We start from the raw sequence: 56,598 nt of genomic DNA on the forward strand, positions 1-56,598 counted from the left end.
GGCGTGTTCGGCCAGGAGTATCACATCCAGCGGGCACTGGACGGCACGGACACCACTCAGGACGAGGTTCCCGGACAGGTGCTCGACGTGCTGGGCAGTGGTGGCCGGCCGCTTGAGCGCTCGATCCAGCGGACGATGGAAGACCGAATGGGGGCCGACTTCTCGGACGTGCGCATTCACACGGGCGGGAAAGCTGCCGAGGCTGCCGAGGCTATCGACGCGCGGGCGTTCACCTGTGGCAACGATATCGTCTTTAACGCGGGCGAATACGATCCCGAGTCCGCAGAAGGTCAGTTCCTCCTGGCACACGAACTGGCGCACGTCACACAGCAAAACGGCGGGGCACCGATCTCGATGATGCCCAAGCCGGATGCGGATCTACAGATCGATCCGGATCCCCACCTCGAGCGGGAAGCAGATCAGGCTGCCGAGGAGGCGTTATCCGGTGAGGAGCCGCTGGTGGTCAACCGCATGGGCACCGACGTGCACATTCAGCGGATCCCGAAAGGGAAGGTCTTCGAAGCCCTGGCGATGTTTGAGGAAGAACGCGGGGAAGACCATTCGGACGTACGCGAGAAAACGAACGAGTTGCAACTGCAGAATCTTCATTCCACGGCCACGGACATCCTCGAGCAGGAGGACGTGGCAGAGAGCGCCAGCCTCAGCCGTCGAGAACTGATCGGGAAGGGCGAAGACGGCTTCAGCGCACTCCTCGAGGGAGCGACACAACAGGGGAAGATTCAACACCGGGTGGCGGAACTGGAAGCACAGATCGAGGACAAACTGGAAGACGTTGCCCTGACGGACGATCAGCGAAAGAAACTGTGGGGAGCGGCCGACACCTCCACCTGGGACAAGGTCCAGTGGCAACTCATCAGTACGCTTCTGTTGAACGTCACCGAAATCCCAGCACTGCTGGAAGCCACGAAAAACAGTGCAAGGAGTGAGTACGGTGTCGATGAACGTGGCGAGCAACTTCTCGCACACGCAAAACAGGGGAAGATCGAGTCCTGGGAAGACGTCAAAGAGATTTGGTATCAAACCAACGGCGACTTCGCAGAGCGGGCCAAGAAAATCAAGGAAGAAATCCGTAAGGGGACCTTCCTTGATGAGGACAACCGACCAGATCACGTGAATGAGCGGGAAGAATAATATGGACGCAAAAATCACTGGAGAAGGAAACGGAGAACTCGGACTCAGTGTGATTGATCATAATGGCTCGGAGCATTTAATGTCGATTTCACCAAATGGTGAAATATCATACCACGAGTGTGGAGTGATAGCAAACAACCCTGCAAAACGAACTCGAGAAGAATGCGAGCGTGTCGATCAGACACGCCGATTTGCTCGCTGGCACGTCTACCGCGAGCGAGGGTACGACACGGTGCCACCGAGAGAAAACCCAGACCGGTTGATGGCGGCCCTGCTCGCGATCAACCGGCTGGACGAGTCGATGTTCACCGACTACTTCGGCGAGTTAGAAGCGAGGCTGGCGAGCCACTACGACGGCTCGTCCGTTGAGTTGCCCTTCCCCGAGGCGGATCCGGACGATCCGATCGTCTACCAGCAGGACATCTACCTTGAGCCAGATCCGGTCGGGTTCGAGCCGCCAGTCCTAGAGCAGTTCCTCGCGCGTTTCGAGGGGGAACCGGATTCACCACTCGAGTCGGGAGCGGCCGAAATCGCCATCGAGGAACTGGACTCGCTCGCGTTCGACATCGAGGCCGTCTCCGATATCCACGTCCTGTACAACGACGGGCGCGGAACCGAGAAGGTCGAGTACGGTGCCGATCCGCTGGAGCGCGAACCAGACGCGCGACTCGAGATTATGGCGTTCGACGTGACTGCTCTCCACTCGTTCCAGCACTTCGTCGTCTCCCACCTGGCCTACCAGATCCGCGATCGCTTCCTGTTGATGGGCGTGAACCCGCCCGTGGCTTTCCGTGCCCAGGGCTGGGGTACGTACGAGGGATTCCAGTGTCAGAAGTTCTGTGANTTCCTGTTGATGGGCGTGAACCCGCCCGTGGCTTTCCGTGCCCAGGGCTGGGGTACGTACGAGGGATTCCAGTGTCAGAAGTTCTGTGATCTCTACGAGGACTACTGGTCTGACGATTCCGAGATCCGTTCCTGGGAACCATTTTAATCACCGCAAGAGACATGTCTTCGCTCACGGATCGAAGTAGCAACTCGCTGGATGGCGTTGTACATCCACGCTCGAAGGCGGCCAAAGCCGCGGAGATAATCGATGCGAAGGCGTTCACCTGCGGCAACGACATCGTCTTCAACACTGGTGAGTACGATCCACAGAGTCCGGAGGATCAGTTCCTGCTGGCGCACGAACTTGCACACGTCAAACAGCAGACAGGTACCGCGATTTCGATGATGCCCCAGGAGGGTGCTGATCTCGAGATCGATCCCGACCCACATCTACGGCGATACCGAACCGGCAGTCGACCTACCCGAGGGCGTCGGTCCCAAAGATCCAGTCTACCTGAAAGACATCTATCTCGGCATTGGCGACGGTGGTCTGGACACCGGGGCGGCTGCACTGCTGGGTGATCCAGACCTGCTGAATCTCGTCGGTGCGACCGTCAACGTTGGTGGTGAACGAAGGATCGAAGGTGAGTACCTCCCCAAATTCCATGAGATGCTAGCTGCGGCTGCAGACGTGGACCCAGACTCACTTCCCAGCCTACGCGAGGGGTTGCTCATCGACGACATCTCTGGCATTCACGTCCAGACCGGATCACTCGACAATCCGACTGTTGAGTACGGCGACCAGCCAGACATTGACCGTGAGCCGGATGCACGGATTGAACTGGATCGTCTGCAAGTCGATTCGATCCGCGAGCTCCAGACTCGATTGGCAAATCACCTGATTTGCCAGATTCGCGATTGTTACATCTTGATGGGGATTGCGCCACCAGAGCCGTTCAGGATTAAAGGGCCAGGACTCGCCGACGCCGTCGGCTGGTACAATACTGGANGATTGTTACATCTTGATGGGGATTGCGCCACCAGAGCCGTTCAGGATTAAAGGGCCAGGACTCGCCGACGCCGTCGGCTGGTACAATACTGGAGACTTCTACGAAATGTACTGGAACCCCGACGCCGAGATTACGACCTGGTTCGAAGAGCACACTCCCGACGACGCCTACGAACACGTTGGGGAGCCTGTCAAACCGGAAGCGTAATCGACTACCGTCTCACATTCTTGTCCAGTTAGTCGACGATGTCCAGTTGTTCGCTTCCCACTGACTGCTGCTGGCCACCTGGGAAGCGCACGCTGAGAGCCCGGATGGACGCCGACTTCTCGAACGTGCGCATTCACACGGGTGAGAAAGCTGCGGAGGCGGCTGAACAGGCATTCGCTGNCGCTGAGAGCCCGGATGGACGCCGACTTCTCGAACGTGCGCATTCACACGGGTGAGAAAGCTGCGGAGGCGGCTGAACAGGCATTCGCTGATGAAGACCCAGTCGTCGTCACGGATATCGTACTGGGCCAGCTTGCGGTCCTTTCGGATCGGTTTCTCGATGTGACTGCTCGAGGGTGACTGACGAGTCAATCTCGAGTACTCGAAGTTTCGAGCGAAAGTCGCGCCCATTCAACGGCGTAAGAAGTCACCAATCGGTCAATATCCTAACGTTCTTTACGATTGCTTGAGTATCTAATAGACGCGCACGAAAGTGCGCAGAGCCGGAGTCCGAACCGCCAAGCTTGGAACTCCGGCTCGTTCGCAGCCCCCGCGTAGCGGGAGCACTCCATCATTGACGGCGGCGAAATAAAGACCTGCCGACCTATCGCCAACAGAGTCTCACAGGCGGTTGGATCATCTAGGGGTGCTCTTCGCTGCGTGTCGGGCTACGCTANAATAAAGACCTGCCGACCTATCGCCAACAGAGTCTCACAGGCGGTTGGATCATCTAGGGGTGCTCTTCGCTGCGTGTCGGGCTACGCTATCAACTCGACACATGCACTGTGAACTGACGATCCACTGTAACTGCGGCACCGATATCCGCACGGACCCGGCTCAGGGCACGATCACGTGTCCCGACTGCGAGTCGACGTTCGCCGCGCGAATTATTGATCTTGAGACTACCAATGCATCCCGCTATTTCCACGGCACTCACTCGTATCGCGGCCCATAACGACCTCGACGTGGCCGATCTGCCACCGCTGTACGAGGTCGTTGATCCAGAGGCATTGGCTGCGGTGCTCGAGTCTGGCGGGAACGCCCTCGTTGGCTTCGAGTACGAAGGCTATCGCGTCGTGATCGGGCCCGGGTCCGACGACGTGGCGGTGGAGGTGATCGACGAGAAGCGGTAACGGATCGAAGACAGGGAGTGGCTGTTGATCACCGCGTTTTTTCTCAGTGTCATCAGTTCGGCCAGCGCCTCGAAGTTGCTCGCCGAGTACCGTTTACACGGCACGGATCTCAGATTCGACCCACACGACATACTTCCAGATCGAGCGGACGGCGGCGTGTTCGGCCGCGAACATCACATTCAGCGGGCGCTGGACGGCAGGGACACCACTCATACTGTCGGACAGAACGAGTCGAAGACCGGTCGCGCTACTGTGGCCGCCACCTTCGGGAACGGCTGCGACTTCGCGACCGACTTCTNTACTGTCGGACAGAACGAGTCGAAGACCGGTCGCGCTACTGTGGCCGCCACCTTCGGGAACGGCTGCGACTTCGCGACCGACTTCTGTCCGGCAGTATCAGTCTGCACTCTGGACCCGCTCGGCGCGGTGCGTCGTCGGCACATCCCACCCCATCGCCACCATCGCGAACAACACCAGCGGCGAGAGGAACCCAAACAGGTAGAACGGGGCGTACTCGAGTGTCGCCACGCCAGTCGCCGACGCCATGAAGACACCGCCGGCGTGCCACGGGATGAGCGCGCCGGTTGGCGTCCCGGCAGCCTCGACAGCTCGCGAGAGTTCGTCGCTATCCAGCGAGAAGTCCTCGTAGAGGTTCCGGAGCGTCATGCCCGGGAGGACGATACTCATGTACTGCTGGGCGGTGAGGACGTTGATCGCCATCGCCGAGATACCGGTGCCGGCGATGAGCGAGCCGGAACTGCGGACGCCCTGCGAGAGGCGATGAGCGAGGACGGCGAGCACGCCGGTCTTCTCGAGAAGGCCGCCCAGGACGAGAGCGGCGACGACAACAGTAATCGTCCAGGCCGATCCCGCGAGCCCGTCGGTTGCGAGCAACTCGTTCACAAGCGAGGAGGTGGTCTCTGGTTCGGTCCCTTCGATGAAAACCTCCCACGCTGGGACGAAGCCGGTTCCCTGGACGAGGATGGAGGTGATGACGCCGGCGAACGTGCCGACGACGAGCGTCGGAAGGGCGGGATACCCGCGCAGTGCGAGTCCGAAGGTGACGGCCAGCGGAGCGAAGACGAGTAGGGAGATGGAATACGTTCCTGCCACCGCGTTTTGGATCTCGTCGATCTGACCGGACGGGACAGTTCCGCTCGCCTGCAGACCAAGAACGGCGAACGCGATGACGGCGATACCGAACGCGATTGCGGTTCCGGTTCGCATGCGGTGGATGTGGTCGTACAGCGGCGTGTTCGTCACACCAGCAGCGAGGTTCGTGGTGTCCGAGAGTGGCGACTGCTTGTCGCCCGCGTAGGCACCGGAGATGACCGCTCCGACTGTCATCGGTGCGGGTACGCCTAACCCGGAGCCGATGCCGACGAAGGCGACGCCGAGCGTTCCCACCGTCGTCCACGAAGAACCGATAGCGAACGCGACGCCCGCCGCGAGGACTGCTGCGACGGGCAGGAATATCTGCGGTGAGAGGAGTTCGAGACCGTAGTACATCATCGCAGGAATCGTCCCGGCGTCGACCCAGGTGGCAATGAGTGCGTAGATGGTGAAGATGATCAGGATCGCCTGCATCCCCATGAGAAGCGCGTCTGCGGCACCCTCATAGAGCTCGTCCCAAGTGTAGCCGAGGTAGTGGCCGAATGCGCCAGTGACGACGATACTCCACAGCAGCGGCACGTGCGGATCCAACCCGAGAAGTGCCGAGCCGATGCCGAGGAAGATAACGACGGCAGCCACGGGGACGAGTGCGAGCCGGACCGAGGGCCGTCGATCCGGATCAAGTTCGTCGAAGGTAGTCGGTGTAAAGTCGAGTGCCATCGGCCAAGTTATGCGGGCAAGGAATAAAAATAGACCTTTTTATTATCGAAATGCATGTTGTGTGGTGCCGATAGCCATGAATGCGTTGGGCACGATCAGCGGACGTGAACGAATTACTCGAGCGAGGGACACCGGACACGAGTAACAGAGACAACTCGCTAGACGTTAAAACGAGCCGCAAGCGAGAGAACAGCGTCGGCTACCGATCACGTTGCTCAGTCTCGTCTGCAGGATCAGCCCGTGGTGACCGGTCGGATCGTTTCTGTTCAACCTCGTGGTCGGCGTCGGCGTTCTCCGCCTGCCCTCGATTCTCTGACTGCGTTGTTTGCTCGCCCTCGAGTTCGTCGAGATACTGCTCGGCGTCGTACCTGACGTACCCCGTATAGAGAAAGATGAGCCCAAAGAGGATCATCGGGACGCCAATGAGCATGAACAATACCGCCAGAATCGTCCCCAGATCAGACGGGAGCGAGGCAGGGACTGGCGTGAACGTAACTGTAGCCGTGATCAAACCCATACTGGAGTGGAGTCGCCGTCCAATCAAAGGCGTTCCCCTGTTACTGCGAAAACGCGTTCAGGTTCGTCTGCAACCCCGCCGCAAGCTCGGACTTGCGCTGTAAGCGCGCGTGAGACACCGGCAACTGCGTCGCAATCTCCGCAACCGCCTCGTGGAACGTCTCCGCCTCACCGTACTGGCCGTCGAAGGCGTTTCGCACACTCTCCCGAACCTGCCAGACGCCAACAGGTGCCCAGTAGTCATCTGAGACTTCCCGGAGAACCAGACACTTCGCCTGCCGGCCGATTGACTCGAGGTACTCGAGTACACCCAATCGTGCCGCGTAGTAGGCACCGGCGGTTTCCTCGACGTAGCTGGTGCGGCCCTCGTAGCCTTCGCTAGCGCTTTGAAGCCAGATGTCGCCGTCGCTGTTTGGATTCCAGATGCTGCCGGGAGCTTTCATCTCGACGAGTTCGAACTCCCAGGTGCCGGGTGCGAGGACGACCCAGTAGCGGTTGCCCATGTACTCGTTGGCCCAGACCTGGACCTCGTCGATGCTTTGTTCGGTGCGGATGCGGCCGCGGAGGAACTGGCCGACGGTGTCGTCGACTGCAGTGATCGACCAGCGGGTTGGAACGAGGCGGCGTTGCTCGGTTTCACCGAGCGCGCCGGCCGACAGAATCGAGTTGATCTCGTAGACGTCGAAGCCGCGCCGGTAGAGGTAGGTCATCGCGCCCTGTGCCTGCCAGTCGTCGTCTTCTAAGGTTTTTTTGACCGGTTTCGGGACGTACGGGTTTTCCCGAAGCTCTGCGTTCCGGGCGTTGGCACGCGGGCCGCGCGGCGTTGCGACGTCTGTTCCCACATCGAGTCCGAGATCGGGTGTATCGTCGAGGCCGATTTCGAGGTCGACCGGATTGCCGGCGATGGCGACCTCGCGCTGGACGCCGACGAAGCCGTCCCAGGTGTCGTGAACGGAGGGCGTGAGGCGGCTCGCAATGGCGGGGGAGTCGACGTTCGCGCGCTTGTTGGAGTTCAGCAAGCCGGTGCGACGCTGGAGTACGTCGTCAATAGCGTACCCCTGCTGGTACCAGTTGCCGTCGGTGACGTACTCCTCGGCGTCGTCCTCGTCACCGACCGGTGAGAGCACGCCGACCGGGATGTCGGGATAGTTTGATCGGCCGACGAAAATCGAGGGGGCGGTCGAGCCGACGAGGGTGTCACCGCTCAACGCGTCGTCGAAGCGGCGTTCGAACTCTTCGAGGTGGTCCGTGATCGCGTAGGACTTTTCCTTCGCGAGGCGGCGGCGCTCGGCTTCCTCGTCGGGTTCGAGTTCCTCGATATAGTCGTCGAGGCGCATTCACTCACTGTAGGGGTGGCTGGGGTTTGAATGTTGAGTTGCACGGCGCTCCGCGGGCTAGCGGTGCGCATCCCCAGCGAAATGTCAGAGGCACGGCCAGGCACTCCACCACCCATCGGGCAGCGCCGAGACCGATGTTATGTCGGTGCCGGCAGTGTGTGGGAACCAGGCCGCATCCATTCTTTCTTTCTGGGGTATAAAATAGACAGTCCAGCATTTTCTGGGTGAGAAACTACGTGTCACAGATGGGGACGTGGCAGGGGGAGAATAGATTCTGGAAGACACGGTTCGGAACAGCACGGGCAGTTATTGTGGTTGCACGCGAACAGGTCTCTATGGGTGCTGACGGCGAGGAACCGGTGTACTACGTCATCAGCGACCTCCACATCGGTGGCGACGAGCAGTTGGGCGACATCGATTTCCTCCCCGAACTGCTCGCGTTCCTTCGCCGACTCGAGACGACAGACGAATCGGCAGAACTCGTGATCAACGGGGACCTGTTTGGCCTCTGGGAGTTCACCGAGTCCCAGGGTCCCGAAAAGTTCGACATACTCGTCGAGCGATATCCGAACCTGTTCGAACAACTCCGCGCCACTGGTGCGGCGATTCCGATTACGTTGCTTCCAGGCAACCACGACAGCGAACTCGCCGCATACGAGGCGTACGAACAGCTGCTGGCAGAGTACAACGTCACGCTCGTTCGGGCCGAGTCGCTAACTCGACAGCTCGGCGACCGGACGATTCACTTCGAACACGGCCATAGACAAGACCCCAACAATCGGCTCGAAGACTTCGGGAATCCCTACGAGAAGCCACTCGGCTACTACTACAATATCCTGGTGACGAGTCGAGCGGGACGCCTCTCGGATCGCGGTCGGTACAACTGGCTCAAGGACGTTCAGGCGGTGACACCGACCGAACGCGTGCCCCGCTGGCTCCTCTCGAAGTACTTCTACCGGGAAATGAAACCAACGCTTCGGTACGCCTTGCTGCCGATTCTCCTGCTGTTCAACGTTAGCGTCGTCATCACCGTGTTGGCGGCCCTCGATGTCGCAGGCATCTGGACCATGCCAGTCGGTGTGACGGACGACGTACTCGCACAGCTGGGACTCGTCGGTGAAGCGGTCCACTTCCTGCTCGTCGCCAACGTTGTTGTCGTCGGTATCTTGCTCCTCGCGAGCATTCCAGTCTACCTCGTCCTGCGCGACCTCAGCGCGACTATCGACCGGTTCGGCATCCGTGACACCGACCTTACCGTTGACCCCGACAAGCCGTACAGCAAAGCCGCACGGGATGTCTTCGAGGAACGGCCGGACACCGCAGTCTTCTGTTATGGCCACACCCATCGGCCGACGATGGCCGTCGTCGACGACCGGTTGCTCGTCAACACCGGTACCTGGCTAAAGCGGCTCCACCGCCGGGACGTCATCACCGGAGTTCTCCCGCCCGTCTACTACCCCTCGTATCACCTGTGTATCGTACGCATGTCGGCCGAGGACGACGGCCTCGTCGTCACATACGAGCCCGCCGACAAGCCAAGCCCTGCCGCAGACGAGATGACTCTCGTTGAGCGACTGCTGACACTGGGCCGCCAACCGGTACTCGAGTACCCCAACCGGGCGCGCATTACGGAGTCGGGGACGACAATCGATTCGGACGAGTGACGCGGGTTTGAAACGCTCACACTGGGACTTGCGACGAGTGGCGATGAGTAGGGACGAGCAGGGACGAGCAGGGACGAACGACGACCTGACGTACATGCCGTGGATATCGTACGTGTCGTGGACACACACCGGGAACACACAAAAGACAACCGTTAAAAACGGCGGGCGGAAAGGAAGGGGTATGAGTACGACGGACGATCAGCAGGCACGATCCTGCGTCTCCTGTGGGATCAACATCGCCGGTACGAACGCCGCGGCGTTCAAGTGTCCGGAGTGTGGCAAGCAGATTTACCGCTGTGCCAAGTGCCGCAAGCAGAGCAACCTCTATGAGTGCAACGAGTGCGGATTCACCGGACCCTGATATCAATGGGAAAAGTCGCTGCCAAAATTAAGGTCATGCCGGACAGCCCTGAGATCGATCTGGACGCGCTGCAGGAACGCCTCGAGAGCGCGCTCCCCGAGGGTGCGAAGATCAACGGCGTCGAGCGCGAAGAAGTCGCGTTCGGCCTCGTCGCACTCTACCCGACCGTGATCGTCCCTGACGGCTCCGGCGGCACTGAAACCGTCGAAGAGAACTTCGATGACGTCGAAGGCGTCGAGAGCGTCGGCGTCGAGAACGTCGGTCGTATCTAACTCGGATCCGAATCGATTTTCGATCCGTGTTCGCTGTAACTGGTCGTGAGCGACTGCGTTGACAGCTTGGCTGCGTCGGGTAGCTGCCCGCGTTGGGTAGCACACTGACGTGGCTCCCAAATCTGATCATACTTCTGCCACACCCTCACCCACCGCTATAGTAGCCACTGCAAGTCACTGCGCACCTGATCGCACGACGGCAGCGCGGGTCGGAGCGAGTGAACTGAGCGAGAACCGCGAACGTGCGATCAGTGTNCACGACGGCAGCGCGGGTCGGAGCGAGTGAACTGAGCGAGAACCGCGAACGTGCGATCAGTGTGTAACTAGTTGCAGTTGGTACTATAGTGTAGACGGTAGACTCCGAAAGCACTCGAGTACCATCGATCCAGCGTAGGCCGATTCGAAGATACTGAAAAAGCGACGCATCAGGCCGATTCTCGGTACGCATCGAGTCGGCCCTTCAGGAACGGACCAAACAGGATCGCGACGATTGCGACCACGAGTAGCGGCGAGAGCCAGCCGTACTCGATCGGGTTGAGGAAGATCATATACGAGCCATCGGAGATCTGTAGCGAGGTGTAGAGGTTATTCTCGGCAATGCCACCGAGGACCACTCCGAGGACGAACGCGATCACGGAGTAATTGTACCGCACCATGTAGAAGCCGATCACGCCGAAGACGATGATCGTCACAACGTCGATGGGGTTCGAGTCGAGGGCGTACGTCCCGAGGAACGAGAGGACGACGACCATCGGAATGAGGTAGTTCGTGTCGATTCGGGTCAGGATGCCGAGTCGAGTGACCAGTGTGAGCCCGACGAGGAGGATGATGACGTTTCCAACCAGCAACGCGAGCAACATCGTGTAAGTCAACGCGAGTTCGCCGCTCGGATCGAACATACTCTGGCCGGGTCGCAGGTTGTGCATGAGCAGCCCCGCGATAAGGACGGCCGTCGAGGAACTGCCGGGAATACCGAAGGAGATCGCAGGAATGAGCGAACCCGCGACAGTGCCGTTGTTGGATGCCTCCGAGGCGACGACACCGGTCTCGTTACCGGAGCCGAAGGAATCAGGATCGTCCGAACTGCGGACGGCCTCGGAGTAGGCGACGAAGTTCGAAACCGTCGAGCCAGCGCCGGGAATGGAGCCGACGATCATCCCGATCATGCTCGATTTGAACACCGTGAACGGGCGCTTGATCGTCTCGACTGCGCCGTCGATAATGCCGCCGCCGATGTCGACCGCCTGATCAGCGATACCGCCCGTCTGTCCGGCGAGTTTCATCATCTCTGCGATCGCGAACAATCCGATGAGAACGGCGACGAAGTCGATCCCATCGTACAGCAGCATCGAGTCCGTGTACCGGTTGTCGAGACTCATCGGGGCCGACCCAACCGTCGTCACGAGTAAGCCAGCGACACCGGCAAGCAGTCCCTTCGCCACCGAACCCCGGGTGACGACGGTGATCATCGCCAGGCCGAGCACGGCAACGAGGAACCGCTCCGGTGAACCGACTGCAAGCACGACCTCGACGAGGAACGGCGAGAACAGGATCAGCGCCGTAATCGTGAATAAACCGGCGATCGTCGACGCTGTTGCCGAAATCGATAGCGCCGTGGCTGCTTTCCCCTGTTTCGACATGGGGTAACCGTCGAACATCGTCGCCGCCGAGGACGACACCCCGGGCGTATTGATGAGGATCGCCGCGATCGACCCGCCGTACATCGAGCCGCTGTAGATCCCGATCAAGAGGATAATCGCGTTTTCCGGTGACAGCGGTGCCGTCATCGGCAAGATAATCGCCATCCCAAGCGGCGGTCCGAGCCCCGGCAACGCACCGACGATAATCCCCAGTAGAATACCGAGGACCACCCAGATCATCGTCTCGAACGTGAGCAGTGTCTCGAATGCCCCGAACAGTGATTCGACTGTCATGGGTTCGGATTCACCCCGTGCTCGCAGGGAGTGGTCCCCTCTCGGTCAGCGGTAGTGCCGTGTGAACGGGCCGTTTCACACGTTGTCCGACCGCCACCGACGCCAGCGAGTACAGTGAGTGTGGCCCATGCACTGGTGTCTCCCCCGCCGATGAACAGCGGTACCGGCGGTTCCCAGCCGGTGTACCAGCCGACCGCGATTTCTGGCGCAATAACGAGGTAGAACACGAGCGCGGTGAGAAAGCCGACGCCGACGAGTGCGATGGACCGCTGTCGGCCGATACCCGCCCACCATGCAAAGAGTGCGACGAAAATCGGCGTTGCGTACAGCATCCCGATCGTGAACGTCAGGCCCAGATACAGCACACACAGTCCTGCGGTGACAGCGGGGCCCCGCGGATCGTCGATGTCGTACGTGTAGGCACCTGCGGTCGGCTGCTCGGTTGGCTGCTCGTCAGCTTCGACATCGTCCTCGTCACCGCCGAGTAACTGTGCCGGCTCGGCAACGAATCGCCGAAGTGGACCCGGCAGATAGTTTCGTCCGAGGAGCAAGAGCGAAAGCACGATCGTCGCTCCGGCTGTTAGCCGGGGAAACATCGCCGCGCTCGCGGCAAACTCGCTGGCCTCCCAGAACATGTAACTCGCAGCGACGAGGAAACAGAGCAACAACACGTGCTCCATCGTCCCTCGTTCGCGGAACACGACTTCACCCGCGTCACTGAGTCGGGTCGTGACCGTCTCGATCCCCTCTCTGGAAGTGCGTGAAACGGTCTCGCCAACGGTGTCTGTGTCGTCCATCAATTGTGATTTCCTGGATTATCGGTTGGTGTTGGTACTGGTGTTATCCCGTGGCACGCACACTATTCACACTGCGTACATTGCACACGCCACTTCCACGACTCACATCACCCACACTACGCACACTACACACGCGACTCACACCAGACCAGCGAGTGTGAGCGACCACGTCAGGTTATGCGTCTTCTTCGATCCGCTCCTGGAACGCCTCGAAGTCGACGTTCTCCTCGAGGTCGTCGAGCGCACCGCCGAGGTCGTCGGCCGCCGCATCTATATCACCGTACTCGAGTACGTTGCCGGTTTCTTCGGCCCACTCCTGGGCCTCGTCGTGGGTTGCAGCGTACTCGATTGCGTCGGCGAGGTCCTGGCGGACGTCTTCCGGGGTGCCTGGCGGCGCGATCTGAGTCTGTCTGAATTCGGTGATGTACGCAAGGCTGTCGCCGTAGTTGGTGATCTGGTCAATCTCTGGGAAGGCGTCAATATCGGTGTCCATCAGGTTGACGATGGCGCTGACGTCGCCAGAGTCGGCGGCGTCGGCGGCGGAGGTGTTCGTTGCGATGCCGACCGGCGTTTCGCCGGAGATGACGGCTTCGTTGACTTCGCCACCGCCGTCGTAGGCGACGGCGTTCTCCCATTCGAGATCGTACTCGTCGCGAAGCAGGTAGGAGATAACGTGGCTGTCGTGGCCGACGCCCTGATACGCGAAGTTGTCGACCTCGCCGTCGGCGTAGGCGTCCTGTAGTTCGCTGAAGTCGCTGACACCGAGTTCGTCGTTGACGATGATCGTGTAGCCGAAGACGCCGGAGTACGCGATCGGTTCGAAGTCAGACGGGTGCCAGTCGTCGATGCCCTCGAGCCGCCAGCCGAACTGCCAGCTTGGCGTGTTCGCGGTGCCGAAGACGGTGCCGTCGTCGGCCTGGCTGTGGAGCCACTCGATGCCGCGAAGGCTCCCCGCACCAGGCTGGTTATCGATGACAACGGAGCCGTCGAGTTCTTCTTCCATGAGTGGGCCGAGCTGACGGGCGTAGGTGTCCGTGCCACCGCCCTCGGACCACGGAATCATCCAGGTCAGTTCCTCGTTGTCGAGACAGCCGGCAAGGCCAGCAAGCGAGACAGTAGATGCTGCACCAATCCCTTTCAGCAGACGTCGTCGATTCACAATCCACCGTACCAACTGAGACAATGATAAGGGTAGCCACCTATGCAAGAGTTACAGGTATCTTGAACACAAATGAAAAATAATTTCGTATAGATGCGCACACATCTGCTCTTTTTTGGCAAATAAGCACATGGTTGTCCTATGATGGCACACCGCTTACGAGCCACGATACCAAGAGACAGATAGCGACATGCGACTTGGAATTGGAGTCACCAAGACGACCAGCACTGCCGCCAGCGCAACGTTTACTGGACGGTGTCTGTGAGAGACTGTAGACGTGAATTTGCTCTCGGATCCGACGAATCGTCGCTGGCTCGCGTGGGGTGCGCTCGCCACAGTGTTCCTCCTCGTCAACCTCCATCGACTCTCGACTGGCGTCCTCTCTGAACAGTTGACTGTCGATTTCGGGACGACGGCCGCACAACTGGGTACCCTTCACGCCTCGTTCTTCCTTATTTATGCACTAATCCAGATTCCGACCGGTGTCCTCGCCGACCGCGTCGGTCCGCGGTACGTCGGAACGGCAGGCGGTGTCGTTCTCAGCGTCGGTGCGATCGGATTCGCGCTCAGTAACAGTTACTTCGCGGCATTTCTCTCTCGCGCTCTGATCGGCCTCGGCAGCGGCGTCATCTTCGTCTCGATTCTTCGATTCTGTGCAAACTGGTATCGCGCGGACGAGTTCGCCACGATGACTGGTTTGACGGCAAGCGTTGCCGGCCTGGGCGCGATCCTCGCGACGACACCGCTCGCTGTCGCTGTCGGCACGGTCGGTTGGCGATCGACCATCTTCGGCCTCGCCACTGTCGGGCTGGTCGCCGCCACAGCAGTGTACGTCTTGGCGCGGAGTTCTCCCGCCGACGCCGGACTCGAACCAATCGACGGGGTCCCCGAGCAACCATCTATCTCGCTCGCAGAGACCTGGCAGAACCTCCGACTGCTCGCGAAAGACCGAGTCCAGTGGCTGCTCTCGATCGTCTTCTTTGCGGGCAACGGTGCGCTCCTCACCCTGCTCGGACTCTGGGGGATCCCGTATCTGGTCGTCGTCTACGGCGTCGATACGACGACGGCCTCGTACTACACGCTCCTTGGCTCCGTTGGGATGCTGGTCGGCCCACCAGTCATCGGCTGGGTTTCGGACCGCATCGCGCGACGACGACTCCCGATGGCGGTCGGGCTCGGTTGCTTCGCGATCGCACTGAGCGTGATTCCAGTGTTCGGCCAGCCACCCCGGTATCTCGTCGCCGTCTCGTACTTTTGCTGTGGACTGTTGGCTGGGGCAGCTATGCTCTCGCTTTCGATCGTCAAAGAGCGCTACCCTGCCAGCGCGAGCGGCGTCGCGACGGCAACCGTCAACACCGCCGGCTTCGTCGGCGCAACCGTGCTTCCCGCCGTGATGGGGCTCGCGCTCGATCGGTACCAGACCGGCGAAACCATCGGCGGCACCGTCGCCTACACAGAGTTCGGCTACCGCATCGCGTTCGGAATCCTCGCCGGTGCCGTCGCTATCGCGTTCCTGTGTTCGCTGTGGCTCCTGTTCGCCGAGCAACGCATGGATGCGCCCGCGGCCACGCCAGCTGAGACGAACTAGCGCTGTGGTGATGCCGGCTGCTGGACATCGGATGCCGATACCAGAGACGGGATACGAGTGCCAGATTCCGGATACGGATACGGATACGGATATGGATACGAGTGCCAGGTACCAGATATTGAATCGCAAAGAGCGGACAACAGACAGCGAACGGAATCAATCAATCGTCCGCCGTGTCTCCGGATCCACTGCCGTCAGATACTGCTCCAGGAGCGTCGGGAACTCCCGACCTCGAATGAACCGAAGGCCGAAGTCCTCCGTCCAGTCGATGATCCCCCTATCCTCGGTGACCACACCAGCATCAAGTTCGCGCGCGAGAATCAACAGGTCGAAATCCTCACGAGAGTCGAGCACTCCCGTCCGCATCGCAGTGCGGTACTTCTCGCGCAGATCCGAGACGATGGCGTCGATCTCTGTCTTGTACTCGTGGTCCTCGAGTGGCTCGTCGACTGCGTCCTCAGCGCGTCGGACCGCCTTTTCAGACACCCGGAGCCCACGGTCGACGCGGCCGCTCATCTCGTCGACGAAGCTGTAGACGACGTTCGCAGGGATCGTCACGGCGTAGCGGTCGGGATGCTTTCGGATCACCCAGGTGTTCAGTCGGGAGTACACCTCGTCGTTCACGTCGCGGGCCGCGAGCATCGTCGTGAACTCGTCGTGGATCGTCGGCGGCATGTAACACGAGATGCCCAGATTGAGCCGCGCGTTGGCGATCAACTCGAGGAGGCGCAGGATGGCGTCCTCGAGTGACTCTTCGTTGTGACGAATCTCTTCGGTGAGAAAGAGGGAGGTGTCGAGGACGAACCGTTGCTTGAAGGCCTCGCTAGAGGTGGCCATGTGGTGTGTAGGAGACGAAGGTGGAAATAACTACGCTGGGACGGTGGGGTCGCTGGTGGCCTGAGAGATTTCCCAAGGTGGTAAAACGGCGAGACAGCAGTGTGTGACGACGAGGGCAACGACCGCTGCGACCGCGGCGCGTCCAGTTACGGACCCGGTGATGGCCCTGGACCCTGTTCCCCTCCCTGCGGACCCTTAGCACCCAGATCCGCCTGCGAGACGATCTGTGCGCCGCGCTCGGAGAGATCGACGGTCACGTCCTCGTGGACGGCCTTGCTGATCTCGTCGATATTCCCCGCAAGCACCGTCAGGATGTCGCTCGGGTTCGCGTACAGCAGCATGTTTCCGTCCTGGCCCTCCGCGACGAGCTGGGTGTCGTTGAGGACGATCTGGTTGTTCTGGATGGTCGCCGCGACGACCGGCAACGCCTCGGGTTTGCCTGGTTCGTCGTCCCGAACGCGGCGAATGTGGACTGCATCGAGGTCGAGGACGTGTTTGTGCTCTTTAATCTTCTCGGCGCAGGCCACCATGTCCTGCAACAGCTTCGACTTCTCCTCGGTCGCGTGATCGCCGTCGAGACAGTGCTGGCAGACGCGGAGTTCGATTCGCATTACCACCCGTTTGGAACGCCAGCCCGATGAGAATTCCGTTTCGGTGACCACGATGGTGGTCAGGATTCTTTCCGCTGCCCCTCGTACAAGTATCGATGGAGCATCCAGACGACACTGAGACAAACAACGAGACAGAAACGAAACCGGACGCTGACACCGATGAGACGACCTACCACAGTCAACTCGGCATCGGCAAATCCGCCTTCGAGGGACTCGAACCTCACTTCGAGCACCGAAACTACGAGGGACTCGAGTACCGTCACGTCCCGGACTACCGTCGCGGGGTCGAGCGCGGGACCGTCCTGATCGACGGCAAGGTTGTCCGGGGTTTCCCGAAGGTACCCCGAACACTGGTACTCAAGACAGGCATTCCGACACAGTTCGACAGGAACGAACGAATCGCCGTCGAGGAGAAGCTAAACGGCTACAACGTTCGCATTGCCCAGCTCGGCGGCGAACAGCTCGCGTTCACCAGGAGCGGGATGGTCTGCCCATTCACGACGCGTCTGCTCCGGCGGCTGGTCGATCTTGCCGACCTGTTCGAGGCCCATCCCCAGGCGATGGTCTGTGGAGAGATGATCGGCCCGGAGAATCCATACACGGCTCACGAGTATCCAGGCGTCGACTCGATCGCGTTCCGGGCGTTCGACTGGCGCGACCGGGAGTCGGGTGACCCACTGCCGGTCCAGGAGCGGCGCGAGCGCTACGAGGCGTTCGGTGTCCCGCAAACGCCGCTGTTCGAGATCGTCGATGTCGACAACGCGGCCGCGAGCGTGCAGGAGATCATCCGCGAACTCGACGCCGAAAACCGCGAGGGCGTCATACTGAAATCGCTCGATGGGAACACGTTGCTCAAGTACACGACCTCGGCGTCGACGAACTCGGATCTCGCGTACGCGTTCTCGCTCCCGTTCGACTACGGCCAGGCGTTCATGTTCCGCCGACTGCTCAGAGAGGGGTTCCAGACCGTCGAGTGGGACGAAGACGACGAGGACGCTCGCGAGCGCGCACACGAAGTCGGTGAATCGATCCTCTGCTCGATGCGCGAGGCGATCCAGACAGTCGAGGACGGTGACACTCTCGGCGAGCGCCACACCGTCCGCGCGAGCGATGAGACGATCGACGTGCTCTTCGAACACCTCCGTGGCCAGGGGCTCAACATCGACATTGAGGACGACTATCACGAAGACGGTGACCGCGTCGTGACGTTCTGCAAGCGGACGCCCTCCTCCAACGACACGATTCGGAACTACCTCGATGGCCACATCGTCAGCGAGTAGCGGCGGCCGCCGTCAGTGCCTGTCCGATTCTGCGATTTCGCGAATCCGATCCGCTCCTGCTGGGACGTAGCCGCCATGATAGCAGAGCGTGTGCGTGACATCGAGGTCGGCGAGCGTCGCAACGGACTCGAGTGCCCGCTCCATCTTGGGTGTGAACTCCGGTTTCGGACCAGCGAGTCGGTCGGCACCGTCACCCGGACCGTCCGCAACCAGCGCGTCACCGGCAACCAGCAACTCGCCGTCAGGGAAGTGAATCGAGATGTGGCCCGTGGAATGACCTGGCGTCTCGACAACCTCGAACGGGCCCGCGAGCGTCGGGACGCAAACGCCACCGACGAGTTCGATATCCACCGACACCGGCGGATACCTGTCGTCGCCACTGCCCTTGATCGGGTCACGCTCGCCCGTCACGTACGGCGTTTCCTCACGGTGGGCCGCGACCATCGCGTCGGTGCGATCAAGCAACGTCTCGAGCGCGCCCGCGTGGTCACCGTCGTGGTGCGTGAGGATGACCAGCCAGATGTCTGTGAGTTCGTACTCGAGTGCGCGCAGGTGCGTCTCGATGGCGTCGACCGCACCGGACTCGGCGGGGCCGACATCGAACAGTACGAGGCCGCGTTCGGTTTCGACGACTGCGGGCGTGATCGCGAGATCCTGCCCGCCGTAGTCGACCGTGATCGGCAGTGCGTGTACGACAGCATCAGCGTCCATACGTGGCGGCTATGGGTCGCCGTCCCGATAGCTTCTGCGGGTTCGCCCGACACGACAGCAATACAACTAATACGGTTAGGTTTCCATTGGTTATATAATGGAGAACGAGCCCACCATCGGGCACCAATCCCCGCTCGTCCCACCAACTCCCGCGCTTGACAGTGAGACGGATCCGATTACGGACCGAGAACAGGACCCGCTTCCCGAATCTGTGACAGATCTCCTCGCGCGCTACGAGGATATCATTGGGGATCGAGGGGACTCACTCTGGCGCTGGCTCTACGGCGCGTTCCCCGAATTTCGACTCTCGTGTGTCGCCGACAAGTATGGCTCGCGAGTTCGGACGGCAAAACTTCTCTCGTCGCTGTTCATTACGATCGCAGACGATGTTGCGGAGCTGCATGGCGACCGGGAAACGTTCGCACAGCTAGCGAACGTCCCGTTCGACAGCCAGTGTGCCGATCCCAATTGTGCGGGCGTCGACAGCCCCGTAGTCGACCTCGCGATCGACGTCTGGAGCCGCTTTCGGGAGCTGTACGACGCGGGCCCCCGTGCAACCGAGTTCGGCGATCTCCTCGCGTTCGACCTGCGGCAGGTGCTCGACGCCATCGAGTACTCGCTGCTCGCGAATCGCGACCCCAATCTCGTCTCGGAGCAGGAGCTGTGGACCTACGACTCTGCCAACATGATGGTGTTCGTCCACGCCCTCACCGATCTGGCGAACGCACCAACGTTCGACCGAGCAGAACTCGCTTCGCTCCGACAGGTGCTCGACAGAACTCAGCGTATGGCCCGGATCGGCAACTGGCTCGCGACTTGGCAGCGCGAACTCGCCGAGGGCGACTACAGTTCAGGCGTGGTCGTCCGCGCGATTGAAACGGGCGTGATCGATCCCACAGAGTTGCAGCACCTGCGCTCGGCTGCAAGGTTAGAATCAATGGCGGACTCGGAATCAGTAACAACAACGGAACGGTTCGACACGCTCGTTCGAGCCGTCAAACGCTCGTCCGTCGAAGCCTACTTCCTCGATCGCTGGCGTATCGAATGTGCCGACGCGGCGCGGTTCGACAACGCGCTCGCAAGCATCGACCTCGGAGCGTACCTCGGCGGGTTCGAGACGATTCTGTGCTCACACGTTGCGAAACGGAATATGACGCGCTAAGGATGTCGGTTACCGCTATCAACGAGGCGGACACGAGCCTACGGACAGTCGTCTGCAACTCTGACGAGGAGAATCACGGGAGTGGCGTGTTGCATCAGGTTCGGTGTCTCATCTGATGGGACATGACCACCATAGCAATGCGTTCTAGCTACCGTAATCGATCGTACCGGAAGTGCGATAAGCTGGCGTCAGAGTCCACGTGTGGCGACTATGGGTGGTCATCCCGATAATTCTCGGAACCGTTGTATCAACAACTCAATGATACAACTAATGGATTGTAATGTCTATTGGTAATATGGTGCATAAACAGTCCGACGAAAATCAGCCCTCGATCGTCCCCTCCATCACCGATATCGACAGCGAATCAGATCCTATTTTGGACCGTGAACAGGACCCTTTCCCCAAACCGGTTGCTGACTACATTGCACGGTACGACAAGGTCATCGGCGACAGGCCACACTCGACGTGGCGCTGGGGCTACAACGGGACTCCTGAGGTTCGACTCTCGTGTGTTGACGATGAATTGGAAAACCGCGTCCGAACGGCAAAGTTACTCGCAACGATGTACATCACAATTGCGGACGATATTGCAGAGCGTCATAACGATCAGGCGACGCTCGCGGAGTTGATACCCATCCCATTCGACAATCAGTCCACCGATCCCGAGAAAGACAGTGTTGACAGTGAGATAATTGACCTCAGTACCGATATCTGGAACCAATTCCGGGAACGATACGATGCGAGCCCGCGGGCGGCCGAGTTCGTCGACCTTTTCGAGTTCGATCTGCGACAGGTTCTCGATGCGGTCGAATACTCACTGCTCACCAATCGTTCCCCCGATCTCGTCTCGGAGCAGGAGCTGTGGACTTACGACTCCTACAACATGATGGTGTACGTCTACGCCGTCATTGACCTGGCGAACGCACCGGAATTTGACCGAGCAGACCTTTCCACGCTTCGGCAGGTAACTCACAGAACCCAGCGCATGGCCCGGATCGGCAACTGGCTCGCGACCTGGCAGCGGGAACTCGCCGAAGGTGATTTCAGTTCGGGAGTGGTCATCCGCGCGGTCGAAACGGACGTAATCAACCGCGAAGACTTGCACACACTGCGCGCTACTGCGGAGCACGGGCAGGCGTCAGAAACAGTGGACGAGATCGTTCGGAGTATCGAGCGCTCGTCTATCGAAGATGACTTCCTCGACCGCTGGCGCGTCGAGTATGCCGAGGCGGCGCGCTTCAACGATGCACTCGAGAGCGTCGACCTTGAGGAATATCTTGAGGGGTTTGAGACGATCCTGGACTCGTACGTTGCGTGGTGAAATACAGTGTGCGTGAGGTGTTGGTCGTTGGTCGCCGATACACTCACTCGAGTGCGCCGTCGATCGCCTGCTCAAGGTCGTTGATCAGGTCGTCGACGTGCTCGATGCCGACCGAGACGCGGACGAGGCCGTCCGTGAGCCCCGCATCGATGCGCTCCTCGCGCGGAATCGTGGCGTGGGTCATCGGCGCGGGCTGTTCGATCAGGCTCTCGACGCCGCCGAGACTCTCCGCGAGTGTGAACACCTCGGTGTTCGAGACGACCTCGCTCGCCTCCTCCAGGCTGGCATCGAGTTCGAAGCTTAGCATACCACCGAAGTCGGCCATCTGTTCGCTGGCGATCTCGTGGCCAGGATGGGACTCGAGTCCGGGGAAGTAGACGCGGTCGACGGCCGGGTGGTCGTCGAGCCACTCCGCGATGGCGCGGGCGTTCTCGCAGTGGCGATCCATCCGGACGGGCAGGGTCTTGGTACCGCGGAGGACGAGGAAGCTCTCGAAGGGGCCGGGCGTCGCGCCGACGGCGTTCTGATAGAAGCCAAAGCGCTCGTCCAGTTCCTCGTCGTTCGTGAGGAGTGCGCCGCCGACCACGTCGGAGTGGCCGCCGAGGTACTTGGTCAGCGAGTGCGAGACGATGTCAGCACCGAGGTCGAGGGGCTGCTGGAGGTACGGCGTCGCGAAGGTGTTGTCGATCGCACAGAGTGCGTCGTGGTCGTGGGCGATGTCCGCTGCGCCCGCGATGTCGACGATCGACATGAGTGGGTTCGTCGGCGTCTCGAGCCAGAGCAGTTCGGTGTTCTCCTGGAAGGCCGCGTCGATGGCGTCGAGGTCGGTCATGTCGACGAACGTGAACTCGATATCGTAGTTCTCGTACACCTGCGTGAAGATGCGGTGGGTGCCGCCGTAGACGTCGTTGCCCGTGACGACGTGGTCGCCAGAGTCAAGCAGGTTGAGCACGGTGTTGATCGAAGCCATCCCGCTCGCGAACGCACGGCCGTACTCGGCGTTCTCGAGGCTGGCGAGATTCGCTTCGAGATCGGATCTGGTCGGGTTACCGGTTCGCGAGTACTCGTAGCCGCGGTGCTCTCCCGGAGCGTCCTGCTCGTACGTTGAGTTCGCGTGGATCGGCGTCATCAGCGCGCCCGTCTCCTCGTCGGGCTCCTGGCCGGCGTGAATCGATCGCGTTTCGATCCGGAACTGATCTGCGTCGGCGTCGGTGGGGAAATCAGCGTCGTCGTCCATACAGAGCAACGCGTCGTGCCGTCGGATTATTGTTACTGTTACGATCAAGGAGACTGTTTCGAGGGGACCGTTGCACGATAGTGTGTGGGAACCATCGCCATGGACAGCGGCCGAGCGGGAGCGAAAGACGTGCGTTTTATAACCATCACCGGTCAAGACGGGCGTACGACTATGCCGAAATCTAATGGCCCTCGTCAGGGAACCCGGAACAAGCTATCCAACAGTCCACGAGACCGCGGGTCCTCGCCGCCACAGCGTGCGATTCAGCAGTACGAGGTCGGTGAAAAGGTCCACCTGAAGATCGACCCAAGTGTTCACAAGGGACGCTTCCACCCACGCTTCGACGGTCACACCGGCGAAGTCATCGGCACGCAGGGCGACGCCTTCAAGGTCGAGATCAACGACGGTGGCAAGGACAAGACGCTCATCGTCACCGCAGCACACCTGCGCGCCCAGGATCGCTCGGAAGAGCGTGTCTGAGACCGCACAGCGCTCTCGAACACAGATACCACTATGACGATCTTCAAAGAGATCGTCGACGAGGAGTTCCTGACGGTCTCGGAGACGAAGGGGCTGCTCGCCGACATCGAAGCCGACCGCGCACTGGACGAAGAGCGGGAACTGCCGTACGAACTCGCGCGAGCGATCGACCACGTCAACCAGTTCACCGTCCTCGAACCCGACGACGCACAGGACCTCGTCACCGATCTGCAGGAGATCGAGAAAGTCGACGAACCGACAGCGTACAAGATCGCCAACCTCCTGCCACGTAACCGAAGCGAACTGCGCTCGGTCTACGCACAGCAGCGCTACTCGCTCTCCGGCGACGAGCTCGACGACATTCTCAACGTCGTCGCGAAGTACGCCTGAGCGATCACCACCCGATCGAACGACGGGGGACCGACCCACGACTGCAGCGCTCGCTGCAAGCGGGCCGACTCTTTAAGTACGCCGTGCCCGTATCGCTTGACAATGAGCGAAGTCGATAGCGATGGGACGGACGTTCGGCGCGCGGTCGTGTTGGACTACCTCGCACATGGCCTCTCCGACGACGGCCGACCGCAGTACGCGAAGTCGCCCGCAGGCTACGCCCTCGGGACGACGGACTTCCAGCTCTACGAAGTCGCGTTCGACGAGGACGAACGCCTCACCATCGGCAGCGAGGTCGTCGTCGAACCCGCGTCCGAACGCGACATCGTCACCGAGAGCAACCGCGTCGAGTACGAGGACCTCTCCTCGGGCGCACAGTCTGAACTCGAGTACGTGGTCGCTGATCTCGTCGAGGAAGACGAACAGCGCTTTGTCGACTTCTACAACGACGCCCAGCCGATCACGTTACGACTCCACCAGCTTAATCTCCTCCCCGGGATTGGGAAGAAACTCCGCAACGGGATCCTCGACGAGCGAAAGCGAAAGCCGTTCGAGAGCTTCGAGGAGCTCTCGGAACGCGTTTCCGGCCTCCACGACCCAGACGAGATCGTCGCCGAGCGGATCATCCAGGAGCTGCGCGACGAGGACCTGAAGTACCAGACGTTCGTCGGCCGGCACGAGCAAGAGCAGAATCAGTAGATAGCAGTGGCCGGCAGTAGAACGCAGTAATACGTAGTGGAAATCCGTAGGTAGCGAACAAAATCGGTAGGCGTAGTCACAGTCCGCTCACACTGCAAAGCACGTCCAAAGTACAAAGTAACCCTCTCAGTCAGACGTCCCGGACGGCGACAGCGCGTCGCGTCACCGGCCCAATCACTGTTCCTGCGTTGCAGACTGCTCTTCTGGTGTTCCAGACTGGTTGTCTTGTTCAGCGGACTGTTCTTCCGGTGACTGCTGGACGATCGTCAACCAGAACTCCTCGACTGACTGGACGAACTCGAGAAACTCGTCCGCGGAGACCGGCTTCTGGAGGTAGTAATCCGCCTCGATATCGTGTGATTTGACGATTTTCTCGCCCGTGGTTGAACTAGTCAGGACGACGACTGGAATCTCACACAGCGCCGGTTCGTCCTTTAGCTCAGCGAGGACTTCGAAGCCAGTCGTTCTGGGGAGTTGTGGCTCGAGTAAAATCAGGTCGGGTGTCGACTCGTCCGCGTAGGGCTCGCGCTGGTGGACGAAGTCGAGCGCAGATTCGCCGTCAGTGACCGAGTGAATTGTGTTGGTCAAACTAGCGTCCTGGAACGACTCGGTAAAGAGGCGGGAGTCGCCAGGATTTGGCTCGATAAGTAAGATGTCGATCGGACTGTCTGCGGCCGTCATTACAGTCCGTTCCCACCGAGAGGGTAAAACAACGTGGGTCACCCGGAGGCAAAGCGCCACCGTGACCAAACCGGACACCGCGAGACGGTGCGTTTACACCATTGCCACCCATACCGCCGGCAATGAGAGACCCAGATGGACTGATCGCCCGCGCGGGCGTCCGCGGCGATCCGAACCGCGATCAACACTTTCTCGTCGACGATCGCGTCCTCGACCGCCTGCCGACCTATCTAACTGACATCGACGCCGACACGAGCCACGTCCTCGAGATCGGTGGAGGCACCGGTGTACTGACCGACCGACTACTCGAGACGATCGGTGCCGACGACCACCTTTCCGTCGTCGAACGAGATCCACCGCTTGCCGAGTTCCTGCAAGAGGAGTTCAGCGACGCCATCGACGCGGGTCGCCTGACCGTGATCGAGGGCGATGCACTCGAGGTCGACCTGCCCGAGTTCACGTCGTCGGTGTCGAATCTGCCCTACGGCGTCTCGAGTCAAATCACGTTCCGGCTACTGCCCGAGCAGCGTCCGCTCGTACTGATGTTCCAGCAGGAGTTTGCAGAGCGGATGGTCGCCGATCCGGGCACTTCAGAGTACGGCCGGCTCTCGGTGTCGACCCAGCACTACGCCGACGCCGAACTCGTCGAGTCGATCCCGAAGGAGGCGTTCTCGCCGCCGCCGGCGGTCCAGAGCGCGGTTGTTCGATTGGTTCCACGGGAGCCGGAGTATGACGTGGAGAACGAGGCGTTCTTCCTTCGATTCGTCAAGGCATTGTTCACGCAGCGGCGCAAGACAATCCGCAACGGGATTCGGAATACGGCCCACATTTCGGGGCTCCAGGACCCCGACGCGGTGGTCGACGCAGCAGATGAGGACGTGCTCCAGAAGCGTGCCGGCGCGATGGCACCGGCCGAGTTCGCCGCGCTCGCGGAACTCGCGAGCGAGGTCGGTGAGCTAGAGGCGGAATCAGAATGAGAGTCGGCGTCAGAATCCTGATGGAGTAATGTGGGTTCTACCGCACCAAACACCCCAAGCTGTCTGTCCGACGACGCGACCCGCGTCTGACCGACGGATACTCAAAGCTGTACGATTGAGAGAGTCGAGAGACCGACGATAGCTATGGATGTTGGACTATCAGGCTTCGACTGGCTCGCAGAGACGTTTCAGGCGACCGAACTCAGAGTCGCCATCACCGTCGTAGCCGCTTGTCTCCTGATTGCGGTGTTGCTTTTTTACCGACGGTTGCAAGCCTGGATTAGCAATCGGAGCCGACCGCTGTACGGCGATATCGCCTCGACAGTCGTGCTGATCGGAACCTGTGTCTTCTCGCTCGCGATCGTCCTCGGCGTCTGGGGACAGACCGACGAGATCTACGAGCTCTCGACGGAGTCCGATCTGAGCGCGACAGTCGTCGCACAGGCGATCGCCTCGTTCATCCTGATCGTCGGTTCGTTCATCGTCATGCGGTTCGTCAAGCGCGTGCTGGACGAGGTGCTCGGCTCCGCGTCGGCCGTGACGGACCACCAGCGCGAGGTTACCCATCGCGTCTCGCAGGTCATCATCTGGTCGGTCGCGCTCGTGATGATTCTTGGCATCTGGGTCGACGACCTCGGTGGCCTCCTCGTCGGTGCCGGCTTCCTCGGCATCGTCGTCGGGATGGCCGCCCAGCAGGTCCTCGGGACGGTCCTTTCCGGCTTCGTCCTGATGTTCGCCCGCCCGTTCGAGATCGGCGACTGGATTGAAGTCGAGGATAACCAGGGGATCGTCACCGACATCTCGATCGTCAACACGCGCATCCGATCGTTCGACGGCGAATATATCATGATCCCCAACGACGTCATCTCCTCAAGTATGGTGACGAACCGATCGAAGCGCGGTCGCCTCCGCGTCGAAATCGACGTCGGGGTGGACTACGACGCCGACATCGAACGCGCCGCCGAACTCGCCGAGGAAACCGTCGCCGACCTCGAGCGGCCACTCTCCGCACCTGGGCCGCAAGTAATCACCAAACAGCTCGGTGACTCCTCGGTCGTGCTTGGTGTCCGCTTCTGGATCGACAAGCCAAGCGCCAGGCGGTACATGCAGGCCCAGACAGCCGCAATCAACGCGATCAAGGAGGCCTTCGACGAGGAAGGGATCGGCATCCCGTACCCACAGCGCGAACTCTCGAGTCGTCCTGACACCGATGTGCCGCTCGCAGGCGTTGGCGCGACACCGGATGGCACCTCGTCGGCGGACGAGGAGAACAGCGGCACGGAGTACCAGATGACCGAACCGGAGGACCACTGAGATGGACCTACGAGACCAACGCGGCATCGAAACGGAGGTGTATCAACCCGCGGAGGATTCGGAACTCCTCGCCGAGGCGGCGTGTGGCTACCTCGACAAACACGGCCGTGACGGCCCCGAGGCGACAATTCTCGAAGTCGGAACTGGTTCGGGCTACGTCGCCAACCGCGTCGCCGACGAGACGGCTGCCCGTGTGATCGCATCGGATCTGAACCCACACGCAGTCCGACAGGCGCGGAGCGACGGTAGCGAGGAGGGGTCGGGCAGGGGCGGGGCCGTCGAGACCGTGCGCGCCGACCTCGTCTCGCCGTTCGCCGACGACACCTTCGACGCCGTGCTGTTCAACCCGCCGTACCTGCCGACCGAACCCGAAAACGAGTGGGACGACTGGATGGAACACGCCCTGTCTGGCGGCGAAGACGGCCGCGCCGTCATCGACCCGTTCCTCGCCGCCGTCGGGCGCGTGCTCGCCCCCGACGGCGTCGTCTACCTGCTCGTCAGTAGCCTCACCGGCGTCGACGAAGTGGTCGAACGCGCCGGCGAGGAAGGCTTCAGCGCCGTCGCTATCGCCGACGAGTCGTTCCCGTTCGAGACGCTGACGGTACTCGAGTTACACTACTGAGTCCCGTGCCCTGAATCCGAAACTACTTTTCAGGTGGCTGAACATTCTCGACTGATGCCCTCCACACGTCGCTCCCTGCTGGCGAGTGCACTCGTTGGTAGTGCCGCCCTCGCTGGCTGTCTATCGCGTGTCCGGTCACCGTCACCCAGTGAGCCGCGGCCGCTGGTGTCGACGAACTCCCTGATCCCGAAAGTCACATTCTCGGTGCGAACGGTTCGTGGTCGAGCGTCGGCTGCAATGCGGCTAACACTCGCGAAGTGGCTGACGGCGAGGCACCGGTCGAGGGCGTGACCGAACGCTGGCGTGTCGAAACCACACAGCTGACCTACCACGAACCAATCGTCGCCGACGGGACCCTCTATCTGTTCGAGTCTCAACAGCGGCTTCGCGCGCTGGACACAGCCGATGGCGACGAACGCTGGACGTTTGACGACGCCAGAGCGCCACCGCTGGTCCGCGACGGTGTCGCGTACGTCCCGACATCGGGTGCGATGTACGCGCTCGACGCGACCACCGGCGAACAGGTGTGGGATCAGTCGTTCGACGAGCCAGGACACGTGACGGCACCGGCGACCGACGCTAGGGGCGAACTGTGCTTCGGTGCAGGCGAAACGCTCGTTGCACTCGAGTCCGACACCGGCGAGGAACTGTGGCGACGCGAATTGTTCGGGCAGATTCACGACCACGCCGCGATCGTTAGTATCTACGGGATCGTCGTCGCGACGGAAGCGGGGATGCTCTACGTCCTCGGCACCGACGGCACTGGCTTTCGGCGCTGGCAACTCCCCGCGGCACCGATGGGTCCACCGAGCGTCGACTCGAACACGATCTACGCCAGTTGCCGGGATGGGATGACCTACGCACTGACCGACGACGCCGGTCACGCAGACGACATCTACTGGTCGGCGGACACCGGCTGGACGGAACGCGGCATCGCCGTCGCAGACGGCTCCGTCTTCCTCACAGGGTGGGGAAGACTCCACGCACTCGAGACCGACACCGGCTCAGTCCACTGGGAGTACGACATCGGCGACTGGCGACACACCGCGCCCGCGTACGGCCGCGAGACGCTGTTCGTCGGTGGTGACGCACTGTACGCGCTCGATCCGACACCTGGCGAAATTCTTTCGGACGGTCCCGCGGTCCGGTTCCGGCGAGAGTTCGGCGGTCACGTCGGCCCCGGCCCCGTCCTCGACGACGGCGTGCTCTACGTCGTCGCCGAAGTCGACGAACAGGAGTTTGCACTGGTTGCACTCGAGTAGCACCAGCCACGACTGCGAGTCATGCAGTCGGGAGAGCGTCTCCCTCCGAAATCTCTGCATTGCTGTTTTCCGCCGTCAGGCCTACTCCTGCCACTCAATGCCTGTACGTAAGAAGAGCCCGCCTCGTAGATCCCCCAATAGAATTACTGCAATGCATTACAAAGGATGGAAAATATTAAGCACCGGTATAACCTAGCCGGCATACGATGACTGAGTACGTTTCGACCACACCGGGACTCTTTCCGCTCCCGGACTGGGCGAAAGACGACCTCTCTGACCTGAAGGGCCACCAGAAACACGACCTCATCAGCGGCGACGAGAGCGGCGAGATCACCGCCGCGTACGAGGACGCCCGCGAAGACGTGATCGCGGCCCAACAGGACGCCGGCCTCGACCGCATCGCTGAGGGCCAACTGCGCTGGGACGACATGCTTGCCCATCCACTGGCCGTCAACGACGCCGTCGAAACGCACGGGATCGTCCGCTACTACGACAACAACAACTTCTATCGAGAGCCCGTCGTCACCGGCGACCTCGACGCCACCGGCGACGTGGCGGCCGAACTCGAGACGGCGGCCGAACTCGCAGGCGACGATGCCCTGCAGGCCGTCCTCCCCGGACCGTACTCGCTCGCCGACCTGGCGACCGACGAACACTACGGCGACGAGGCCGAGTTCCTCGGCGCAATCGCCGACTTCTTGGAGGGCGAAGCAACAGCCTTCCCCGAGGTCGAGACGCTGTTCTTGCTCGAGCCATCCCTCGTCGAGAACGCGCCCGAAGACGGCGTCGACGAACGCGCAAGCGAAGCGATCGACCAGGTCGCCAGCGCGGTCGACGCCGACGTGGTCGTCCAGCCATACTGGGGTGCACTCGAGGAGAAGGTGTACGCGCACCTGCTCGATGCCGACATCGACGCGGTTGGCTTCGACTTTGTCGCGAATCAGGAGGACAACCTCTACAACATCCAGGAGTATGGCGCGACGGATGACGTCTCGTTCGGGCTCGCCGATGGACAGAACACGCTCGTCGAGGACCCCGAAGCGATCCGCGACCGCGTGGACTGGGTGTACGACCAGATCCCCGTTTCCGAGTTCGAGACGGTGTACCTGACGACGAACACCGAGACGTTCTACCTGCCGTACGCGAAGTTCGAGGAGAAACTCGCCGCCCTTGCTGCGGCCGCAGAACTCGCCGAGGTGAAAGCCACATGAGCGCAAACGAGGACACACCAGTGACCGTCAACGAGAACAAAGACCAGTTCCGACCCGAGGACCATGAGCACGACCACTTCCTGCTGACGACCGTCGTCGGCAGCTATCCAAAGCCGAAGTGGCTAAACCGATCGAAGGAGCTCTATCAGGACCCGGACCACGAGTTCGACGAAGACGATTGGCAGGAAGCAAAAGACGACGCCTCCCGGCTCATCACGGCCGAGCACGAACGCGCCGGCCTCGACGCCGTCGTCGACGGTGAGATGCGCCGGAACGAGATGGTCGAGTTCTTCGCTCACCGGATCGAGGGCTACGAGTTCAACGGCCCGGTCAAGGTCTGGGGCCACAACTACTTCGACAAGCCTTCCGTCGTCTCCGAAGTTGAGTACGACGAGAGCTGGCTGGTCGACGAATACGAGTTCACCGCGGCAGCCAGCGACCGCCCGGTGAAGGTCCCGATCACGGGTCCCTACACGCTCGCGAACTGGTCGTTCAACGAGGCCTACGACGACGACGAGGAACTCGCCTACGACCTCGCGGACCTCGTCAACGAGGAGATCGAAAAGCTCGTCGAGGCCGGCGCGCGCTACATCCAGATCGACGAGCCTGCGCTCGCGACGACGCCCGACGACCACGCGATCGTCGGCGAGGCCCTGGAACGCATCGTCGCTGACATCCCCGAGGAAGTCCGCATCGGCCTCCACGTCTGTTACGGCGACTACTCGCGCATTTACCCCGAAATTCTGGAGTTCCCTGTTGACGAGTTCGACCTCGAGCTCGCAAACGGCGACTACGAGCAGCTCGATGTCTTCAAAGACCCCGAGTTCTCGAAGGACCTCGCACTCGGGGTCACGGACGCCCACGTCGCCGAAGTCGAATCTGTCGAGCAGATCGAGGAAAACATCAAGAAAGGACTGGAGGTCGTCCCGCCGGAGCAACTCGTTGTCTCGCCCGACTGTGGCGTGAAGCTGCTCCCCCGTGAGGTCGCTTACGGCAAGATGGCGAACATGGTCGAAGCCGCCCGGAACGTCGAGGCCGACCTCGATGCAGGAAACATCGACATCGAACGCGGCGCGCCCGCACCGGCCGACGACTAACGACCGAGATCTGGCAACTGAGGACTGACGGCTGCGGATCGGTGCTAGAGGACTGATAAAAGCAGTTCGCCGAGACCAACTAACACTCGGTCACTGCGGTCCGATCGAACCTACGACTCTACGCGTGTTCGGTCGTGTTTGCCTTCCACTGAATCCACTCGCCGTACGACTCGAACTGCGCGAGCTGCGTCTCCGTCGCCTCACCGTCTGAGAAGGTGACCAGCCGGTAGGTCGGTGTTCCGAGTCCTTCGTTGGGATCGATCGAGAGCCACCGTACTCGCCGTTCTGAACTGTGGTCTGAGAGCAGTTCGCGGAGCGCTGCAATCGTCTCATCGTCGAGTTGATACAGTACGTGCGTACTGAAAACGACGAGTTCGGCGTTGGCCGGTGCCTCCGAAAGCTGATGTGGGAGTTCGTCGAGAACATCGCCTTCTCTGAGGGGCGGCTGATTCTCCCGTGCGATGTCGAGGGCCGTCTCGAGTCGTTCGTGGCGACGATGCTGAGCCGGCGGAATCAGCGCGTGGAGCCATCGCGCATCCGCTTCGTCAGCCACGTCAAGCGTATTCAGGTCGATGCCACACCGATGTGCAACGTTCGGAAGCTCCTGTGCAAGCGGTGGCCGGCTGTCTCCGCGGACCGTCGTCGAAATCGTGACGGGTGAGTCTGGGTTACCGAATCGCCCCGCATCACTCATGTCGTACTGATACCGGTCCCAGTTGAGATTCAATCCGGCACTCGCCCCGATTTCGATCTGGGCCAGCGACCGCTGCTCGGTGGTTCTGGCGACGTGTTCGAACGCCAACGCAAGCATCGCAGATCTGCCGATAGCGTTTGTTTGACAGCGACGGGTCGCAATCAGTGACCGTAATTGGTCTTCGTTTTCCAGACAGAAGTCGCGAAAGGCGGGAACCGGGTCCACATCGGAACCTGAATAATCGCCTCCACACGACCGATACAGGCCGGCGAGCGGATGGTCTGCACCGTCGAGCAAGAGCGAATGCACCGCTGCGAGCAGCAGTTCCGGTTCGGGTTGATCTTCTCGGGCTTTTGCAGCGATCTCAAGAAGTCGGCTGTCGTCCGCGACTGCGGCTGTGATAGTCGCATACAACGGTGATGTCTCGCTAACCCACGCTGCATAGCGCTCGAACGCCGTGGCAGTATCCATACCACGGATTGCTGTGAGTGTTACAAGAGACTAATGGACGTGAGACAGAGCACGCTGTCAGTTGTTGGTCGTGAAACGACTCGAACTAGTCCGTACTGATAGTCATTACATTACCATTAAAACACATTGGGAACTGTGAACACGAGCCGAGGACTCGACTGTTATCAGGTGATACCTGTGTCAGGGAACGTATACATGTGATCGGTACCAACGACCCCATGATGCAAGAATCCGTTTCGACGTCCCGTGAACTCGACGAGGAAGTCGCCGACCACCGCGACCCCGATTACGAAATCGATCCGCTGTTCGTCAACCGCTGGTCGCCGCGCGCGATGACCGGCGAACCGCTCGACGAAGAGGAATACCTGCCGCTGTTCGAAGCCGCCCGCTGGGCACCATCCGCGTTCAACAACCAGCACTGGCGGTTCATCTACGCCAGCCGTGAGGACGAAGAATGGGACACGTTCGCCGACCTCCTGCTCGGCGGAAACGAGGAGTGGGCGACCGACGCCGCCGTCCTCGCCGTTATCGTCTCGAAAACAACGTTCGATCACAACGGCGAACCCGCACCAGTCCACTCCTTCGACACTGGTGCTGCCTGGCAGAACCTCGCACTCGAGGGTGCGCGCCGCGGGCTGGCCGTCCACGGAATGGCCGGCTTCGACTACGAGCGCGCCGCCGAGGAACTCGATGTGCCCGAGGAGTTCGAGGTCGAGGCGATGTTCGCCGTCGGCGAGCGTGCACCCGCTGAGTCGCTTCCCGAAGAACTGCAGGAGCGTGAACAACCGAGCGACCGCAAGCCGGTCGATGAGATTGCGTTCCAGGGCGGTTTCGAGTAACTATCACTCGACCACACCACCCGCTCACCTAAAGGCAACCCTGGGCATCTCTTTGTGTTTCTGGCAGTGGCGTAGCCCTGTACTCGCGACGGAAACGGCTAACTTCGCGACGACTGAAGGCACAGTCATGACCCTCGAAGTCGGCGTTCTCGGCTATCGGTTCATGGGGAAAGCACACGCAAACGCCATGGCACGCCTGCCGATGTTCTTCCCGGACGCCCCCGAGATCGAACGCTCCGTTCTGGTTGGCCGCGATGAGGAAAGTCTGCGCGAGGCCGCCGACCAGCTCGGCTTCGATTCTATCTCGACGGACTGGGAAGCCGTCGTTGACGATGTCGACGCCTTCTACAACCTCGGCCCGAATCACGTCCACCCCGAGCCATCGATCGCCGCACTCGAGTCCGGCACGCCAGTGTTCTGCGAGAAGCCACTCGCACCGACACTCGCAGATGCCGAACGGATGGCCGAGGCGGCGGCCGATGCCGGCGAAAGCGTCCCCGCTGGCACTGCGTTCAACTACCGATTCATCCCGGCGATCCAGTACGCGAAGGGGGTACTCGAGTCGGGCAAACTCGGTGAGATCCGACACGTCCGGGGGCGCTACTTGCAAGACTGGCTCGTTGATCCCGAGGCGGCCTGGTCGTGGCGCAACGACGCGGAGATGGCAGGTGCGGGCGCGCTCGGCGACCTCGGCTCGCACACAGTCGATCTAGTGCGATTCCTCGTGGGTGACGACGCTCTTGCGGGCGATATCGAGCGGGTTAGCGGGTTTCTCGAGACGTTCGTCGACGAGCGGCCGGTAGAGGGTGACGGCGACAGTAACGAAACCCGGCCCGTCACCGTCGACGACGCCTACGCCGCCCATCTCGAGTTCGAAAACGGCGCAATGGGAACACTCGAGGCGAGCCGCTACGCGACGGGGCACAAGAACGATCACACGATCGAGATCCATGGTTCGAAGGGGAGTTTGCGTTTCTCACTCGAACGACTGAACGAACTCGAGGTATTAGGCGAGGGTGACCGTGGATACGAGACGATTCTCGTCACGGACGAGGACGATCCGTACGTCGACCACTGGTGGCCGCCGGGGCACGTCCTCGGCTGGGAGCACACGTTTGTCCACGAGAATTACGAGTTCCTGAGCGCTGTGTCAGAGGGACGTGCGTTCAGTCCGAGTTTCGCTGACGGGCTGGCCGCCCAGCGCGTACTTACGGCGGTTCAGGAGAGCGACGAGCGCGGCGAGTGGGTCTCGGTTGCCTAACGATAATAGTCCAGATCGGGAACTGCTGTCCGCCTACTCCAGAACGATACACGTCCGCGTGTGGCCGACGTTTTCGACGGATTGGATTTCTTCCGTGATTACCGACAACAGTTCCTGGTTCGACGCTGCCTCGACCTCGGCGATGACATCGAACTCACCGGCAATAATGTGTGCACGGCTGACCTCATCCTGTTCGTTGATCGTCTCGGCGACTGTGCGGGCGGTTCCGGCCGCAGCCGTAATCATCACGTATGCCTCAACCATGAGTGCTCTCCCCTGCTGGAAGGATAGATGGACGACGGCACATCTCAGTGCCCGCCGGTCTCGGCGTCGACTCTTGTCACGGTACGAATCTCGTCGTATCGGGGACTACCATTCTTCGGCGATTGACCGTCGAGTTCGAGGTATCCCGGTTCGATCCCCGTCACCTCACCTGTCATCGCCACATCGTCGCCACCCGTACGGTCTGCTTCCCGGATTTCGACTTTGTCTCCAACCGCAACGTGTTCCTTGACGAGTGCGGAGGCCTCCTCGGTGCCGGCGTCTCGCGGAATGGTGAGTTCTGTCATCGAGCCTAGTACAACGACGGCGAGGCGGGTAAAAGCGCAGGCGTCAGGTGACGGGAGCTTTTGTGCCGGTGTCGGTATCGGTATCGGTATCGGTATCGGTTCTGGTTTCGGTTCCAGCAACTGACTCGTGACTGTTGTGTATCACAGCAGCACCAACGCCGGCGAGAACGGTTATGTGCCCTCGCACGAGTCGCTAGCCTACGAAATGGCGGATCGACGAGCTACGCAGGAAACGGCCCGAATCGACCTCGAGAACGGCTTTACGATGCACGACTACCGAACGAAGCTCAAACTTCTGAAAGATTCGGGAACGACCCGAACGCTCGAGAACCGCGAGGGACTGTTGTGTCCGGCCTGTGGCCGCGAGTTCGACCGGCTATTCGTCACTGAGGAGGAAACAACGACGTTCGAGACGCCAGCGGAACGACCGTTCTGTCTCGCGAGAACCGCCGAGAAGTTGCTGTTGTGTACGCACTGACTGAACGACTGCCGGACCGATCACGCCACTAATCAACAGATTCGTCCACCGCGTTCTCGGACGCTCACGACAGTTTTTCTACGATAGCGACGCAACGGCGGGTATGAAGATCATCAAGGACAGCGTCCACGACCACATCTCCGTCGACGGCGTCGCCCGAGATCTCGTCGACACTCCCGCTGTCCAGCGACTCCGGCGGATCGCCCAACTGGGCACCGTCTCACTCGTCTACCCCTCTGCGAATCACACCCGCTTCGAACACAGTCTCGGCGTCTACCATATCGCCTGCGAGGCCCTCGACCACCTCGGCGTCGAAGGAAAACAAGCCGATCGCGTCCAGGCCGCAGCCATGCTGCATGACGTCGGTCACGGCCCGTTCAGCCACAACCTCGAGTCGCTTACCTATCGTCGGACCGGCCGCTACCACGACGACGTTCACACCCTCCTCGCGGACGGCGAAGTCGGCGACGTCCTGCGCGAGCACGACATCGATCCGAACGCCGTCGCCGATCTCGTCGCCGGCGACGGCCGCTTCGGCCAGCTCGTCTCCGGCGAACTCGACGTCGACCGGATGGACTACCTCGTCCGCGACGCCCACCACACGGGCGTCCCCTACGGCACCATCGACCACGGTCGACTGATCCGCGAACTCGTCTTCGTCGACGACGAACTCGTCCTCGATGAAGGCAACGTCCAGTCCGCCGAGAGCCTTCTGGTCGCCCGCGCGCTGATGAACCCGACCGTCTACAGCCACAGCGTCGCCCGTATCAGCAAGGCGATGCTCCGGCGCGCCAGCGAGCGGCTACTCGAGTCTCCCGAGACTAACGTCGACGCAGCAACGTTGCAGCGAATGGACGACTACGACCTGATCGTCGCGCTGCGTTCGTGTGAGTCGACCCAGGAGTTTACCCGGCGCTACGATCAGCGGGACCTGTTCAAGCGGGCCGTCTGGGCCGAAATCGACGACGTGCCAGGTGGCGTCATCGAGGCCGAGCACAGGGAGATCCGCGAGTTCGAGCAGGATATCGCCGCACGGGCCGACATCGATCCGTCGAACGTCATCCTCGACGTTCCGAGTCGGCCGTCGATGACCGAGTCGTCCTCGCGCGTGATGGTGAACGGGGACATTCGTCGACTCGAGCAGCAGTCTCCGCTGGTCGAGGCGCTGCGGGCGGCGCAGTACTCCCAGTGGCGGCTTGGCGTCTACTCGCCGCCGGAGTTACAAGAGCAAGTCGGCCACGCCGCAGTCGACGTGCTGGGACTCGATATCGACGGTGCGCTGGTCAGCGAGGTTCGGGACGGGGTGGATACAACGTTGGATCAGTTCGCGGAGTGAACCCAAACCGATCCAACACTACTCCCTGCCAGTCCGGAGTCGAACGAACCGTTGATGGAACTGCCCACGAACACACGCGTATGGAACGAACGGGCACGATTCTTTGCGGCCGCGAGTTCACTCCCGTCGAGGGGCGGATTATTATCGACGACGACGGCCGAATCGAGGCCATCGAGGAGGCATCCGTCGACTCCACCGACATCATTCTCCCGGCGTTCGTCAACGGCCACACCCACATCGGCGACTCTATCGCCAAAGAGGCCGGCGGCGGCCTCTCGCTCGAGGAACTCGTCGCTCCACCCGACGGCCTGAAACACCGTCTGCTCCGGGCCGCTTCCCGCGAGGAACTCGTCGCCGCGATGACCACCTCACTCGAGTTCATGCACCGGAGCGGGACGGCGGCCTGTCTCGAGTTTCGCGAGGGAGACGTGGCAGGTGTGGCGATGCTTCGAGAGGCAGTCACCGCTGCAGATGGTGCCGTCGACGCGCTCGCGTTTGCTCGCGGCTCCATCGACGCAATGCACGCTGGTGACGGGTTCGGCGCGAGCGGTGCCAACGACGCCGAGTTCGGCGATGAGCGACAGGCGACTCGAGAGGCGGACAAGCTGTTCGGCATCCACGCCGGCGAGGTCGACGCGAGCGACATCGATCCGGCGCTCGATCTGGAGCCCGATTTCCTGGTTCACATGGTTCACCCCGAACCAGATCATCTCGACCGGATCGACGAGCAGGACGTACCGATCGCCGTCTGTCCGCGGTCGAATCTGGTTACCGGCGTTGGGCTCTCCCCGTACACCGAACTCGCCGAGCGAACGACGCTCGCACTCGGTACCGACAACGTAATGTTGAACTCGCCATCGATGTTCCGCGAAATGGAGTTCCTCGCCAAACTCTCCGACCTCTCCGCAACCGAAATTCTGCGGATGGCGACGATCAACGGAGCCGATATCGCCGGTCTTGACTACGGCGTGATTGAACCCGGACGAGAGGCACGCCTGCAGGTTCTTGACGGAGAATCGTCGAATCTCAAGGGAGCACAGGACCTCGTTCGCGCCGTCGTGCGACGGGCCGGCGTCGACGATATATGTGAAGTCCACACGGAACCGACGGCGGAGTGATCAATCGCGACTTCAGACGGATTGAGGGTCACGATTTTCACGAAAACGTTCTTATAGCCGTCATGCCATATACTATCATAGCACATGTACGACTGTATCCTCGTTCCGACGGACGGCTCCGCCGAGGGCGAGCGCGCACTCGAGTACGCGTTTGACCTGGCGCGCGCCCACGATGCGACGATCAGGGCGCTGTACGTCGTGAACGTCAGCGGGTACGGGGGGCTGCCGATGGAGACTGCCTGGGATGGGATTAGCACCGCGTTACGCGACGAGGGTGAGACGGCAGTCGAGCGCGTCAGGGAGCTCGCACCGGATGATATCGAGGTCGACACGGCGGTACTCGAGGGGTCGCCGAGTCGGGTGATCGTCGACGAAGCGAGACCATCGACGTGTGATCTGGTTGTGATGGGGACCCACGGGCGAGGTGGGATCGACCGGCTGCTTCTCGGGAGTGTAACCGAACGTGTGGTCCGGCAGGCACCGGTGCCGGTGCTGACGGTGCAGGTCGATCCGCCGGAGGTACCAGAGCAGCCTGGTGAGTCGCAGGTTGCGGTAGAGTGAGTCACAGCGCGAGGGACAGTCGCGAGAGACGAACGGAGTCGTTCTCAAACCGGTCGCAGATGCTCGCAATCGGGCTCAAACCGGACGTAAATGCTCGCAGTCGCCAGCAGCGACCGTTTCTCGTTCTCCAGACTCGTCGGATTGGACGACGAGCGCGCCGGAATCCGTAATATCGACCGCCTCACCGACGAGTTCGCTCGAGGATCGATCAACACGCACGCGCTGGCCGAGCGTAAGCGCAAGCTCGCGCCAGGCTGGGACAACTCCGTCGAGGTCGGACCGAGCATCGTCAAACTCCTCGAGGAGCCGCTGGACGAACACGCGCCGGTCGACGTCCTCGCCGGCTTCGTCACGGATCGTCGTGGCACCCTCGGGTAATCCGTCTGCATCGAGGTTCGCGTTAACGCCGATACCGACAGTGAGCCACTCGACGCGGTCGGTCTCGCCCTCCATCTCGGTGAGGATACCCGCGAGCTTTCGGTACGCACCGTCCTCGCCGACGGGAATGACCACGTCGTTGGGCCACTTGATGCGGGCGTCGACACCTCCCTCGCGCACTGCGCGGGTCGTTGCAACTGCGGCGGCGAGCGTGTAAAGCGGCGCGCGTGCCGGTGTGATCGCCGGGCGCGTCACGATACTCAACCAGACACCGCCCGCGGGCGAGGACCACTCGCGCTCAAGCCGGCCGCGGCCGCCGGTCTGCTCGTCTGCGAGGACGACCACGTCCGTCGCGCCGTCGGTTGCGCGCTCACGCGCTACTTCGTTCGTACTGCCGACTGCGTCATGGTACTCGACAGTGAACGGTGCCTCAAGGTCGAACTCGACTGCGGGGCCACTGTAGGCGTCCGCCGAGACGAGTTCGTACCCCGACGGACCGCTCTCGATTTCGAAGCCGGCCTCACGGAGCGCGTCGACGTGTTTCCAGACGGCAGCCCGCGAGACGGACAGCGAGTCCGCAAGCTCGGGACCGGAGACGGGATCGTCAGCAATCGCGTCGAGAATCGCGCGTCGAGTCTCGTTCATGCGCGAACGCGGGTGCCGCTCGTACTTCAATCGGCAGGATTGGCGCGAACCGCGTCGCTTCGTTCGCCGCTGCTTAGGACCGAATCTCGCGCAGCTTCTCACGACCCGGCGCGATGAGTTCGTCGAGGTACGTCGCGAGCGTCCCCTTCGCGTCGGCTGGGTGGAGGTCCCCGGACTCGAGATCGGCTGCCAGCGTCTCGTAGTCGTCGTAGGTCAGGTTGCCGCCGTACTCCTCTGGGCGCTCGACGACGATTTCGTCGAAGCGGGGGAAGACATGGTACTCGAACAGTTCGAGCACGGGATTCTCGAGGTCGCCCTCGGGATCACGCGTCGGCGGGCAAAACGCCGAGTTGACCTTCTCCTCGAGTTCTTCGGTGGAATCCTCCATCGAAATGGTGACGCCCTCGCTCGAGGACATCTTCCCCTCGCCGCTGGTGAGGTCAGCGACGATGGGCGTGTGGAGCGCCGGTCGCACGTCGTAGCCCAGCTCTGGGAGTTCCTCGCGGGCGAGCATGTGCACCTTGCGCTGGTCCAGACCGCCGACGGCTAGATCGAGGTCGAGGTACTCGATGTCGAGCGTCTGCATTAGCGGGTAGACGACGTGGCTCACCTTCGCGGTCTCGCCGCCCTGAATCTCGGCCATCGCGCGCTGGGCGCGGTTGAGCGTCGTCGCCAACTCGAGTTCGTGCAGGTCGAGGGTGTAGTCCTCGTCGAGCTGGAACTCGGAGCCGTAGACGAACTCGGTGTTGTCCTCGTCGAGCCCGTAGGCGATGAACTGGGCTTTCATCTGTTCTGCGGTCTCGCGGATCTCCTCGAAGGTGCCCTTCCCGTTCAGGTAGGCGTGGACGTCCGCGAGGAGGACGACGACCTCCATGCCGGCGTCCTGGAGGTCGATGAGTTTGTTCGCGGTCAGCAGGTGCCCGAGGTGGAGCACGCCTGAGGGCTCGTAGCCGACGTAGGCGCGCGTTCCGTCCGGCTCGTCGGCGAGCTCGCGCACCTCCTCGTCGGTCACGACTTCCTCGGCGTTTCGCGTGATCAGATCGTACGTCTCCATGGCTTGTCTCACCTGAATCAACGGACGGGCTTATGCGTTCTTGAACGATGTTCGCATAGCGGACGGGTCGCGAGCCGTAAGGATCGAGAATCAACGGCGACCGATTCGATTACGACGCGGACTCGAGTTCCTGTACTTTCTGATCGATTTGGTCGAGGTGCGGTCCCAGAAGCTGCTCGGTGGCCGTCCCGTCGCCGATCACCGCCGTTTCCACGTCGCGGTGGTCGTCTCGCTGCTCGCCAAGCGTTCCGAACAGGAGTGAGTCGCGGTCGGCGAGCAAGAGGCAGTCGATAGGCTCCCCCTGTACGGAGAGTGACTGCCACTCGTCGGTCGGTTCCCAGAGGGCAATCTTCGGCGCGTTCTCTCGGACGAGTTCTCGGACAACCGGATCAGTCGTGCCGAGATAGACATCGACCCCGCGACAGGAGGCGTCCATAACACGTGCGAAGCAGCCGGACTTGAGGAGCCGTGGCGACGTGAACACCGAGAACAGTTCCTCGTCGGCTCGTTCGAGGAGCGACTGGCTGTAGGCGACGATCCCCTCCCGTCCGGTGATCGAGCGGAAGCTGTCGTCCGGTGACGGTTCCGCTAGATACGTACCGAGGTCGGGATTAAGGACTGAGTGCAGCCAGGAAACACATAGATTCGGATGGCCACGGTAGGCAACTGTCCTTTCGTTGGGATCGAAGTCGACCAGTCCTGCCGCCGCCAGCGTTGGGAGTGTCGTGTGTTCGAGGCTTGCGAGAACCTGATCAGTATCCGGCCCGGATTCGGACATTGTCGTCTCGCCCGTGGGTTGCTCCCTCGTCGCGACGTCTCGTGCAAGCGTTTCGATGTGAATCGCCTGAAACGAGTGGTTGAGACAGGCGAGAACATTGCGGCGACGGGTGTCCGCGAGCGCATCGAACACCACATCGAGTGAGTCGGTGCGTGCCTCGTCTGGCGACTGAATTGTGTCGACGATCGCCGAATCACGATACGCAGAGTGATCAGCTCGCGCCACAGTCTGGTTCTCAGTGTCGTGATCGACCAATCCGGCGTCGGCGAGTTTCGGTAGGTGAACGTGATGGAGCGAGAGGCGCAGTTGCTCGACGGCTGCGTCCGAAACGGCTGCACGTGGTGTGTCAGCCTTTCTGGAGACGACCCGCGTTGCGCACGCAGACAGTGAGAGTGGATCTGGTGCATGCTCGTACAGCACCCCGAGCAGGTGGCGACGAGACTCGCAAGCGAGACAGGCAAAGAGCGCAGTCAGTGAGTTACCCTCGTCCCTGTTCGGTCCATATCCGTAATCCATCGACCGATGGTCTGTCGGCAACAGGCAAAAATCCTTGACCGCGTCCCAGCGACATAGTAACACCACCTCACGACAGCCTCGGTCACACTCACACAGGTGACCGTTGCCTGCCGAACACTCATCCCCGTCGAGTACGTGGCGTACCACCCATATGGGTTACAGCGAGGACTTCGTCAACGCCGTTCGTCGCAGCTTCATCCCACAGGTCCATTACCTGCTCCAGGGCAGTTTCGACGGCTACGCGGTCAGCCACACCTCCGCCGACGAGTACGCGCTCACCGCCCACTGCTCCGAAGAGACCATCGAGGAGATCCTCGACTCGCTCGGCTTCTCGCGCAATCCAATCGCGGCACTGAAGGTGCGCGCCGATGGCAACACCTCTGAGGGGTCGTGGGTTTGGCGACCCTCGCTGCTCTCGTCGTACCAGGTCCACGTCGTCCTCCACGAACTCGAGAACGAGGCCGGCGTCGACGTCTACGCCCACTGGGAGTGTTCGTGGATCCGGCATCCCTACAAACACTACGTCACGCGCGGCTACGACGCCGAAAAAGGCGTTACTCTCACCCGGCGCTGGCTCACGAACTACGAAGGCGAGGAACTCGAGGGGCACGGCATCGAGTTCGAAATCGACGACTCGCCGGCCCGCCAGGCGAGCGAGTATTTCTCGCTGTCGTACTACCAACTCGAGGAGGCGGTGGCTGGCGTCAGGTCGTGGTTGTCGCTCCTCGGTGCCGGTAGTGATGATAGCGACGACAGTGATAATGGTGATGGTGGTAGTGGTAGTGATGATGACGGCAATGACCACGAGTCCCTGACAATCGACCGTGACGGCGAACGCGACGGCGTCTCGCCGCGGATTGTCGATAGGTAACGTATCCCGCAGCCCAATCAACACAATTGTAATAGTGAGAGAGCTAACAGTAGAGCCGATGCTCGAGTGGATCGGCGGTCCAACAGGGCTCGTGGATCTCGCGCTACCACTTGTCGGAGTGCTTCTTGTGGTCGCGGGCAAGGTGTACGCGACGCCACACAGGAGCTGGCGGTACTTCGCGTGGGGCTTTGGCTTCTGGTTCACGTTCACGCTCGTTCTCAGGCTCGAAGAGGGAACGCTCGTCTCGATTCCGTCCGCCGTCGGGCTGACGGTGAGTGGCCTGCTCTGGCTCTGTCTGCTATAGTAGCCACTGCAAGTCAATGCACACCTGATTGCACGGCAGCTGTGCGATCAGTGTGTAAATAGTTGCAGTTGTTACTATAGGAAGTTTCGGGATGGCACTGGTAACGATCTGGCGGGATCGGCCGTCTCGGTGGCGACATCTCCGCTGAGAGAGAAGTAAGCGGCGTCTCCACGAGTGATTCGATTACCTACGGAGAGGGTTTTTCCGCGCTGACCGGACAAACCGTCAATTGTTGGCTCTGAGGATGGATAGCCGTATGCTGACGTAGAAATCGACAGTGAAGAGTATATAAGATATGTATTTGTGACTGTGGCAGAGAAATAAAGCATGGAAAAATACGCACAATCGGTCTGTTTAGGCATAGGTGCGCTGACAGCCGCTATCTTGGCGTTGCAGTCTCTGCCCGAAAACAGTGGTCCGTTCTTTGGGTTTGTATATGTGTCACTAGCTCTATGGGGACTTTCACTTATACACCCAGTAAAGACGCTGGTGATGGATACGTTCGACACCAATCCACGTTTGTAGCGAAGACGCAGACCCGGTTGTGTAGCGACAGCGACGCAGGAGATGGAAACGACTCGACTGCCCGTCTAGACACCGTTTCGGATCCGTTCCTCGGCTGCCTCTAGCGCGCGCTCGCGGTCGAATTCCTCAATAATTGCCCGCAGTTCGTCCTCGCTCGCCGTCGCAAGCTCCTCGGCGTGTACCGTCATATTCGGCACCGCTCGAATGATGTTGTCGACGATCGGAACCTCGGCGACCTGCGGCGAGCGCGAGAGCGGGTTCAGGTCGATCACGATCTCTGTCTTTTCCATCTCCTGCAGGGCCTCGGCACGGTCGCCGTCTTCGAGCGGGACGACCACTACGTCCGCCGCGTAGATGCCGTCGGCGTCGACTTTCGCCCGCTGATGGTCGAGGTTCGGGATACGAGCGTCCGCAGTCAGCCCCTTCACGTCCTCGGCACCGTGTTCGCGCAGGTGCTCGGCGATCGCCTCGATTCGTTCCGGCGTCCGGTTGAAGAGGTTTACCTCGAGATCAGCATCTACGGCGTCGGCCAGCGCGACCATCTCGCCAGGCACGAGCGCGGCGACGTTCCCGTTGATCGACAACACCGGCTGCTCGGCCAGCAAGAGGTGCGCTGCCGCCACCCGCTCTGCCGCGTCGGCGCTCGGAATCGTCTCCTCGCCCAGTAAGTAGTCGAACGCGCTGCCACGCCCCTCCGCGTGCATTCCCTGCAAGTGCGTAATCCCCTTCTCGACACCGTTCTCGATCCGGTGGCGGGTAATCAGATCCTGATATCTGGGATGATCCTCCGGTATCTCCTCCTCGTGTTGGACATCTGCCGAGACGGTGTCGTACTCGCTCACGATCGAGTACTCGAGTGCGTCGATAAAAAGGAGACCGATCTGCAAAAAACAGTGGCCGTACTCAGTTGTTCGGCACCGTGCTACAGTGCGATTACTCCGTGAACGTGATCCAGCCCTCTGGTGCTTCGGCTTTCACGTTGTTCATCGCTTCGCGGGCGTCCGTCCGAGACTCGTAGACCTGCGTGCTCTGGGCCATCGTCGAGCCGTACTCGTCGACGAGCCGCCAGACCCAGCCATCCTCGTTCTCGTCCTCTGCGGTGTGGAGTTCGAAGGAGACGCTGTCGATCTCGAGGATGCTCGCTGCGTCGATCAGTTCGCGGACGTTCTCGAGTGCCTCGCGAGCGGCCTCGCTCGATTCGTGTGATTCGGAGCCGGTGGCGACCGTGCGGCCGTCCTCGTCGATGAGCCGCCACTGCCAGCGGTCGTCCTCGTCGGCGACGAGTTCGAACGAGGCGACGTCGAAGTCGACGCGGCCAGCCATCGGTGCGAGCTGGCGAACGGTTTCGATCTCCTCGTGGAGTTCCTCGCGGCTCGCCGCCGTGTCGACGGCGCTTGCGAGAACGGTGCGCTCGCGGTCGACGAGATCCCAGGTCCAACCGTCGTCATTAGCGTCGGTGACGCGGATCGCGGCGTCTTCGATCGTGAAGATCGGTGCGTCGTCGGCGTGTGCCTTGAGGGTCTCGACGACCTCGAGTGCGGCGTCGCGTTCCACGCAGGTGTCAGTCGCGTCGGCAATCTCCTTGCGATCGCGGTCGAGGAGTCGGAAGCTCCAATCGCCGCTGCGGTAGAGCTGAATCGTGACGGTACCGATCGTGTAGTCCTGTGCGGATTCAGCTGCGTTGCGAACGGCGGGGATGGCATCGACGAGTTCGTCGCGTGTCGTGTAGGTGTCGCCAGCGACGGCGACTGTCTCACCGGTTGGCAGGACGAACCGCCAGTGCCAGTCTTCTGCTGCGTACGGCTGGAAGATCGCATCGTCCATCGTGCGCACGTCGGAGTCGAGGTGCTCGAGGAGCCGGTTCATCGCCTTGCGTGCGGCACCGCGGGTTGGGTGCGTCGACGGGTCTTCGGCAACGAGCTGACCGGCTTCGTCGATGAGCCGCCAGCCCCACTCGTCGTCCTCGTTGACGAAGAGTTCGAAGGCAGCAGTCTCGATTTCGAGCAGTTCGGCGTCCGGTGCCTGCTCCTTGAGCGTCATCATCGCTTCGGCTGCCTCGCCGCGGGAAGTGTGTTCTGCACCGCTGTCTGCGAGTACGTTGCCGTCCTCGTCGATGAGTCGCCAGCGCCACTCGCCGTCGTCGGCCTCGTAGACCTGGAAGGCAGCCTCCTCGAACTCGATGAGTTCGGCTTCACTTGCCTGCTCACGAACGCGCTCGATCGCCTCGGCCGCCGTCTCGGCATCGTAGTGAGGTTCGGTGCTTCCGGCGATCACGTCGCGGTCTTCGGTAACGAGCCGCCAGTGCCAGGAACGGCCGTCGTCTGCGCCGCCCTCGCCGCCGCTGTCTGCAGTCGCCGTCCCGCCGTCAGTCGAAACCATCTGCTGCTCGTCGGACGTTGCAGGTAGCGCGTCACCCTCGTCGTACGTCAGTTCCTCGCTGTCGGTCGGGTAGACCTCGTACTCTGCGTCCTCGATCTCGACGACATCGGCGTCGCGAGCGTGCTCCCCGAACGTGTCGGTTTCGTGGGTCGCGTCGGCCTCCGTTTCGACATCGCTCGGACTCTGAGCGACGACGTGTTCTGCCTCGTCGACCAGTCGCCAGCGCCACTGTTCGCCGGTCTGATAGCGTTCGTAGGTTGGTTCGCCGGCAACCGTCACCGACGCAGTCCCGAGTTCCGAAAGCAGTGCGTCCGCAGCTTCCTCTGCGTCCCGCCGAGCGTCGTACGCGTCGGTCGCAGCAGCGAGCGGCGAATCCTGGTTGTCGACGAAACGCCACGACCAGCCGTTTGCGCCGTTGTCGCCTGTCCGTTCGTAGAGTTCGGCACCAACGTGTTCGAGGTCGAGTACGCGTGCCTGATCGAACCGCTCGGCGAACGTTCGTGCGGCAGTCTCAGCGTTCCCCTGCGTGCCGTGACCGTTCGCACCCGAGGCCAGCGGCAGCCGCTCGTCGTCGACCAGTTGCCAGTGCCACTGGTCACGTTCTTCGGCGTACGTGAACGCTGCACCGTCGATTTCGATCACGTCGGCCTTCGGTCCGCGGTCCTTGAGGAAGCTCACGGACTCTTCGGCCCCATCGCGCTCGCTAAACTCGCCAGCACAGGTGCCGACGACGCTGCCGTCGTCCCGTGCGAGCGTCCACTGCCAGCTTCCGTCTCTGTCCTCGTAGAGCCGGAACGCGGAGGTAGTGAGTTCCATCAGCCCGGCCGAACTGATCTGGGACTGCACGCGTTCAATTCCCTCGGTTGCTTTCGGCCGGGTCACGGCACTCTCGTTGCTCGTCGCTAGCGCTTCGAGGTGGAGTACGTTCCACTTCCAGTCGCCGTTGTCGTCACGGAAAACGGCGAACTGGGCACCCTCCAGCGCGTCGCCGGTAAGAATCGGTGGATCCTCCGTGTCTCCTTCCTCCTCGACGAACATTCCCTTCCGGCCGGTCAGGACGGGAACGAGCGCGGTGACACCTGCGATGATACCGACACCAATCGTGTAGACGAGGATGACATGAACGCTGTAGTCCGTGCCGAGCTCTCGCCAGTTGTACGGATACGCCCACGCGAAGAACGCAACGCCGCCAAACGAAATCAGCAGTCCCAGCGCACTCACCTGAATTCCCCGTTTCCGAACTGGAAGCATGAGCACGATCCCGAACAGACAGAGTGCGAGTCCTGTCCCGGCGATGACGCCGGTCATTCTGATCAGTCCGTACGTATCCGCGTCACCTGCATATCCGACGACGAAGGTAAACACGGCCGCCGCAGCGATGACGTAGCCGACAATAAACAGCCAGTAGCCGTAGACGTCTTTCGTCGAGTCAGGTTCGCCGACGTAGCGTTCGTACAGCCGGTACAGTTTGTGGTGAACGTCACTTGGTGAAGACATTCGAAATGTGAACGGAGAACTGCAACCCACCATAATAAACCTCCGGCCATCTGGCAATGTGGGAATATGTAAGAATTATTTTGGGAGGCCGATAACGGTTTCAACTTTGATTTTTAGACGTGGGGCAGTGTTCGGACGGGAGTGGCGGCTAAACAGGCGTCTGTGAAACGAATGGGCTGCTTGAAGCGATACCAGCCTGCCTTGCCGTCGAACCTATCTGTGTTGTGACTATCGTAGTACCTAAAAATAAGACAGCAAACCAGTCCGCTACCCGAGAAATAGACCGGAATAAATGAGACAGAGAACAGAGAAAGGTCGACAAGACTGTGGACGAGTAACCTAACCCACGCCGACTAACTACCGCAACAGCGCACCCGCGGGATGCGTTGCACAGACAGATGGCTCGTAGCCTGCATCCGAGAGCCCGGTTCCGAGGGCGAACACCGTCTCGCCGAGCATCGCCATCGACGCCTGTCCGTTGACGTCCGTCACGTCACCGATCGTGTGTGCGACCTGCTCCGTTACCAGTTCAGCCTCACGCGCGAACAGGCGAGAAGCGTACATGAACGACAACAGCGTCGGCTCCTCAACGACGCGCGAGAGCGCCTCCGTCCCTGCAGCCGTCAACTGCTCCGTATCACCCGCGAGCACGTCGGCTGTCGACAGTTCACCGAACGAAACGTACTCGACACGGGCTCGCGCCGGAATCGCATCGAGTTTGTTCTCCTGTGGCCCGCCTGGCTCGAGTCGAATTGGAATCCCGCCACAGTCCTGCGCAACGACATCGCCGAGTCCCGTCTCGGCTTGCACTTCTGCACCGTGGGCGATCGTGACGAGTTCGTTCCGAGACAGTTTACAGCCAAACACACGATTCGCAGCGAGCGCCGTTCCGAGCGCCATCGCACCCGAAATGCCGAACCCTGCCCCGAGTGGCAGATCCGACTCCGCCTCGACGCGGGCGACCACGTCGAGCGTCTCGAGGACGATGTTGACCGGTTCGATTTCGATCATTTCCCCGTCGAGAATGACGATCGACTCCGAGGCTTCCTCGGCTACCGGTTCGACTGTTACCGTTACGCCGTCGGTCAGCGTTAGCCCTGCCCCCCGCGATCCTGCCATCGTCGGATCGTCGGCCGGATGAGCGCTGAAAAAGCCCGTGATGTGCCCTGGTACGAACGCCGTCGCCTCCTCGCGCATTGGCGACCCTTGCGACTCGGACAGTATAACGTTGCGGATTCCAGCCACTACAACCGCCGCTGCCGGCGTTTTGTCGTTCGTATCACACTTCCCGCTCTCGACTGGGCGGGGTACTCGAGATGGTCGCGCTGACGAGTACGGACTCGATGCGCCGAAGCGTCTGTCCGACGGCGCTCGCCGAACAGCCAAGTTCCGATGCGATATCGCTGTAGGTCGCCTCCCGAGGGACCTCGTAGTACCCACACTCGTACGCCGTGTGCAACACCTCCTGCTGGTGGGCGGTGAGGTCGTGACACTGTAGAGTCGACAGTGGGTCGTAACTCGTTACGTTCTCGACCGTCAACGCCGCGAGGTCGTGGGTCTCGTAGACGAGTTGCTGAACATCCGCCATCGGTCCAGCGACCGTCACTCGTAGCGACGAACGGTCGGGGTCGACAAATCGCATTGGATACTCGACGATCACGCCGTAGCTTCGATGTGGTTCGAGAATTTCCCGATTGAACGCCGTCGGCTGGTACCGAAGCTGCACCATCGTCACGTCAGACGTAACGATCAACTCCCTGTCGTGTAACCGCGGCAATGCCGGATCGAAGCTCTCACGAACCTGCGAGGGCGCACCCGCCACCTCGAGAAACACTGTGAACGTCCCATCCGCGAGCACGTCGATGTCATGGATTGCCTCCAGCGTCACCCCACGGTCCCGGCACCGCGTTTCCGTCGGATCGAAGTACCCATCTTGGGGAGTGACAACATATGTCACTCGTTTCATACAACCTTCGAACATAACCATTGGCAAAAGAATTTCGATGATCAATATTTCACGACGACTATCGAAACCAGATGGTTGTTCTCCCAATTATTCCAACCCGAATATAAATAAATTCGTTTATGAAGAATTGGTGTTTTGTGGGTGTTGCACAATGTCATGGTTGGGCTATGTCACCACCCAACAGCCACAATGCGAACGAGAGTGGACCGACCGAGTGGGAACCCGGACAGGAACCGATCGACGCCACAACGGCCACATCGGAACGACCGGCCTCTGATGTCAACTTGAGTTCGAACTCGAACTCGAACTCAAACCCAAACCCGGACCCACACTCGAACTCCCACTCAACGACGACACCATCATCCTCGACAACCCGGCGATCCATCCTCGCCGTAACCGGCGCAACCGTCGCCGGGCTGGCAGGCACGGCTGCCGCCTCAACCTCCGCTGCTGCGCTCTGCAGCGACATCGACACCATCGAAATCGACGACCGCTTCTTCGGTTGGTGTGCTGACGGTACCCTCCCCGTCGCCGACGAAGTCTACGTCTTCATCCACGGCTGGTTCGGTGACTCCACCGCACAGATCCAGGCCGAAAGCGTCCTCAACACCATCGAAGACAGTGGCTACGAACCTGACGACGCCGTCGTACTCGAGTGGCCCGCGAGCACGCTCAACTACTTCGGTGCCGAGTCGGATACCGAAGACGTAGGCGAGGTCGCCGCGGAGCTCGCCGAGGAGTTTTACGACGACGGCGGCGGCAACCTGCGATTCGTCGGACACTCGCTCGGCGGGCGGTGTGTCCTCTGGACGGCAGCGAAACTGAGTTCTGGCTACGAACTCGAGACGGTCGCGCCGCTCGGTGCTGCGGCCGACGGCTCGGAGGTGTGTGGTGAGCCGTGGAACGACGGACTCGAGAACGCCTGCGAGGTTCGCAACTACCATTCGGAGAACGATTCGACGGTCGGCGCTGCGTACGGCGGCTTCTTCGATACCGCGCTCGGGAACGAAGGAGCGGACTGTGATCCAGCGTCGAACTACACGGATGTCGACGTGACGGACGACGTGAGCAGCCATATGGACTTCCTCGGAAATGAGGCGGTCGGTGTGGATATCGCGGATGCGATTCTGGACGGCAACTGTGGCGCTGACAATGGCGATGACGACGATGATGACGGCGGCTGGTGGTGACTACGTCGTCAAACACACTCATCGCTAGCGAGTCGGAACTGCATCGAGAAATGGAGCCACGCCCCTCACTACAGGAGGGTCGTTGTACCGGTTACGGGCTCAGTCGCTGACGATCTCGCAAGACGTTGCTCGCTGACGCTCGCAACGACTTGCTAGCTCTCAACGTCTTCGTCTACGGACTCAGACGTTGACGATCCCGCGGGAACACGGTCGGAGCAAAGCTCCTCCCTGCTCCCGATCGGCGGTCAGCGGCAATCCCTACGGGTTCAGCCGCTGACGGTCTCTCGGGAATAGCGCGGGACCACAGGTCCCGCGAACACCCACGCGACCGTTACGGCGAAAGCCGTTGCCGGTCGCGTGGGAACAACACAGCCTCTCGGATGTTATCCAGTCCGAGAATCGTCATGATCAGGCGCTCGCCACCCAGGCCGAAGCCGGCGTGGGGAGGCATGCCGTACTTGAACATCTTCGTGTAGTACTCGAACTGGTCGGGGTCGAGACCCTGCTGTTCGAAGCCGTCGATCAGGTGCTCGTGGCGGTGCTCACGCTGGCCACCTGAAACGAGCTCCATCCGCGGGTGCATCAGGTCGAAGCCGGTCGAGAGCTGTTCGTCGTCGTCGTGGTCCTTGATGTAGAACGGCTTGATCTCGCTCGGCCAATCCGTAATGAAGTAGTGGCCGCCGACATCGTCACCGAGTGCCTTCTCGCCCTCGGTCGGCAGGTCGTCGCCCCAGACGAGCTGCTCGTCGAGTTCGCCCGTCGCGTTGATGCGCTCGATGGCTTCCTCGTAGCTGAGCCGCGGGAAGTCGCCCTCGGGAACCTCGAACTCGTCTTCGAGACCGAGCGCCTCGAGTTCCTCGCTGCAGTTCTCGGTGACTGCTTCATAGGCTGCCTTGACGATACCCTCGGCGACATCCATGGCGTCGTTCTGGTCGCAGAACGCGCCCTCGAAGTCGATCGAGGTTGCCTCGTTCAGGTGGCGTGGCGTGTTGTGCTCCTCGGCGCGGAAGATCGGGCCGATCTCGAAGACGCGCTCGACGTTGGAGCCCGCAATGAGCTGCTTGAACAGCTGTGGGGACTGGTTCATGAACGCCTCCTCGCCGAAGTAGGTGATCGGGAAGAGCTCCGTGCCGCCCTCGGTACCCGTCGCGACGATTTTCGGCGTGTTGATCTCGGTACAGTAGAACTCGCGGAACTGCTCGCGGACCGCGCGCAGGATTTCGGCGCGGATCTCGAAGACCGCCTGGACCTCGTCTTTGCGCAGGTCGAGGGTGCGGTTGTCGAGACGGGTCGACAGGTCGGCGTCGACCTTGCCCGATGGGTCGAGTGGCAGTTCAGGGTCGGCAGCGGAGATGACGTCGACCGATTCGGGGGTGACCTCGACGCCCGTCGGGGCGCGGGGCTCCTCCTCGACGGTTCCGGTGACGCTCACGACGCTCTCGCGGGAGACACCGAGACCGGTCTCGACGAGTTCGTCGTCCATCTCGTCCTTCTCGAACTTGACCTGAATCTTTCCAGTTGCGTCTCGGAGAATCAGGAAGGCGATCCCGCCGAGGTCACGGATCTCGTGCACCCAGCCGGCGACGGTCGCGTCGTCGCCCGGCTCGGCGTCGGCAGTGTAGGTTCTGTCCTGCATACCACCCGATTCCCGTCGCCGCAACTTAAGCGCAATCGTTCTGGATCGGCGGTCGTAATCTCAGGTAGGCGGAACGGAAGAGCAGAGTAGTACGGCGTGACCGACGCCTGTGTCCGCTTGAATTTCGAAACGTTGCGTGTAAGGACCGATTTGGTAGCTTCGGTTGCCGTGGCAGCGAGCATTGTGTCGGCTGCGCCGATCGACTGGTGGCTGTTGCAGTCGCCGGTGCTCAGTGACCGCTTGGCAAGAGCCCTCGAACCCATACGCGGCACATCGTCGCGTCCGGTTTCTCTGTCGTGAAACGCTCCAGGCACCGCCTACCGCTCGTGGACGGTCATCGGCACCTCGTGCTTCGGTCGGGAAGTGATCGTCGCCCGCAGATCAAGTTCGGTCCCTGGAACGAGCTCGAGGTGATAGTTCTGGTAGATGGTCGCGAGGGTAAGCCGCGCCTCGAGCATCGCAAAGCGGTCGCCGATGCATCGTCGCGGCCCTGCGGCGAACGGGAAGTACGCTAGTCTTGGGAGGTCGTTCTCTAGGTCGTCGGTCCAGCGCTCGGGCCGAAAGGAGAGCGGGTCGTCGTACCACCGCGGATCGCGGTGGACGACCCACTGGTGCATCCAGACCGTCGCACCAGGTTGAATCTCGTAGCCGCCGATGATGTCTGGCTTGACTGGTTCGCGGACGATGCCCGGCACCGGCGGGTACAGCCGCATCGATTCTTTGACCACCTGCTCGGTGTACGTGAGGTCGTCGAGATCTGCTATCGTCGGCGTCTCGCCACCGAGCACGTCGTCAAGTTCCTCGACTAGCGCCCGCTCGACGGCTGGGTTCGTCGAGAGAAGGTACGCCGCAAACGTCAGCGCGAGCGCCGTCGTCTCGTGGCCCGCGAACAGCAGCGTCACGACCTCGTCTCGGATTTGCTCATCTGAGAGCGTATTCCCCTCCTCGTCGGTCACCTCGAGTAGCTTCGAAATGACGTCCTGATCAGTTGGGTTCGCCCGCCGCTCCTCGATCAGTTGATAGACGAGAGAGTCAAGCGACTCCCGGGCCCACTGAATTCGGCGTCGCGAGGGCGTAGGAATCTGCTGTGGAAGCACGAGGTGCGAGAGGGTTTCAGTTGCCAACATGAACTCGTCGAACGCCGCACCGACGGTGTCGACGGAGTCGTCGATGTCGACGCCAAAGAGTGCACGGGCGACGATTTTCAGCGTCACCTCCATCATATCTTCGTGGATCAGCCGCGTCTGTCCGTCCGCCCACGTCTCGAGTAGGTCTTCGGTGAAGCCAATCATCATCGGCGCGTGCCCCTCGATGCGGTTGGAACTGAACGCGGGCTGGATGAGGTGGCGGTTGCGCCGCCAGACCGCGCCTTCGCTGTTCAGGATGCCGTTCCCCATCACTGGTCCCAGCATAGTCTGGAAGTGATCGCCTTTGATGTAGTGCTGGTTGTTCTGGACGAGAACCTGCTCGATGTACTCCGGGTGGTTGAGCTGGTAGACCGGGCCGGTCGGCTCCTCCCAGTACGCGATATCTCCGTACTCGCGGGCCGTCCGTGTCATGAACGCGTACGGCTCACGAAGAAGCGCAAGCTGGTTCCCGACAAGCGGTAGCCCATCCGGGCCGGACGGTTTCTCGTCGGTCACTGGTGGTGTGTCGCTGCTCATCCGTGTGGTGACCGACGTGGCCGACACGCTCCGTCTGACCCCGTGCATCCCCATGGTGTTTAAGTCAGGACAGATACAGTAACAACTGAAACTGGTTGGGCACCGATTGCACTGTCCGCGATTCTCGTTCGCCCGTCCGCACCGAACCGCGCTGTCTTCGTGCGGTCGGGTACGCACTGACTGTTAGTTGCCCTTATAACACTCGACAGTTCGACGATCCGTTCAAGCGGACGCGAGCGGTCAGCGAATTGCAGCGCACAACGAAGCCCAACCAGTTTTTGCCACCGATCGATTGTGGTCTGGTATGTCCTCTCTCGAGCACCTGGCATCCAGCGTCGACGACGCGGAGACAGCGGTCGCGTTCACTGGTGCCGGCATCTCCGCGCCCTCTGGCGTCCCCACCTTCCGCGGCGACGACGGCGTCTGGGACGCGTTCGACGAAGGGCAGTTCACCTACGGCCGATTCCAGCGCGATCCCGCGGGCTTCTGGGTGGACCGCGTCGACCTCTACCGAACGATGTTCGACGGGGAGTACGAGCCCAACGCGGCACACGACGTGCTTGCCGAGTTTGCTCGCGACGATGTGCTGGAGTCCGTCCTCACACAGAACACGGATGGGTTACACGCGAAGGCAGCGACTCGAACGAACAGCGTCGGCGAGACCGGTGAAACCGAAACCGATGCTAACGAGTTCACAACCCACGAGTCGATCCTCGAACTGCACGGCAACGCGAGGCGGGTTCGCTGTACCGACTGCGGGACTCGCGCGGCTAGTGATCCGATCGTCGAACGAGCCGAGGACGGTGAACTCCCGCCCCGCTGCGAGTGTGGTGGCATCTACAAACCGGACGTAGTGCTGTTCGGCGAACGGCTTCCGAAGACAGTCCTCCAGCGCGCCAGGTCGCTCGCCCGCGAGAGCGATGTCTTTCTCGCCATCGGCTCCTCGCTGGTCGTCGAGCCTGCCGCTTCACTCCCCCGAATAGCCGCTTCTAACGGGGCGACAGTGGGTATCGTCAATCTCGAGTCGACGCCGGTCGACAGCGTGGCGGATGTCTGTCTGCGCGACGATGTGACGACGGCGTTGCCACGGCTCCAGGAGCTGGTCGATTCGGCAGCGTCGGCGTGACGTGCAGGCAAAATGGACAGTGTACGTCTACGAAGAACAGGCCGGATTCAGGCGTCGTTGGCCGCCTCGACCGTCTCACGAACCGCGTCGACGCTCTCGTCGTGTGCGAGGTCGCCGACGACGATCACGTCGGCGTACTGGGCCATCGAGTACGCCGAATCGTAGTCGTGGATGCCACCGCCGTAGAACAGCGTCGCGTCATCGACTGCACCGCTTGCAGCGTCGACGATGCCCTCGTCGCCGAGCATACCTGAGTACTCGACGTAGACGATTTCCTGGCCGAACATTCGCTCTGCAATCTCAGCATAGGCCGCCACGTCGTCGGCGTCCAAATCGCAATCAGCCTCGGTGTAGGTCGCCACGTCGGCGTCAGGGTTCATCACGATGTAGGCCTCCGTCGCGGTTCGGTCCCAGTCCAGGCCGTTGTCGATTCGGACCCACTCCTTGTGCGCGCCAGTGATCCAGAACGGCGAGCCAGCGTTGAAGACGGTCGGGATAAGGTAGCCCTCCAGTGCCCGGTTGTCGATGACGACATCGGGGCTCGATGGTTCCTGGTAAAGCGGCACGTCGTGTTCGGCACAGGCCTCCACGACGGCTTCCATGTTCTCCTCGGTGATCCCCATCGTGCCGCCGACTTCGATTGCGTCGGTGCCCGTGGCACAGAGATCACCGTAGGTGATCCCGTCAGGTAACTCCTTGTCAGGGTCTATCTTGAGAATATGGTCCCACTCCTCCCAGGGCGTCTCGGTAGTCATACCGCCTCGTTTCCCGAGGGGTGAGAAAAACGCTACGAAACGAACCATCTCTGATAGCATCACCAGTACCGATTTGCAGCGCTTCGTGGCTGCCAGCCGCCACTCGTGCCCTCACTCCGCGATCCAGACCATCTCCTGTGTTGCCGTCTCGAGTGAATTTAACTCAAAGTCACCGAACACCTCCCACGAGGCAAACGGCGAGAGGCGAAAGAGCAACTCGAACTCAGCTTTCGAAACGAGCGACAGGTCGTAGCTGCTGTCGACGACCAGTGACTCGTTTGCGTCGAGAACCTCTGTTCGGATGCGA

The 56,598-nt window shown here is 61.2% G+C and carries 56 protein-coding genes and 2 pseudogenes (1 of these 58 only partly in view); 33 read left to right on the top strand and 25 right to left on the bottom strand.

Features of this window, described 5'->3' with window-relative positions; translation table 11 throughout:
• The first annotated feature begins 3 nt into the window (after positions 1-3).
• The 7 genes and pseudogenes from C482_RS01690 to C482_RS01710 all read left to right on the top strand — a co-directional run bounded on the left by C482_RS01690 (position 4) and on the right by C482_RS01710 (position 4,327).
• The gene (locus tag C482_RS01690) at positions 4-1,152 is read left to right on the top strand and encodes an eCIS core domain-containing protein (RefSeq protein ID WP_083858565.1); all 1,149 of its coding nucleotides are present in this window, start codon (positions 4-6) and stop codon (positions 1,150-1,152) included.
• Position 1,153: 1 nt separating this feature from the next.
• Positions 1,154-2,143 carry a hypothetical protein gene (locus C482_RS01695; protein WP_049896384.1) on the top strand — a complete coding sequence of 330 codons (990 nt, stop codon included), beginning with the start codon at positions 1,154-1,156 and terminating at the stop codon, positions 2,141-2,143.
• 59 nt (positions 2,144-2,202) lie between these two features.
• Positions 2,203-2,436, top strand: a pseudogene (locus C482_RS20155) (eCIS core domain-containing protein); the annotation flags it as partial.
• Between the two features lie 566 nt (positions 2,437-3,002).
• Entirely contained in the window at positions 3,003-3,194 is a 192-nt protein-coding gene (locus C482_RS22705; RefSeq protein ID WP_049896385.1) for a hypothetical protein, read from the top strand.
• A 104-nt stretch (positions 3,195-3,298) separates the two neighbouring features.
• On the top strand, positions 3,299-3,430 hold the full coding sequence (locus tag C482_RS22780) for an eCIS core domain-containing protein (RefSeq protein WP_394295526.1): 132 nt from the start codon (positions 3,299-3,301) through the stop codon (positions 3,428-3,430).
• The gene (locus C482_RS20975; protein ID WP_006165618.1) at positions 3,390-3,554 is read left to right on the top strand and encodes an eCIS core domain-containing protein; all 165 of its coding nucleotides are present in this window, start codon (positions 3,390-3,392) and stop codon (positions 3,552-3,554) included. The genes C482_RS22780 and C482_RS20975 overlap by 41 nt, the downstream gene beginning before the upstream one ends.
• Positions 3,555-4,102: 548 nt before the next feature.
• Positions 4,103-4,327, top strand: a complete 225-nt coding sequence (locus C482_RS01710) for a HalOD1 output domain-containing protein (RefSeq protein ID WP_006165619.1) — start codon at positions 4,103-4,105, stop codon at positions 4,325-4,327.
• Between the two features lie 396 nt (positions 4,328-4,723).
• Here C482_RS01710 and arcD read toward each other — a convergent pair whose 3' ends face one another.
• From arcD to nreA, 3 genes are all read right to left on the bottom strand, one after another.
• Positions 4,724-6,160, bottom strand: coding sequence for an arginine/ornithine antiporter ArcD (gene arcD, locus C482_RS01720; protein WP_006165621.1), 1,437 nt, complete (start codon positions 6,158-6,160; stop codon positions 4,724-4,726).
• A 199-nt stretch (positions 6,161-6,359) separates the two neighbouring features.
• Complete coding sequence (locus C482_RS22150; protein WP_049896386.1) at positions 6,360-6,677, bottom strand: hypothetical protein; 318 nt, start codon at positions 6,675-6,677, stop codon at positions 6,360-6,362.
• 40 nt (positions 6,678-6,717) lie between these two features.
• On the bottom strand, positions 6,718-8,013 hold the full coding sequence (gene nreA / locus C482_RS01730) for a DNA repair protein NreA (RefSeq protein WP_006165623.1): 1,296 nt from the start codon (positions 8,011-8,013) through the stop codon (positions 6,718-6,720).
• A gap of 335 nt (positions 8,014-8,348) precedes the next feature.
• Here nreA and C482_RS01735 point away from each other — a divergent pair, with 335 nt between their 5' ends.
• From C482_RS01735 to C482_RS01745, 3 genes are all read left to right on the top strand, one after another.
• A complete protein-coding gene (locus C482_RS01735) occupies positions 8,349-9,677 on the top strand; it encodes a metallophosphoesterase (RefSeq protein WP_006165624.1) in 1,329 nt (442 codons plus the stop codon).
• A gap of 181 nt (positions 9,678-9,858) precedes the next feature.
• Positions 9,859-10,038, top strand: coding sequence for an HVO_2753 family zinc finger protein (locus C482_RS01740; protein ID WP_006165625.1), 180 nt, complete (start codon positions 9,859-9,861; stop codon positions 10,036-10,038).
• Between the two features lie 5 nt (positions 10,039-10,043).
• Entirely contained in the window at positions 10,044-10,310 is a 267-nt protein-coding gene (locus C482_RS01745) for an elongation factor 1-beta (RefSeq protein ID WP_004216963.1), read from the top strand.
• Positions 10,311-10,735: 425 nt separating this feature from the next.
• Here C482_RS01745 and C482_RS01750 read toward each other — a convergent pair whose 3' ends face one another.
• The 3 genes from C482_RS01750 to C482_RS01760 all read right to left on the bottom strand — a co-directional run bounded on the left by C482_RS01750 (position 10,736) and on the right by C482_RS01760 (position 14,200).
• On the bottom strand, positions 10,736-12,244 hold the full coding sequence (locus C482_RS01750; protein WP_006165626.1) for a tripartite tricarboxylate transporter permease: 1,509 nt from the start codon (positions 12,242-12,244) through the stop codon (positions 10,736-10,738).
• Positions 12,241-13,041 (bottom strand): tripartite tricarboxylate transporter TctB family protein, encoded by an 801-nt coding sequence (locus C482_RS01755; RefSeq protein ID WP_006165627.1) that lies wholly within the window; start codon positions 13,039-13,041, stop codon positions 12,241-12,243. The genes C482_RS01750 and C482_RS01755 overlap by 4 nt, the downstream gene beginning before the upstream one ends.
• A gap of 175 nt (positions 13,042-13,216) precedes the next feature.
• Complete coding sequence (locus tag C482_RS01760; RefSeq protein WP_006165628.1) at positions 13,217-14,200, bottom strand: Bug family tripartite tricarboxylate transporter substrate binding protein; 984 nt, start codon at positions 14,198-14,200, stop codon at positions 13,217-13,219.
• A gap of 277 nt (positions 14,201-14,477) precedes the next feature.
• Between C482_RS01760 and C482_RS01765 the strand changes: the two genes are divergently transcribed.
• On the top strand, positions 14,478-15,788 hold the full coding sequence (locus tag C482_RS01765) for an MFS transporter (protein WP_006165629.1): 1,311 nt from the start codon (positions 14,478-14,480) through the stop codon (positions 15,786-15,788).
• A gap of 156 nt (positions 15,789-15,944) precedes the next feature.
• Here the strand turns inward: C482_RS01765 and C482_RS01770 are convergent, their stop codons facing one another.
• Positions 15,945-16,625, bottom strand: a complete 681-nt coding sequence (locus C482_RS01770) for an RNA ligase partner protein (RefSeq protein ID WP_006165630.1) — start codon at positions 16,623-16,625, stop codon at positions 15,945-15,947.
• A 146-nt stretch (positions 16,626-16,771) separates the two neighbouring features.
• On the bottom strand, positions 16,772-17,236 hold the full coding sequence (locus C482_RS01775) for a hypothetical protein (RefSeq protein ID WP_006165631.1): 465 nt from the start codon (positions 17,234-17,236) through the stop codon (positions 16,772-16,774).
• 95 nt (positions 17,237-17,331) lie between these two features.
• On the opposite strand from C482_RS01775, the gene C482_RS01780 reads away from it, so the two are divergent.
• A complete protein-coding gene (locus C482_RS01780; protein WP_006165632.1) occupies positions 17,332-18,516 on the top strand; it encodes an RNA ligase in 1,185 nt (394 codons plus the stop codon).
• Between the two features lie 12 nt (positions 18,517-18,528).
• On the opposite strand, the gene C482_RS01785 is transcribed toward C482_RS01780, so the two are convergent.
• On the bottom strand, positions 18,529-19,227 hold the full coding sequence (locus C482_RS01785; RefSeq protein ID WP_006165633.1) for an MBL fold metallo-hydrolase: 699 nt from the start codon (positions 19,225-19,227) through the stop codon (positions 18,529-18,531).
• Between the two features lie 97 nt (positions 19,228-19,324).
• Here C482_RS01785 and C482_RS01790 point away from each other — a divergent pair, with 97 nt between their 5' ends.
• Positions 19,325-20,389, top strand: coding sequence for a terpene synthase family protein (locus C482_RS01790; protein WP_006165634.1), 1,065 nt, complete (start codon positions 19,325-19,327; stop codon positions 20,387-20,389).
• Between the two features lie 295 nt (positions 20,390-20,684).
• Positions 20,685-21,710: a hypothetical protein gene (locus tag C482_RS01795; RefSeq protein WP_006165635.1), complete on the top strand. Its 1,026-nt coding sequence runs from the start codon at positions 20,685-20,687 to the stop codon at positions 21,708-21,710.
• A 43-nt stretch (positions 21,711-21,753) separates the two neighbouring features.
• On the opposite strand, the gene C482_RS01800 is transcribed toward C482_RS01795, so the two are convergent.
• A complete protein-coding gene (locus C482_RS01800; RefSeq protein ID WP_006165636.1) occupies positions 21,754-22,947 on the bottom strand; it encodes a cystathionine gamma-synthase in 1,194 nt (397 codons plus the stop codon).
• A 171-nt stretch (positions 22,948-23,118) separates the two neighbouring features.
• Between C482_RS01800 and C482_RS01805 the strand changes: the two genes are divergently transcribed.
• From C482_RS01805 to C482_RS01815, 3 genes are all read left to right on the top strand, one after another.
• The gene (locus C482_RS01805; RefSeq protein WP_006165637.1) at positions 23,119-23,427 is read left to right on the top strand and encodes a 50S ribosomal protein L21e; all 309 of its coding nucleotides are present in this window, start codon (positions 23,119-23,121) and stop codon (positions 23,425-23,427) included.
• Positions 23,428-23,460: 33 nt separating this feature from the next.
• On the top strand, positions 23,461-23,817 hold the full coding sequence (locus tag C482_RS01810) for an RNA polymerase Rpb4 family protein (protein ID WP_006165638.1): 357 nt from the start codon (positions 23,461-23,463) through the stop codon (positions 23,815-23,817).
• Positions 23,818-23,919: 102 nt separating this feature from the next.
• A complete protein-coding gene (locus C482_RS01815; protein ID WP_006165639.1) occupies positions 23,920-24,516 on the top strand; it encodes a DUF655 domain-containing protein in 597 nt (198 codons plus the stop codon).
• A gap of 174 nt (positions 24,517-24,690) precedes the next feature.
• On the opposite strand, the gene C482_RS01820 is transcribed toward C482_RS01815, so the two are convergent.
• Positions 24,691-25,197 (bottom strand): response regulator, encoded by a 507-nt coding sequence (locus tag C482_RS01820; RefSeq protein ID WP_006165640.1) that lies wholly within the window; start codon positions 25,195-25,197, stop codon positions 24,691-24,693.
• A 122-nt stretch (positions 25,198-25,319) separates the two neighbouring features.
• Between C482_RS01820 and C482_RS01825 the strand changes: the two genes are divergently transcribed.
• From C482_RS01825 to C482_RS01850, 6 genes and pseudogenes are all read left to right on the top strand, one after another.
• Positions 25,320-26,174, top strand: coding sequence for a 16S ribosomal RNA methyltransferase A (locus C482_RS01825; RefSeq protein ID WP_006165641.1), 855 nt, complete (start codon positions 25,320-25,322; stop codon positions 26,172-26,174).
• A 144-nt stretch (positions 26,175-26,318) separates the two neighbouring features.
• Positions 26,319-27,488 (top strand): mechanosensitive ion channel family protein, encoded by a 1,170-nt coding sequence (locus C482_RS01830; RefSeq protein WP_006165642.1) that lies wholly within the window; start codon positions 26,319-26,321, stop codon positions 27,486-27,488.
• A 1-nt stretch (position 27,489) separates the two neighbouring features.
• A complete protein-coding gene (locus C482_RS01835) occupies positions 27,490-28,110 on the top strand; it encodes a HemK2/MTQ2 family protein methyltransferase (RefSeq protein WP_006165643.1) in 621 nt (206 codons plus the stop codon).
• Between the two features lie 54 nt (positions 28,111-28,164).
• Positions 28,165-29,372, top strand: a pseudogene (locus tag C482_RS01840) (outer membrane protein assembly factor BamB family protein).
• Between the two features lie 206 nt (positions 29,373-29,578).
• On the top strand, positions 29,579-30,583 hold the full coding sequence (locus tag C482_RS01845) for a cobalamin-independent synthase MetE (RefSeq protein ID WP_006165645.1): 1,005 nt from the start codon (positions 29,579-29,581) through the stop codon (positions 30,581-30,583).
• Positions 30,580-31,680, top strand: coding sequence for a methionine synthase (locus tag C482_RS01850; protein WP_006165646.1), 1,101 nt, complete (start codon positions 30,580-30,582; stop codon positions 31,678-31,680). Before C482_RS01845 ends, C482_RS01850 begins: the two co-directional genes overlap by 4 nt.
• A 118-nt stretch (positions 31,681-31,798) precedes the next feature.
• Here the strand turns inward: C482_RS01850 and C482_RS01855 are convergent, their stop codons facing one another.
• Positions 31,799-32,845, bottom strand: a complete 1,047-nt coding sequence (locus C482_RS01855) for a DUF2332 domain-containing protein (protein ID WP_006165647.1) — start codon at positions 32,843-32,845, stop codon at positions 31,799-31,801.
• A 221-nt stretch (positions 32,846-33,066) separates the two neighbouring features.
• Between C482_RS01855 and C482_RS01860 the strand changes: the two genes are divergently transcribed.
• Positions 33,067-33,684 carry a nitroreductase family protein gene (locus C482_RS01860; protein WP_049896393.1) on the top strand — a complete coding sequence of 206 codons (618 nt, stop codon included), beginning with the start codon at positions 33,067-33,069 and terminating at the stop codon, positions 33,682-33,684.
• 127 nt (positions 33,685-33,811) lie between these two features.
• On the top strand, positions 33,812-34,945 hold the full coding sequence (locus C482_RS01865; protein WP_006165649.1) for a Gfo/Idh/MocA family protein: 1,134 nt from the start codon (positions 33,812-33,814) through the stop codon (positions 34,943-34,945).
• Between the two features lie 33 nt (positions 34,946-34,978).
• On the opposite strand, the gene C482_RS01870 is transcribed toward C482_RS01865, so the two are convergent.
• Entirely contained in the window at positions 34,979-35,209 is a 231-nt protein-coding gene (locus C482_RS01870) for an Lrp/AsnC family transcriptional regulator (protein WP_006165650.1), read from the bottom strand.
• Positions 35,210-35,253: 44 nt separating this feature from the next.
• A complete protein-coding gene (locus tag C482_RS01875) occupies positions 35,254-35,514 on the bottom strand; it encodes a hypothetical protein (protein WP_006165651.1) in 261 nt (86 codons plus the stop codon).
• A gap of 205 nt (positions 35,515-35,719) precedes the next feature.
• Between C482_RS01875 and C482_RS01880 the strand changes: the two genes are divergently transcribed.
• The 4 genes from C482_RS01880 (at position 35,720) to C482_RS01895 (ending at position 39,007) form a co-directional block, all read left to right on the top strand.
• A complete protein-coding gene (locus C482_RS01880; protein ID WP_006165652.1) occupies positions 35,720-35,992 on the top strand; it encodes a DUF7385 family protein in 273 nt (90 codons plus the stop codon).
• 103 nt (positions 35,993-36,095) lie between these two features.
• Positions 36,096-37,328 carry an HD domain-containing protein gene (locus C482_RS01885; protein ID WP_006165653.1) on the top strand — a complete coding sequence of 411 codons (1,233 nt, stop codon included), beginning with the start codon at positions 36,096-36,098 and terminating at the stop codon, positions 37,326-37,328.
• Positions 37,329-37,408: 80 nt separating this feature from the next.
• The gene (locus C482_RS01890) at positions 37,409-38,446 is read left to right on the top strand and encodes an amidohydrolase family protein (RefSeq protein ID WP_006165654.1); all 1,038 of its coding nucleotides are present in this window, start codon (positions 37,409-37,411) and stop codon (positions 38,444-38,446) included.
• Between the two features lie 84 nt (positions 38,447-38,530).
• Entirely contained in the window at positions 38,531-39,007 is a 477-nt protein-coding gene (locus tag C482_RS01895; RefSeq protein WP_006165655.1) for a universal stress protein, read from the top strand.
• 75 nt (positions 39,008-39,082) lie between these two features.
• On the opposite strand, the gene C482_RS01900 is transcribed toward C482_RS01895, so the two are convergent.
• The 3 genes from C482_RS01900 to C482_RS01910 all read right to left on the bottom strand — a co-directional run bounded on the left by C482_RS01900 (position 39,083) and on the right by C482_RS01910 (position 42,378).
• Positions 39,083-40,030 (bottom strand): biotin--[acetyl-CoA-carboxylase] ligase, encoded by a 948-nt coding sequence (locus C482_RS01900; RefSeq protein ID WP_006165656.1) that lies wholly within the window; start codon positions 40,028-40,030, stop codon positions 39,083-39,085.
• Positions 40,031-40,103: 73 nt separating this feature from the next.
• Positions 40,104-41,084 carry a tyrosine--tRNA ligase gene (locus C482_RS01905; RefSeq protein WP_006165657.1) on the bottom strand — a complete coding sequence of 327 codons (981 nt, stop codon included), beginning with the start codon at positions 41,082-41,084 and terminating at the stop codon, positions 40,104-40,106.
• A gap of 109 nt (positions 41,085-41,193) precedes the next feature.
• A complete protein-coding gene (locus tag C482_RS01910) occupies positions 41,194-42,378 on the bottom strand; it encodes a DUF7344 domain-containing protein (RefSeq protein ID WP_006165658.1) in 1,185 nt (394 codons plus the stop codon).
• A gap of 151 nt (positions 42,379-42,529) precedes the next feature.
• Between C482_RS01910 and C482_RS01915 the strand changes: the two genes are divergently transcribed.
• Positions 42,530-43,249, top strand: coding sequence for a hypothetical protein (locus C482_RS01915; protein ID WP_006165660.1), 720 nt, complete (start codon positions 42,530-42,532; stop codon positions 43,247-43,249).
• Positions 43,250-43,307: 58 nt separating this feature from the next.
• Positions 43,308-43,553: a hypothetical protein gene (locus C482_RS22155; RefSeq protein ID WP_006165661.1), complete on the top strand. Its 246-nt coding sequence runs from the start codon at positions 43,308-43,310 to the stop codon at positions 43,551-43,553.
• 590 nt (positions 43,554-44,143) lie between these two features.
• Here C482_RS22155 and C482_RS01925 read toward each other — a convergent pair.
• The 4 genes from C482_RS01925 to C482_RS01940 form a co-directional block, all read right to left on the bottom strand.
• Positions 44,144-44,920: a 4-phosphopantoate--beta-alanine ligase gene (locus C482_RS01925; RefSeq protein WP_049896394.1), complete on the bottom strand. Its 777-nt coding sequence runs from the start codon at positions 44,918-44,920 to the stop codon at positions 44,144-44,146.
• 91 nt (positions 44,921-45,011) lie between these two features.
• A complete protein-coding gene (locus C482_RS01930; RefSeq protein ID WP_006165664.1) occupies positions 45,012-47,954 on the bottom strand; it encodes a DUF1508 domain-containing protein in 2,943 nt (980 codons plus the stop codon).
• Between the two features lie 357 nt (positions 47,955-48,311).
• A complete protein-coding gene (locus tag C482_RS01935; protein ID WP_006165665.1) occupies positions 48,312-49,151 on the bottom strand; it encodes a pantoate kinase in 840 nt (279 codons plus the stop codon).
• An 82-nt stretch (positions 49,152-49,233) separates the two neighbouring features.
• Positions 49,234-49,920 carry a helix-turn-helix domain-containing protein gene (locus C482_RS01940; protein WP_241431862.1) on the bottom strand — a complete coding sequence of 229 codons (687 nt, stop codon included), beginning with the start codon at positions 49,918-49,920 and terminating at the stop codon, positions 49,234-49,236.
• Between the two features lie 167 nt (positions 49,921-50,087).
• Here C482_RS01940 and C482_RS01945 point away from each other — a divergent pair, with 167 nt between their 5' ends.
• Positions 50,088-51,110 carry an alpha/beta hydrolase family protein gene (locus C482_RS01945; RefSeq protein WP_006165668.1) on the top strand — a complete coding sequence of 341 codons (1,023 nt, stop codon included), beginning with the start codon at positions 50,088-50,090 and terminating at the stop codon, positions 51,108-51,110.
• Between the two features lie 331 nt (positions 51,111-51,441).
• On the opposite strand, the gene aspS is transcribed toward C482_RS01945, so the two are convergent.
• Both aspS and C482_RS01955 read right to left on the bottom strand, forming a co-directional pair.
• Positions 51,442-52,746 (bottom strand): aspartate--tRNA(Asn) ligase, encoded by a 1,305-nt coding sequence (gene aspS / locus C482_RS01950; protein WP_006165669.1) that lies wholly within the window; start codon positions 52,744-52,746, stop codon positions 51,442-51,444.
• Between the two features lie 317 nt (positions 52,747-53,063).
• On the bottom strand, positions 53,064-54,410 hold the full coding sequence (locus C482_RS01955) for a cytochrome P450 (RefSeq protein WP_006165671.1): 1,347 nt from the start codon (positions 54,408-54,410) through the stop codon (positions 53,064-53,066).
• Positions 54,411-54,714: 304 nt separating this feature from the next.
• On the opposite strand from C482_RS01955, the gene C482_RS01960 reads away from it, so the two are divergent.
• Positions 54,715-55,536, top strand: a complete 822-nt coding sequence (locus C482_RS01960) for an SIR2 family NAD-dependent protein deacylase (protein WP_006165673.1) — start codon at positions 54,715-54,717, stop codon at positions 55,534-55,536.
• A gap of 47 nt (positions 55,537-55,583) precedes the next feature.
• Here the strand turns inward: C482_RS01960 and C482_RS01965 are convergent, their stop codons facing one another.
• Both C482_RS01965 and C482_RS01970 read right to left on the bottom strand, forming a co-directional pair.
• The gene (locus tag C482_RS01965; RefSeq protein WP_006165675.1) at positions 55,584-56,291 is read right to left on the bottom strand and encodes a phosphoglycerol geranylgeranyltransferase; all 708 of its coding nucleotides are present in this window, start codon (positions 56,289-56,291) and stop codon (positions 55,584-55,586) included.
• 111 nt (positions 56,292-56,402) lie between these two features.
• Positions 56,403-56,598: the final stretch of a class I SAM-dependent methyltransferase gene (locus C482_RS01970; protein WP_006165677.1), read on the bottom strand. Its footprint extends 551 nt past the window's final position; only the last 196 of its 747 coding nucleotides appear in the window; its start codon lies off the right edge, out of view; it ends in the stop codon at positions 56,403-56,405.

The sequence above is a fragment of the Natrialba chahannaoensis JCM 10990 genome (assembly GCF_000337135.1).
GTDB classification, from domain to species: Archaea; Halobacteriota; Halobacteria; order Halobacteriales; family Natrialbaceae; genus Natrialba; species Natrialba chahannaoensis.

Excerpts from the sequence above, each read along its gene's own strand:
- C482_RS22705 (WP_049896385.1), top strand. The coding sequence starts at position 3,003 with ATGGGGATTGCGCCACCAGAGCCGTTCAGGATTAAAGGGCCAGGACTC.
- C482_RS20975 (WP_006165618.1), top strand. The coding sequence starts at position 3,390 with ATGGACGCCGACTTCTCGAACGTGCGCATTCACACGGGTGAGAAAGCT.
- C482_RS01710 (WP_006165619.1), top strand. The coding sequence starts at position 4,103 with ATGCATCCCGCTATTTCCACGGCACTCACTCGTATCGCGGCCCATAAC.
- arcD (WP_006165621.1), bottom strand. The coding sequence starts at position 6,160 with ATGGCACTCGACTTTACACCGACTACCTTCGACGAACTTGATCCGGAT.
- C482_RS22150 (WP_049896386.1), bottom strand. The coding sequence starts at position 6,677 with ATGGGTTTGATCACGGCTACAGTTACGTTCACGCCAGTCCCTGCCTCG.
- nreA (WP_006165623.1), bottom strand. The coding sequence starts at position 8,013 with ATGCGCCTCGACGACTATATCGAGGAACTCGAACCCGACGAGGAAGCC.
- C482_RS01735 (WP_006165624.1), top strand. The coding sequence starts at position 8,349 with ATGGGTGCTGACGGCGAGGAACCGGTGTACTACGTCATCAGCGACCTC.
- C482_RS01740 (WP_006165625.1), top strand. The coding sequence starts at position 9,859 with ATGAGTACGACGGACGATCAGCAGGCACGATCCTGCGTCTCCTGTGGG.
- C482_RS01745 (WP_004216963.1), top strand. The coding sequence starts at position 10,044 with ATGGGAAAAGTCGCTGCCAAAATTAAGGTCATGCCGGACAGCCCTGAG.
- C482_RS01750 (WP_006165626.1), bottom strand. The coding sequence starts at position 12,244 with ATGACAGTCGAATCACTGTTCGGGGCATTCGAGACACTGCTCACGTTC.
- C482_RS01755 (WP_006165627.1), bottom strand. The coding sequence starts at position 13,041 with ATGGACGACACAGACACCGTTGGCGAGACCGTTTCACGCACTTCCAGA.
- C482_RS01770 (WP_006165630.1), bottom strand. The coding sequence starts at position 16,625 with ATGGCCACCTCTAGCGAGGCCTTCAAGCAACGGTTCGTCCTCGACACC.
- C482_RS01775 (WP_006165631.1), bottom strand. The coding sequence starts at position 17,236 with ATGCGAATCGAACTCCGCGTCTGCCAGCACTGTCTCGACGGCGATCAC.
- C482_RS01780 (WP_006165632.1), top strand. The coding sequence starts at position 17,332 with ATGGAGCATCCAGACGACACTGAGACAAACAACGAGACAGAAACGAAA.
- C482_RS01785 (WP_006165633.1), bottom strand. The coding sequence starts at position 19,227 with ATGGACGCTGATGCTGTCGTACACGCACTGCCGATCACGGTCGACTAC.
- C482_RS01790 (WP_006165634.1), top strand. The coding sequence starts at position 19,325 with ATGGAGAACGAGCCCACCATCGGGCACCAATCCCCGCTCGTCCCACCA.
- C482_RS01795 (WP_006165635.1), top strand. The coding sequence starts at position 20,685 with ATGGTGCATAAACAGTCCGACGAAAATCAGCCCTCGATCGTCCCCTCC.
- C482_RS01800 (WP_006165636.1), bottom strand. The coding sequence starts at position 22,947 with ATGGACGACGACGCTGATTTCCCCACCGACGCCGACGCAGATCAGTTC.
- C482_RS01805 (WP_006165637.1), top strand. The coding sequence starts at position 23,119 with ATGCCGAAATCTAATGGCCCTCGTCAGGGAACCCGGAACAAGCTATCC.
- C482_RS01810 (WP_006165638.1), top strand. The coding sequence starts at position 23,461 with ATGACGATCTTCAAAGAGATCGTCGACGAGGAGTTCCTGACGGTCTCG.
- C482_RS01815 (WP_006165639.1), top strand. The coding sequence starts at position 23,920 with ATGAGCGAAGTCGATAGCGATGGGACGGACGTTCGGCGCGCGGTCGTG.
- C482_RS01820 (WP_006165640.1), bottom strand. The coding sequence starts at position 25,197 with ATGACGGCCGCAGACAGTCCGATCGACATCTTACTTATCGAGCCAAAT.
- C482_RS01825 (WP_006165641.1), top strand. The coding sequence starts at position 25,320 with ATGAGAGACCCAGATGGACTGATCGCCCGCGCGGGCGTCCGCGGCGAT.
- C482_RS01830 (WP_006165642.1), top strand. The coding sequence starts at position 26,319 with ATGGATGTTGGACTATCAGGCTTCGACTGGCTCGCAGAGACGTTTCAG.
- C482_RS01835 (WP_006165643.1), top strand. The coding sequence starts at position 27,490 with ATGGACCTACGAGACCAACGCGGCATCGAAACGGAGGTGTATCAACCC.
- C482_RS01845 (WP_006165645.1), top strand. The coding sequence starts at position 29,579 with ATGACTGAGTACGTTTCGACCACACCGGGACTCTTTCCGCTCCCGGAC.
- C482_RS01850 (WP_006165646.1), top strand. The coding sequence starts at position 30,580 with ATGAGCGCAAACGAGGACACACCAGTGACCGTCAACGAGAACAAAGAC.
- C482_RS01855 (WP_006165647.1), bottom strand. The coding sequence starts at position 32,845 with ATGGATACTGCCACGGCGTTCGAGCGCTATGCAGCGTGGGTTAGCGAG.
- C482_RS01860 (WP_049896393.1), top strand. The coding sequence starts at position 33,067 with ATGCAAGAATCCGTTTCGACGTCCCGTGAACTCGACGAGGAAGTCGCC.
- C482_RS01865 (WP_006165649.1), top strand. The coding sequence starts at position 33,812 with ATGACCCTCGAAGTCGGCGTTCTCGGCTATCGGTTCATGGGGAAAGCA.
- C482_RS01870 (WP_006165650.1), bottom strand. The coding sequence starts at position 35,209 with ATGGTTGAGGCATACGTGATGATTACGGCTGCGGCCGGAACCGCCCGC.
- C482_RS01875 (WP_006165651.1), bottom strand. The coding sequence starts at position 35,514 with ATGACAGAACTCACCATTCCGCGAGACGCCGGCACCGAGGAGGCCTCC.
- C482_RS01880 (WP_006165652.1), top strand. The coding sequence starts at position 35,720 with ATGGCGGATCGACGAGCTACGCAGGAAACGGCCCGAATCGACCTCGAG.
- C482_RS01885 (WP_006165653.1), top strand. The coding sequence starts at position 36,096 with ATGAAGATCATCAAGGACAGCGTCCACGACCACATCTCCGTCGACGGC.
- C482_RS01890 (WP_006165654.1), top strand. The coding sequence starts at position 37,409 with ATGGAACGAACGGGCACGATTCTTTGCGGCCGCGAGTTCACTCCCGTC.
- C482_RS01895 (WP_006165655.1), top strand. The coding sequence starts at position 38,531 with ATGTACGACTGTATCCTCGTTCCGACGGACGGCTCCGCCGAGGGCGAG.
- C482_RS01900 (WP_006165656.1), bottom strand. The coding sequence starts at position 40,030 with ATGAACGAGACTCGACGCGCGATTCTCGACGCGATTGCTGACGATCCC.
- C482_RS01905 (WP_006165657.1), bottom strand. The coding sequence starts at position 41,084 with ATGGAGACGTACGATCTGATCACGCGAAACGCCGAGGAAGTCGTGACC.
- C482_RS01910 (WP_006165658.1), bottom strand. The coding sequence starts at position 42,378 with ATGGATTACGGATATGGACCGAACAGGGACGAGGGTAACTCACTGACT.
- C482_RS01915 (WP_006165660.1), top strand. The coding sequence starts at position 42,530 with ATGGGTTACAGCGAGGACTTCGTCAACGCCGTTCGTCGCAGCTTCATC.
- C482_RS22155 (WP_006165661.1), top strand. The coding sequence starts at position 43,308 with ATGCTCGAGTGGATCGGCGGTCCAACAGGGCTCGTGGATCTCGCGCTA.
- C482_RS01930 (WP_006165664.1), bottom strand. The coding sequence starts at position 47,954 with ATGTCTTCACCAAGTGACGTTCACCACAAACTGTACCGGCTGTACGAA.
- C482_RS01935 (WP_006165665.1), bottom strand. The coding sequence starts at position 49,151 with ATGCGCGAGGAGGCGACGGCGTTCGTACCAGGGCACATCACGGGCTTT.
- C482_RS01940 (WP_241431862.1), bottom strand. The coding sequence starts at position 49,920 with ATGAAACGAGTGACATATGTTGTCACTCCCCAAGATGGGTACTTCGAT.
- C482_RS01945 (WP_006165668.1), top strand. The coding sequence starts at position 50,088 with ATGTCACCACCCAACAGCCACAATGCGAACGAGAGTGGACCGACCGAG.
- aspS (WP_006165669.1), bottom strand. The coding sequence starts at position 52,746 with ATGCAGGACAGAACCTACACTGCCGACGCCGAGCCGGGCGACGACGCG.
- C482_RS01955 (WP_006165671.1), bottom strand. The coding sequence starts at position 54,410 with ATGAGCAGCGACACACCACCAGTGACCGACGAGAAACCGTCCGGCCCG.
- C482_RS01960 (WP_006165673.1), top strand. The coding sequence starts at position 54,715 with ATGTCCTCTCTCGAGCACCTGGCATCCAGCGTCGACGACGCGGAGACA.
- C482_RS01965 (WP_006165675.1), bottom strand. The coding sequence starts at position 56,291 with ATGACTACCGAGACGCCCTGGGAGGAGTGGGACCATATTCTCAAGATA.